This window comes from Streptomyces fumanus, from assembly GCF_014655295.1.
Classification (GTDB): Bacteria; Actinomycetota; Actinomycetes; order Streptomycetales; family Streptomycetaceae; genus Streptomyces; species Streptomyces fumanus.
Genome location: NZ_BNBI01000009.1, coordinates 1 through 55,668 on the forward strand (window position 1 = coordinate 1; position 55,668 = coordinate 55,668).

The 55,668-nt window shown below is 72.0% G+C and carries 58 protein-coding genes (1 of these 58 only partly in view); 30 read left to right on the forward strand and 28 right to left on the reverse strand.

Going from position 1 to position 55,668, the window contains the following annotated elements; translation table 11 throughout:
* Both IE316_RS35590 and IE316_RS20075 read left to right on the forward strand, forming a co-directional pair.
* Positions 1-198, forward strand: a 198-nt coding sequence (locus IE316_RS35590) for a hypothetical protein (RefSeq protein WP_229910482.1), incomplete at its 5' end; no start/stop codon positions are given.
* A 102-nt stretch (positions 199-300) separates the two neighbouring features.
* Positions 301-762: a DUF3237 domain-containing protein gene (locus tag IE316_RS20075; protein WP_190205811.1), complete on the forward strand. Its 462-nt coding sequence runs from the start codon at positions 301-303 to the stop codon at positions 760-762.
* 11 nt (positions 763-773) lie between these two features.
* Here the strand turns inward: IE316_RS20075 and IE316_RS20080 are convergent, their stop codons facing one another.
* Positions 774-1,199, reverse strand: coding sequence for a MarR family winged helix-turn-helix transcriptional regulator (locus IE316_RS20080; RefSeq protein ID WP_190205812.1), 426 nt, complete (start codon positions 1,197-1,199; stop codon positions 774-776).
* Between the two features lie 184 nt (positions 1,200-1,383).
* Here IE316_RS20080 and IE316_RS20085 point away from each other — a divergent pair, with 184 nt between their 5' ends.
* The 4 genes from IE316_RS20085 to IE316_RS20100 are packed head-to-tail and all read left to right on the forward strand — an operon-like array spanning position 1,384 to position 5,246.
* Complete coding sequence (locus IE316_RS20085) at positions 1,384-2,352, forward strand: SDR family oxidoreductase (RefSeq protein WP_190205813.1); 969 nt, start codon at positions 1,384-1,386, stop codon at positions 2,350-2,352.
* Between the two features lies 1 nt (position 2,353).
* Positions 2,354-3,238, forward strand: a complete 885-nt coding sequence (locus IE316_RS20090) for an amidohydrolase family protein (protein ID WP_190205814.1) — start codon at positions 2,354-2,356, stop codon at positions 3,236-3,238.
* Positions 3,239-3,255: 17 nt separating this feature from the next.
* Entirely contained in the window at positions 3,256-4,767 is a 1,512-nt protein-coding gene (locus IE316_RS20095) for an acyl-CoA synthetase (protein WP_190205815.1), read from the forward strand.
* A gap of 20 nt (positions 4,768-4,787) precedes the next feature.
* Positions 4,788-5,246, forward strand: coding sequence for a MaoC family dehydratase (locus tag IE316_RS20100; RefSeq protein ID WP_190205816.1), 459 nt, complete (start codon positions 4,788-4,790; stop codon positions 5,244-5,246).
* A 117-nt stretch (positions 5,247-5,363) separates the two neighbouring features.
* Here IE316_RS20100 and IE316_RS20105 read toward each other — a convergent pair whose 3' ends face one another.
* Together IE316_RS20105 and IE316_RS20110 are read right to left on the reverse strand one after the other, a co-directional pair.
* Positions 5,364-5,840: a TrmO family methyltransferase domain-containing protein gene (locus IE316_RS20105; protein ID WP_190205817.1), complete on the reverse strand. Its 477-nt coding sequence runs from the start codon at positions 5,838-5,840 to the stop codon at positions 5,364-5,366.
* A gap of 39 nt (positions 5,841-5,879) precedes the next feature.
* Entirely contained in the window at positions 5,880-7,271 is a 1,392-nt protein-coding gene (locus tag IE316_RS20110; protein ID WP_190205818.1) for an NsdA family TPR-like regulatory protein, read from the reverse strand.
* 293 nt (positions 7,272-7,564) lie between these two features.
* Between IE316_RS20110 and IE316_RS20115 the strand changes: the two genes are divergently transcribed.
* From IE316_RS20115 to IE316_RS20140, 6 genes are all read left to right on the forward strand, one after another.
* Positions 7,565-7,996: an ATP-binding protein gene (locus IE316_RS20115; RefSeq protein WP_190205819.1), complete on the forward strand. Its 432-nt coding sequence runs from the start codon at positions 7,565-7,567 to the stop codon at positions 7,994-7,996.
* A gap of 87 nt (positions 7,997-8,083) precedes the next feature.
* Positions 8,084-8,380 (forward strand): hypothetical protein, encoded by a 297-nt coding sequence (locus tag IE316_RS20120; protein WP_190205820.1) that lies wholly within the window; start codon positions 8,084-8,086, stop codon positions 8,378-8,380.
* Between the two features lie 105 nt (positions 8,381-8,485).
* Positions 8,486-8,872: a CPCC family cysteine-rich protein gene (locus tag IE316_RS20125; protein WP_190205821.1), complete on the forward strand. Its 387-nt coding sequence runs from the start codon at positions 8,486-8,488 to the stop codon at positions 8,870-8,872.
* Positions 8,869-9,591 carry a HEAT repeat domain-containing protein gene (locus IE316_RS20130; protein WP_190205822.1) on the forward strand — a complete coding sequence of 241 codons (723 nt, stop codon included), beginning with the start codon at positions 8,869-8,871 and terminating at the stop codon, positions 9,589-9,591. The genes IE316_RS20125 and IE316_RS20130 overlap by 4 nt, the downstream gene beginning before the upstream one ends.
* 3 nt (positions 9,592-9,594) lie before the next feature.
* Positions 9,595-10,227 (forward strand): DUF6000 family protein, encoded by a 633-nt coding sequence (locus IE316_RS20135; protein ID WP_190205823.1) that lies wholly within the window; start codon positions 9,595-9,597, stop codon positions 10,225-10,227.
* A 154-nt stretch (positions 10,228-10,381) separates the two neighbouring features.
* Positions 10,382-10,894, forward strand: coding sequence for a DUF6879 family protein (locus IE316_RS20140; protein WP_190205824.1), 513 nt, complete (start codon positions 10,382-10,384; stop codon positions 10,892-10,894).
* A gap of 306 nt (positions 10,895-11,200) precedes the next feature.
* Here the strand turns inward: IE316_RS20140 and ychF are convergent, their stop codons facing one another.
* Positions 11,201-12,289, reverse strand: a complete 1,089-nt coding sequence (ychF, locus tag IE316_RS20145) for a redox-regulated ATPase YchF (protein ID WP_190205825.1) — start codon at positions 12,287-12,289, stop codon at positions 11,201-11,203.
* A gap of 164 nt (positions 12,290-12,453) precedes the next feature.
* Here ychF and IE316_RS20150 point away from each other — a divergent pair, with 164 nt between their 5' ends.
* Positions 12,454-12,996, forward strand: a complete 543-nt coding sequence (locus tag IE316_RS20150) for a DUF6542 domain-containing protein (RefSeq protein WP_190205826.1) — start codon at positions 12,454-12,456, stop codon at positions 12,994-12,996.
* Between the two features lie 91 nt (positions 12,997-13,087).
* Here IE316_RS20150 and ppgK read toward each other — a convergent pair whose 3' ends face one another.
* On the reverse strand, positions 13,088-13,843 hold the full coding sequence (gene ppgK, locus IE316_RS20155) for a polyphosphate--glucose phosphotransferase (protein WP_190205827.1): 756 nt from the start codon (positions 13,841-13,843) through the stop codon (positions 13,088-13,090).
* A 29-nt stretch (positions 13,844-13,872) separates the two neighbouring features.
* Complete coding sequence (locus IE316_RS20160) at positions 13,873-14,889, reverse strand: 4-hydroxy-3-methylbut-2-enyl diphosphate reductase (RefSeq protein ID WP_190205828.1); 1,017 nt, start codon at positions 14,887-14,889, stop codon at positions 13,873-13,875.
* 92 nt (positions 14,890-14,981) lie between these two features.
* On the opposite strand from IE316_RS20160, the gene IE316_RS20165 reads away from it, so the two are divergent.
* The 3 genes from IE316_RS20165 to IE316_RS20175 all read left to right on the forward strand — a co-directional run bounded on the left by IE316_RS20165 (position 14,982) and on the right by IE316_RS20175 (position 18,108).
* Entirely contained in the window at positions 14,982-16,346 is a 1,365-nt protein-coding gene (locus IE316_RS20165) for an APC family permease (RefSeq protein WP_190205829.1), read from the forward strand.
* A 295-nt stretch (positions 16,347-16,641) separates the two neighbouring features.
* The gene (gene xseA, locus IE316_RS20170) at positions 16,642-17,850 is read left to right on the forward strand and encodes an exodeoxyribonuclease VII large subunit (protein ID WP_190205830.1); all 1,209 of its coding nucleotides are present in this window, start codon (positions 16,642-16,644) and stop codon (positions 17,848-17,850) included.
* A gap of 9 nt (positions 17,851-17,859) precedes the next feature.
* Positions 17,860-18,108 (forward strand): exodeoxyribonuclease VII small subunit, encoded by a 249-nt coding sequence (locus tag IE316_RS20175; RefSeq protein WP_190205831.1) that lies wholly within the window; start codon positions 17,860-17,862, stop codon positions 18,106-18,108.
* 7 nt (positions 18,109-18,115) lie between these two features.
* On the opposite strand, the gene IE316_RS20180 is transcribed toward IE316_RS20175, so the two are convergent.
* The 3 genes from IE316_RS20180 to IE316_RS20190 form a co-directional block, all read right to left on the reverse strand.
* Positions 18,116-18,325 (reverse strand): DUF4287 domain-containing protein, encoded by a 210-nt coding sequence (locus tag IE316_RS20180; RefSeq protein ID WP_190205832.1) that lies wholly within the window; start codon positions 18,323-18,325, stop codon positions 18,116-18,118.
* A gap of 91 nt (positions 18,326-18,416) precedes the next feature.
* Complete coding sequence (locus IE316_RS20185; protein ID WP_229910483.1) at positions 18,417-19,868, reverse strand: polysaccharide deacetylase family protein; 1,452 nt, start codon at positions 19,866-19,868, stop codon at positions 18,417-18,419.
* A 337-nt stretch (positions 19,869-20,205) separates the two neighbouring features.
* Positions 20,206-21,654: a glycosyltransferase family 2 protein gene (locus IE316_RS20190; protein WP_190205834.1), complete on the reverse strand. Its 1,449-nt coding sequence runs from the start codon at positions 21,652-21,654 to the stop codon at positions 20,206-20,208.
* 238 nt (positions 21,655-21,892) lie between these two features.
* On the opposite strand from IE316_RS20190, the gene IE316_RS20195 reads away from it, so the two are divergent.
* Positions 21,893-22,483 (forward strand): malonic semialdehyde reductase, encoded by a 591-nt coding sequence (locus IE316_RS20195; RefSeq protein ID WP_190205835.1) that lies wholly within the window; start codon positions 21,893-21,895, stop codon positions 22,481-22,483.
* A 130-nt stretch (positions 22,484-22,613) separates the two neighbouring features.
* On the opposite strand, the gene IE316_RS20200 is transcribed toward IE316_RS20195, so the two are convergent.
* Complete coding sequence (locus tag IE316_RS20200; protein ID WP_190205836.1) at positions 22,614-23,147, reverse strand: DUF4245 domain-containing protein; 534 nt, start codon at positions 23,145-23,147, stop codon at positions 22,614-22,616.
* 125 nt (positions 23,148-23,272) lie between these two features.
* On the opposite strand from IE316_RS20200, the gene glpX reads away from it, so the two are divergent.
* On the forward strand, positions 23,273-24,307 hold the full coding sequence (glpX, locus tag IE316_RS20205; protein ID WP_190205837.1) for a class II fructose-bisphosphatase: 1,035 nt from the start codon (positions 23,273-23,275) through the stop codon (positions 24,305-24,307).
* Positions 24,308-24,394: 87 nt separating this feature from the next.
* Here the strand turns inward: glpX and IE316_RS20210 are convergent, their stop codons facing one another.
* Entirely contained in the window at positions 24,395-24,772 is a 378-nt protein-coding gene (locus tag IE316_RS20210) for a WhiB family transcriptional regulator (protein ID WP_190205838.1), read from the reverse strand.
* 118 nt (positions 24,773-24,890) lie between these two features.
* On the reverse strand, positions 24,891-25,574 hold the full coding sequence (locus tag IE316_RS20215) for a DUF1707 SHOCT-like domain-containing protein (protein WP_229910484.1): 684 nt from the start codon (positions 25,572-25,574) through the stop codon (positions 24,891-24,893).
* 164 nt (positions 25,575-25,738) lie between these two features.
* Between IE316_RS20215 and IE316_RS20220 the strand changes: the two genes are divergently transcribed.
* The 4 genes from IE316_RS20220 to IE316_RS20235 all read left to right on the forward strand — a co-directional run bounded on the left by IE316_RS20220 (position 25,739) and on the right by IE316_RS20235 (position 32,337).
* Positions 25,739-27,406, forward strand: a complete 1,668-nt coding sequence (locus IE316_RS20220; RefSeq protein WP_190205840.1) for a fumarate hydratase — start codon at positions 25,739-25,741, stop codon at positions 27,404-27,406.
* Positions 27,407-27,888: 482 nt separating this feature from the next.
* Complete coding sequence (locus tag IE316_RS20225; protein WP_190205841.1) at positions 27,889-29,274, forward strand: class II fumarate hydratase; 1,386 nt, start codon at positions 27,889-27,891, stop codon at positions 29,272-29,274.
* Between the two features lie 44 nt (positions 29,275-29,318).
* Entirely contained in the window at positions 29,319-30,014 is a 696-nt protein-coding gene (fomD, locus tag IE316_RS20230) for a cytidylyl-2-hydroxypropylphosphonate hydrolase (RefSeq protein WP_190205842.1), read from the forward strand.
* A 280-nt stretch (positions 30,015-30,294) separates the two neighbouring features.
* Positions 30,295-32,337: an ATP-binding SpoIIE family protein phosphatase gene (locus IE316_RS20235; RefSeq protein WP_190205843.1), complete on the forward strand. Its 2,043-nt coding sequence runs from the start codon at positions 30,295-30,297 to the stop codon at positions 32,335-32,337.
* Between the two features lie 61 nt (positions 32,338-32,398).
* On the opposite strand, the gene IE316_RS20240 is transcribed toward IE316_RS20235, so the two are convergent.
* Complete coding sequence (locus IE316_RS20240; RefSeq protein WP_190205844.1) at positions 32,399-34,702, reverse strand: transglycosylase domain-containing protein; 2,304 nt, start codon at positions 34,700-34,702, stop codon at positions 32,399-32,401.
* Positions 34,703-34,954: 252 nt separating this feature from the next.
* On the opposite strand from IE316_RS20240, the gene IE316_RS20245 reads away from it, so the two are divergent.
* The 5 genes from IE316_RS20245 to IE316_RS20265 all read left to right on the forward strand — a co-directional run bounded on the left by IE316_RS20245 (position 34,955) and on the right by IE316_RS20265 (position 39,800).
* Positions 34,955-35,896, forward strand: a complete 942-nt coding sequence (locus IE316_RS20245) for an SPFH domain-containing protein (protein ID WP_190205845.1) — start codon at positions 34,955-34,957, stop codon at positions 35,894-35,896.
* The gene (locus IE316_RS20250; RefSeq protein WP_190205846.1) at positions 35,893-36,162 is read left to right on the forward strand and encodes a type II toxin-antitoxin system antitoxin; all 270 of its coding nucleotides are present in this window, start codon (positions 35,893-35,895) and stop codon (positions 36,160-36,162) included. The genes IE316_RS20245 and IE316_RS20250 overlap by 4 nt, the downstream gene beginning before the upstream one ends.
* A 94-nt stretch (positions 36,163-36,256) precedes the next feature.
* Complete coding sequence (locus tag IE316_RS20255) at positions 36,257-36,781, forward strand: PadR family transcriptional regulator (RefSeq protein WP_190205847.1); 525 nt, start codon at positions 36,257-36,259, stop codon at positions 36,779-36,781.
* Entirely contained in the window at positions 36,778-37,467 is a 690-nt protein-coding gene (locus tag IE316_RS20260) for an ABC transporter ATP-binding protein (protein ID WP_190205848.1), read from the forward strand. The genes IE316_RS20255 and IE316_RS20260 overlap by 4 nt, the downstream gene beginning before the upstream one ends.
* Positions 37,464-39,800, forward strand: coding sequence for an ABC transporter permease (locus IE316_RS20265; protein ID WP_190205849.1), 2,337 nt, complete (start codon positions 37,464-37,466; stop codon positions 39,798-39,800). Before IE316_RS20260 ends, IE316_RS20265 begins: the two co-directional genes overlap by 4 nt.
* Here IE316_RS20265 and IE316_RS20270 read toward each other — a convergent pair.
* Positions 39,759-40,754 (reverse strand): LysR substrate-binding domain-containing protein, encoded by a 996-nt coding sequence (locus IE316_RS20270; protein ID WP_229910485.1) that lies wholly within the window; start codon positions 40,752-40,754, stop codon positions 39,759-39,761. The two genes, IE316_RS20265 and IE316_RS20270, sit on opposite strands and share 42 nt — an antisense overlap.
* A gap of 140 nt (positions 40,755-40,894) precedes the next feature.
* On the opposite strand from IE316_RS20270, the gene IE316_RS20275 reads away from it, so the two are divergent.
* Positions 40,895-41,449, forward strand: coding sequence for a peroxiredoxin (locus tag IE316_RS20275; RefSeq protein ID WP_190205850.1), 555 nt, complete (start codon positions 40,895-40,897; stop codon positions 41,447-41,449).
* A gap of 6 nt (positions 41,450-41,455) precedes the next feature.
* Positions 41,456-41,989, forward strand: a complete 534-nt coding sequence (locus IE316_RS20280) for an alkyl hydroperoxide reductase (RefSeq protein WP_190205851.1) — start codon at positions 41,456-41,458, stop codon at positions 41,987-41,989.
* 115 nt (positions 41,990-42,104) lie between these two features.
* Here the strand turns inward: IE316_RS20280 and IE316_RS20285 are convergent, their stop codons facing one another.
* The 7 genes from IE316_RS20285 to IE316_RS20315 all read right to left on the reverse strand — a co-directional run bounded on the left by IE316_RS20285 (position 42,105) and on the right by IE316_RS20315 (position 50,607).
* Positions 42,105-43,595 carry an AI-2E family transporter gene (locus IE316_RS20285; RefSeq protein ID WP_190205852.1) on the reverse strand — a complete coding sequence of 497 codons (1,491 nt, stop codon included), beginning with the start codon at positions 43,593-43,595 and terminating at the stop codon, positions 42,105-42,107.
* Between the two features lie 136 nt (positions 43,596-43,731).
* Positions 43,732-44,442, reverse strand: a complete 711-nt coding sequence (locus tag IE316_RS20290; protein ID WP_190205853.1) for an aggregation-promoting factor C-terminal-like domain-containing protein — start codon at positions 44,440-44,442, stop codon at positions 43,732-43,734.
* A gap of 424 nt (positions 44,443-44,866) precedes the next feature.
* Positions 44,867-46,192 (reverse strand): RNA 5'-3' helicase PhoH2, encoded by a 1,326-nt coding sequence (phoH2, locus tag IE316_RS20295; protein WP_190205854.1) that lies wholly within the window; start codon positions 46,190-46,192, stop codon positions 44,867-44,869.
* An 858-nt stretch (positions 46,193-47,050) separates the two neighbouring features.
* Positions 47,051-47,833, reverse strand: coding sequence for a methyltransferase domain-containing protein (locus tag IE316_RS20300; RefSeq protein WP_190205855.1), 783 nt, complete (start codon positions 47,831-47,833; stop codon positions 47,051-47,053).
* Between the two features lie 65 nt (positions 47,834-47,898).
* A complete protein-coding gene (locus tag IE316_RS20305) occupies positions 47,899-48,771 on the reverse strand; it encodes an LLM class flavin-dependent oxidoreductase (RefSeq protein WP_190205856.1) in 873 nt (290 codons plus the stop codon).
* Between the two features lie 154 nt (positions 48,772-48,925).
* Positions 48,926-49,912 (reverse strand): hypothetical protein, encoded by a 987-nt coding sequence (locus IE316_RS20310; protein WP_190206162.1) that lies wholly within the window; start codon positions 49,910-49,912, stop codon positions 48,926-48,928.
* A gap of 41 nt (positions 49,913-49,953) precedes the next feature.
* Positions 49,954-50,607 (reverse strand): hypothetical protein, encoded by a 654-nt coding sequence (locus IE316_RS20315; RefSeq protein ID WP_190205857.1) that lies wholly within the window; start codon positions 50,605-50,607, stop codon positions 49,954-49,956.
* A gap of 216 nt (positions 50,608-50,823) precedes the next feature.
* On the opposite strand from IE316_RS20315, the gene IE316_RS20320 reads away from it, so the two are divergent.
* Positions 50,824-51,204: a DUF192 domain-containing protein gene (locus tag IE316_RS20320; RefSeq protein ID WP_190205858.1), complete on the forward strand. Its 381-nt coding sequence runs from the start codon at positions 50,824-50,826 to the stop codon at positions 51,202-51,204.
* Positions 51,205-51,233: 29 nt separating this feature from the next.
* Here IE316_RS20320 and IE316_RS20325 read toward each other — a convergent pair whose 3' ends face one another.
* The 7 genes from IE316_RS20325 to IE316_RS20355 all read right to left on the reverse strand — a co-directional run.
* Positions 51,234-51,905: a hypothetical protein gene (locus tag IE316_RS20325; protein ID WP_229910486.1), complete on the reverse strand. Its 672-nt coding sequence runs from the start codon at positions 51,903-51,905 to the stop codon at positions 51,234-51,236.
* A gap of 71 nt (positions 51,906-51,976) precedes the next feature.
* A complete protein-coding gene (locus IE316_RS20330; protein ID WP_190205859.1) occupies positions 51,977-53,008 on the reverse strand; it encodes a hypothetical protein in 1,032 nt (343 codons plus the stop codon).
* Positions 52,996-53,700, reverse strand: a complete 705-nt coding sequence (locus IE316_RS20335) for a hypothetical protein (RefSeq protein ID WP_190205860.1) — start codon at positions 53,698-53,700, stop codon at positions 52,996-52,998. The genes IE316_RS20330 and IE316_RS20335 overlap by 13 nt, the downstream gene beginning before the upstream one ends.
* Positions 53,701-53,759: 59 nt before the next feature.
* Positions 53,760-54,386, reverse strand: coding sequence for an OmpA family protein (locus IE316_RS20340; protein WP_190205861.1), 627 nt, complete (start codon positions 54,384-54,386; stop codon positions 53,760-53,762).
* A gap of 8 nt (positions 54,387-54,394) precedes the next feature.
* A complete protein-coding gene (locus tag IE316_RS20345) occupies positions 54,395-54,973 on the reverse strand; it encodes a hypothetical protein (protein ID WP_190205862.1) in 579 nt (192 codons plus the stop codon).
* 34 nt (positions 54,974-55,007) lie between these two features.
* Positions 55,008-55,607, reverse strand: a complete 600-nt coding sequence (locus tag IE316_RS20350) for a pilus assembly protein TadG-related protein (RefSeq protein WP_190206164.1) — start codon at positions 55,605-55,607, stop codon at positions 55,008-55,010.
* Positions 55,604-55,668: the final stretch of a Flp family type IVb pilin gene (locus IE316_RS20355; protein ID WP_190205863.1), read on the reverse strand. The gene runs 109 nt beyond the window's last position; 65 of the gene's 174 nt are visible here — the last part of the coding sequence; its start codon lies beyond the right edge, outside the window; the stop codon is at positions 55,604-55,606. The genes IE316_RS20350 and IE316_RS20355 overlap by 4 nt, the downstream gene beginning before the upstream one ends.

Here is a 55,668-nt window from a genome sequence, read left to right on the forward strand (position 1 = left end):
GGCGGCGGTGACGCGGCCGGTGCAGTGCGGCCGCGGCGCGGCGGCGACGCGGCCGGTGGCGCAGTGGTGACGGCGCGGCAGTGGCGCGGCGTCACCAGCGCGGCGGCGCACCAGCGCGGCGGCGCGGCGGCGCGGCGGCGCGGCGGCGCACCAGCGCGGCGGCGCACCAGCGCGGCGGCGCGGCGGCCGCCCGGGTGACCCGCTCGGGCGCCCGGCGGGCCGGTTCCCCACGGCACGGCGGGGACACCGCACCGCTCCACCCCCGGGTGCCCCTTCCCACGACGAGACCGGAGAACCGACATGCCCTTCGCCCCCGCCCTGGACTTCGTCTTCGAGATCCGCGCCGAGGTGGCCGCCCCGCTCCACATCGGCCACGGAGACGGCGAGCGGACCGTGTTCATCCCCATCACCGGCGGCAGCGTGGACGGCCCCCGGCTGCGCGGCACGGTCCTGCCGGGCGGCGGGGACTGGAACACCACCCGCGGGGAGGTGAGCGAGCTGGAGGCGCGGTACCTGATCCGGGCCGAGGACGGCGCGGTGATCGACATCGTCAACCGCGGCTACTACCGCCCCGACCCCGGCAGCGCCGACCGGTTCGACGGGGAGCTGCGGGTCGCCGAGGCCGGCCACTACTTCCGGACGTCACCGGTCTTCCGCACCGACGCGCCCGCGCACCGCTGGCTCGCCGGGACGGTCTTCGTCGGCCTCGCCCGCACCGAGGGCGAGCAGGTCATAGCGATCCGGGTCTACGCCCTCCGGTAGCCGCCTGCCGCTCAGGACAGCACCCGCCAGGCGTGCTGGAGGGCCTCCCGGAACCGTTCCACGTCCTTGTCGCCCAGCCCCGCGGTCATCCGCTCCTCCAGCGCGCGGGCGGGCCCGGCGTACTCGGCCAGCAGCCGCCGCCCCGGCTCGGCGAGCAGGATCAGCCGCTCGCGGCGGTTGCCGGGGTTGGGCTCGCGGCGGATCAGCCCGCGCCGCTCCAGCCCGCGGACCATGTCGGCCATGGTCTGCGCGGTGACGAAGGAGTCGCGGGCCAACTGGGCGGCGGAGATGCCGTCGTGCCGCTCCAGCACCGTGAGGGCGGTGTACTGGAGCGCGGTGATGCCGGCGGGCTTGAGCAGCTCCTCCAGGCGGGCGCGCACCACCAGCTCGGCCCTCTTGATCAGGTAGAGCAGCGAGGTCTGCGCGGGTCGTTCCATGGCGTTCTTCCTCCCGGGTGGCCGCCCGGCGCCCGCGGGGCGGCGGCGGGTCCAGCCTAAGCCATTGACAGGAATCCTGTTGGTTGAGAAGACTGCATTCATCAGGATTCCTGTCGGTCTCCGGCGCGTCCTCGCGCGCCGGTGCCCCCGGCAGTGGTCACCCTGCGCACGAGAGGCATCCGCCATGGATCTGCACGGGAAGGTCGCCGTCGTCACCGGGAGCGGGCGCGGCCTCGGCCTGGCCTACGCCCGCGCCCTGGCCGCGTCCGGCGCGGCCGTCGTCGTCAACGACCTCGACCGGGCGGCGGTGGACGCCGCCGTCACCGCCATCCGGTCCGCCGGGGGCCGGGCCGCCGGAGTGGCCGCGGCGGTCGGTGACAGCGCCGCCGCGCAGGCCCTGGTGGACACGGCGGTGGCCGAGTTCGGGCGCCTGGACGTGCTGGTCACCAACGCCGGCATCCTGCGCGACCGGGTGCTGTGGAAGATGACCGACGAGGACTTCGACGCGGTCGTCCGGGTCCATCTGCGCGGCACCTTCACCTGCGCCCGCGCCGCCGCCGTACGGATGCGGGAGCAGGGCACCGGCGGACGGCTGATCCTGATCTCCTCGCCGGCCGGGCAGCGCGGCAACTTCGGCCAGACCAACTACGCCGCCGCCAAGGCCGGCATCGTCGCCATGGCCCGTACCTGGGCGATGGAACTGGCCCGCGCGCACATCACCGTCAACGCGGTCGTGCCGGTCGCCGCCACCGAGATGACCCGGACCATCCCCGCGTTCGCCCCGCTCATCGAGGAGGCCGAACGCACCGGCCGCCCGCTGCCCGGGTGGCTGCGCAGGGACGAGGGCCTGGGCACCGTCGAGGACGTCACCGGCCTGATCACCTTCCTGGCCTCGGACGACGCCAAGGACATCACCGGCCAGGCGATCGGCGTCGGCGGCGACCGGCTCGCCCTGTGGGCGCACCCGAAGGAGAAGGCGGTCGCCTTCGCCGACGGCGGCTGGAGCGCCGAGGCCATCGCCGCGCACTGGCCGGCCGGCGTCGGCGCCGAGCCGGAGACCTACGGCATCCCCGCGCCGCGGGTCCCGGAGGACGGCCCCGCGCCGCAGGCCCCGGAGGACGGCGTCCCCGCGCCGCAGGCCCCGGAGGCGTGACATGACCGGCCTCGCGCTCGACCTCGACCGGCTCACCGCCATCGACGTGCACACCCACGCCGAGATCTCCAAGGACGGCCACGGCGCGCTCAGCCCCGAACTGCTCGGCGCCTCCGAGTCGTACTTCAAGGCGCACGGCCACCGGCAGCCGACGATCGAGGAGATGGCCGCCCACTACCGCGAACGCCGCATGGCGGCCGTGGTGTTCACCGTCGACGCGGAGCACGCCACCGGGCACCCGCGGATCGCCAACGAGGAGGTCGCGGAGAGCTGCGCCGCCCACCCGGACGTCCTGATCCCGTTCGCCTCCGTCGACCCGCACAAGGGGCGCGCGGGGGTGCGGGAGGCGCGGAGGCTGGTGACGGAGTACGGCGTCCGCGGCTTCAAGTTCCACCCCAGCATCCAGGCGTTCTCCCCCGACGACCGGCTGGCCTACCCGCTGTACGAGGCCATCGAGGAACTCGGCGTGCCCGCCCTGTTCCACACCGGCCAGACCGGCATCGGCGCCGGCCTGCCGGGCGGCGGCGGCATCCGGCTGAAGTACTCCGACCCCATGCTGGTCGACGATGTCGCCGTCGACTTCCCGGAGCTGCGGATCATCCTGGCCCACCCGTCCTTCCCCTGGCAGGACGAGGCCCTGGCGGTGGCCACCCACAAGCCGTACGTCTACATCGACCTGTCCGGCTGGTCGCCGAAGTACTTCCCGCCGCAGCTCGTGCGCTACGCCAACACCCTGCTCAAGGACAAGGTCCTCTTCGGCTCCGACTACCCCGTCATCACCCCCGACCGGTGGCTCGCGGACTTCGCGAAGCTCGACATCAAGCCCGAGGTCCGGCCGAAGGTGCTGAAGGAGAACGCCGCCCGTCTGCTCGGCCTGCTCAGGTGAGGGAAGGAGTCGTCGCCGTGTTGAACCAAGGCATCGGATCATGGTCGGCACGCCGGGCCCGCAAGACCCCCGACCGGATCGCCCTCGTCCACGAGGACCGCACCTGGACCTACCGCGACCTGCACGAACGCGTCCTGCGCCTGGCCCACGCGCTGCGCGCCCAGGGGGTCGGCCGGGGCGACCGGGTCGCCTACCTCGGCCCCAACCACCCGACGTTCCTGGAGACCCTGTTCGCCACCGGCGCCCTCGGCGCGGTCTTCGTCCCCCTCAACACCCGGCTGACCGCCCCGGAACTGGCGTACAACCTCACCGACTCCGGCACCAGGATCCTGATCCACGCGGAGCCGCAGGGCGGGACGGCCCGCGAGGCGGCCCGGCAAGCGGACGCGCCGCGCCTGATCCCCCTGGGCCCCGCCTACGAGGACCTCCTGACCACTGCCACCCCCACCCCCCTGGACGAGCCGGTCACCCCCGACGACCCCTGCATGATCATGTACACCTCGGGGACGACGGGCCGCCCCAAGGGCGCCGTCCTCACCCACGCCAACATCACCTGGAACAGCGTCAACGTCCTCGTCGACACCGACCTGGCCGGCGACGAGGTCACCCTGGTCGTGGCCCCCCTGTTCCACACCGCCGGCCTCAACATGACCTGCCTGCCCACCCTCCTCAAGGGCGGCCGGGCGATCCTGCACAGCGCCTTCGACCCCGACCAGGTCCTGCACACCATCGAGACCCACCGCGTGACCTGCATGTTCGGCGTCCCCACGATGTACGACGCGATGGCCGCCCGGCCCCGCTGGGCCACCACCGACCTGACCAGCCTGCGCACCCTCAACTGCGGCGGCGCCCCGGTCCCCGCCCGGACCATCGCCGCCTACCTCGCCCGCGGCCTCGCCTTCAGCCAGGGGTACGGCCTGACCGAGGCGTCCCCCGGCGTCCTCTACCTGGACGCGTCCCAGACCTCGGCGAAGGCGGGCTCCGCCGGCGTCCCGCACTTCTTCACCGACACCCGGCTGGTGGCCCCCGACGGCACCGACGCCGCCCCCGGCGAACGCGGCGAGATCCTCGTCCAGGGCCCGCACGTCATGACCGGCTACTGGAACCGCCCCGCCGACACCGAGGCCGCCTTCGCGGACGGCCGCTGGCTGCGCACCGGCGACGTGGCCCGCACCGACGCCGACGGCTACGCGTACATCGTCGACCGCGTGAAGGACATGTACGTCTCCGGCGGCGAGAACGTCTACCCGGCCGAGGTCGAGGACGCCCTCCTCACCCACCCGGCCGTCGCCGAGTGCGCGGTCATCGGCGTCGCCGACCCGGTCTGGGGCGAGTCCGGCCGGGCGATCGTCGTCCTGCGCCCCGGCACCGACGCGACGGAGACCGACCTCCTGGACCACCTCCGCGCCCGCCTCGCCAAGTACAAGATCCCCAAATCCGTCGTCCGCGCGGACACCCTCCCCCGCACGGCCTCCGGAAAGCTCGTCAAGCCCGCGCTCCGCCGGACCTACGGCGACCCGACCCCCTAGTCAGATCAGGAAGGCTCCCCATGCCCACCACCGTCCACGGCCTCGACGGCCTGAAGTCCCTCACCGGCACCGACCTCGGCCGCACCGACTGGCGCGAGATCACCCAGTCCCGCGTCGACACCTTCGCCGACGCCACCGACGACCACCAGTGGATCCACGTCGACCCCGCCCGCGCCGCCCGGGGCCCCTTCGGCGCCCCCATCGCCCACGGCTACCTGACCCTCTCCCTGGTCATCCCCCTCTTCGGCGAACTCCTCGACATCACCGGCGTCACCATGAGCGTCAACTACGGCCTCGACCGCGTCCGCTTCCCGGCCCCGGTCCGCGTCGGCGCCAAGATCCGCCTGCACGCCACCGTCGGCACGGTGGAGGACGTCAAGGGCAACGGCGTCCAGATGCCCCTGACCTTCACGATCGAGATCGAGGGCGAGCCGAAGCCGGGGTGCGTGGCGGAGGTGGTGTACCGGCATTACGCGTGAGGGGCGGGCGTCATCGACAACACGGCGACCGCCCTGGTGTGCTCGGCAGCGGCACGGGCGGCGCTGTCGGCGGCACGCTCCAGACGGTCCCGGTGCCCGAAACCTTGCCCTGGGCGCTCAAGAGGTCTTGTCGGCCCAGTAGTCCTTCAGCATCTCCCCAGGCCAGGAGGGCTCGCGTACGGGTCCTCGCGGTCCCATCCGCTCGAAGTACGGCGAGAGGTCGTAGATCTTCGTGCCGACGACGGCGTCCAGATCGGTCACATGCAGCCTGAGGCCGTCGACCCGGAGGAGCCTGGGGAAGCTTTGCGCGAGTTGGTTGGGGCGGCGGTGATTGCGGTGCGCGAACGTTCCCGTGGCCGGCCAGTCCGGGTTCCCCCTCGGACTGCGCGCGTGGTACTCGACGTCACTGGGCGAAGCCTTGTCGAAGTGCCACACGACCACCAGGTGCGAGAACTCGTCCAGCCCCTGCACGGAGTCGAGAGGGAACTCCGACTCATCGAGCTGGATCACGGACTCGACGCCACCCCAGTAGTCGTCCGCCACCTCGGTGCGTCCTTCGACCACCGTTCCGATCGGCCTGATCTCCAGCACCACGGCGCCACCTCTCACACTCGTCCCCAACGACGCGCCTGATCAATCTACTTGCGCGAGACACGTGGCAGCGCGGGCGTCCAGAGCAGTGACCGCGCGGATCCCGCGCTTGCGGTAAGGCGACAGCAGATGCCGCATGTCGACCACCGTCCGCCGGGCCCGGCCGGAGTGGATGCCGTCTTCCATGGCGTCCAGAACACTGGTCCAGGTCGCACACGCTTCCTCGACTGCGCCTTGGGCGATCTGGGTCGCTCCCAGGTACCCGAGGGTGACGGCATGGGTCCGCCGGAACGCCGCTCCGCGGGTTCGCACGGACCGCCGGAACTCCTTGACCGCACGCTGGTGGTCGCCGAGGTCGCGGAGGGTGCACGCAGTTTCATGGGCCAGGGAAGCCTCCCCGAAAAAGAACGTCCTGTCCGGCTCCCGGATACCGTCGTGCGCGTTCGAGAGATCGTCCTCGGCCCGCAACAGCGCTCGGGCGGCTTCGTGACGGCGGTCGTTCGCGGCCAGCGTGCGGGCGTGCACCACACCGAGCAGAGCCCGCTCGCGCGGGGTGGCGGCCGCGTACCGCTGACCGTGCACCGACGCCTGGGCGATCCGCAGGGCTTCGCGCCGGAATCCGAGATCGAGGGCTTGGTGTGCCATCGCTCGCAGAATGTGTCCGCTCAAAGGAGCGTCACCGGCCCGCGCCGCGAGTTTCACCGCAGTGTTGAAGCGCTGGAGAGCCACGGCGTGTTCGCTGTTGTCGAAGGCCATCCAGCCCGATACGTAGGCCAGTTCCGCGGTGGCGGAGAACATGGCACGTCGGCTCTGCTCGTCGGTGAACCGCCCGCGAAGGAAGTCCAGGGCCTCGTGACGCAGGTACTCGTCGACCGCCCGACGTCCATGGCCACCACCGCGCCGCTGGTCCATGCGCGAAAACGCGAGAGTCAGTTCCTGAACGGTCTGGACGTCTCCCTGACCGGCACGTCTCCCCCCGGCTCCCGCGTCCGCCGGCGGCCGGGACATCTCCTCCCACCACGTCTCGTCCGGGAGGACCAATGCCGCCGCGGAGTAGACCCCGTCCCTGAGCAGCCGACGCCGGTCCGTGTCCAATCCGCTCCCCACATTCTTCAGCGCGATCAAAGGGTCGCCGTGCCAGTCCAGCGCTCCGTGCGCCGGTGAGGTGGAAGCCGCCAACCCGGCCTCCTGGGGCGTGATCGCACGCTTCAGACGACGGGACAGCGCCTCGCACAAGATAGCGGGCGCAATGCCCGACGGGCGCGTTCCTGCCACCCACATGCTCACGTGGGAGCGTCCGATCCTGGAGTTCTCCCGGACCTCGCCATTCAGTGTCTCGGCGGTGACCCGGTTGTACGCGGTGGCCGTCTGCGCCCGTGTCCAGCCGGCTTCCAGCAACAGCGCGGCCAACCGCTCGTTCCGCTCGCGCGCCACCCCTCCGCCCCCAGCATCGAAAGCGATATCCGACCAGGTTCTCCGGCCCGCACCAGCAACGGCAATGCGGAACCGGATACGCGTCCACCGTAGACGCTGGCCTGCCGTTCGGTACCCGTAAGTGCTCGGAACGTCACTCAGTAGTGGCTTGGGATGCGTAGCACCGCCCGGAACGGCACCGGCACGATCTTTGACCACGTTGACCATCCCCGACCTCTTGTCCCCATGCCGGGTTCCCGGATCGAGCGGTTCGCTCTTGTAAAGCCAGCTACTCGAACGAGCGGAGCACTCGCATGCACCTCTCCACCGGGCAATACGGCGCCCGGTCCCCAGCCGAGTTCCAGGTCGCCCTGCCCTCATCTCCGGCATGCGCCGGCCAGGCGAGACGTATCGCGGACACGCTGATGCGGGAGTGGGCCGTCTCTCCGCTCTTGGTCGGCGATGTCCTGCTCGTCGTGTCCGAGTTGGTCACCAACGCCTTCCTGCACAGCGGCACCGACCTGATCACCGTGTCCGTGGGGATCCAGAACGGCGTCCTGCGGATCGGCGTACGTCACCACGTGACCAGGCACCGACCCGTTCTCCGCAGACCCCGGAATGACGACGAGCACGGCCGCGGCCTGCTGCTCGTCAAGGCGATCGCGGACAGTCGGGAGGGGGCCTGGGGAGTCAGTCGCGACGGCACCACCACCTGGTGCGAGTTGAGCCTCGCGGTGAGCCGATGACGCACGGTGTGTCCTTCGGAACCAGCCGCTGCTCGGCAGCTCGCGGCTTCCACACCCCAACCACCGCGCTCGGAACGGGAGTTCGACATGTCACAGGAGATCGTGCAGACCGTCACCACCACCGGCGACAGTGTCCGCCGTGGTGACGTGATCAGCGTGGGAGGAATCCCTCACGTCGTCGCCGACGTACGCGAGGTCCACGGTCGGCGCAAGCTGCTTCGATTCCAGGACGGAAACGCCTACGTTCTGCCACGCGCCATGACCATCGAGGTCACACGTGTGTACACCCCTCGTCGCGCCGCCACACCGGCGCAAGGGAGAGTAACGGTGCGCGGCGAGGCCGACCAACCACATCGACTGCGGACGCGAAGGCGGATCACGTGACGTCGCGGCATCGGTCTCGCGAGGCTCTGATTGCGGACTGGCCCGGGAGTCCCAAGGTTGAGAAATCCATGGCACATGGGCGGAACCTGCAACGAAACTGCGCGGGTGAGCAACTCCTGCCCCTGCCCGTGCTGCGGACACCCCGTGCTGAGCGCGGTGCCCGGCTCGTACGATATCTGCCCCGTCTGCTTCTGGGAGGACGACGGGGTCCGGTTCCGCTGGCCGAGCATGGCCGGCGGGACCAACGAGGTCTCCCTGATCGAGGCCCAGCGCAACTACCAGAACTTCGGCGCCTGCGACGAGCAAGGCCAGCGGTACGTCCGCCCTCCGGCCGAGGACGAGCCGCTCGACCCCGCTTGGCCCCCCATCGCTCCGGCACAGGACTCCTTCGAGGACTGGTCGGCCGAGCACCGCGCCCCCTGGCCCGACGACAGCTCGGTGCTCTGCTGGTGGCTCCCGACTTTCTGGCGCCGGGACCACTGCCCGTCGTGACCTCCCACATCGAAACACTCGTCCAGCAACTCGACGCCAAGGCCGACGAATCCTACGACGCCCGTGCGGAGCTGATCCGGCTCGGCGCCGACGCCGTACCCGCCATCGTCGACGGCCTGCCTTCCCTCAGTGGCTTCGGTCGGCTGACCGCCATCGAGGTCTTCGAAGAGGTGGGTGATCCCCGTTGCGGCCCCGCGCTCATCGGCCTGCTGGACAGCGACAACCCGACCGTCCGTGAATGGGCGGCCATGGCCCTGGCGAGCCTGAAGATCGACGGCGCCGTCGAGCCCCTGCGCCGCGCATACCTCGCCTGCTGGCAACAGGCGATCCCGCCGGACTGGAGCGAGCCCGTCGGCATCCGCTGGGCCCTGACCGAACTCGGCGCACGCACCCCCGTCGTCCCACCGCTCACCGCACGCCTCCGCCCCACCGACGCTCTTGGCTGGCCCTCGGCCGATTTCACCGAGATCATCAACGACCTGGCCGACCACGCCCAGGTGATCCTCTACTCCCAGTTCTGGCGGGTGGATGCCAGCGGCATGTACGGCGTCCCCGGCCCCGACCTGGCCTGGGAACTCGACTGGACCGCGCCCTGGGAGCACCTGGTCGAAGAGTCCCGCACCTGGTCCTTGCTGGAAGCTGCCCAAGCCCCCACCGGTCCCAGCATCTTCGTCGCCCCCACCTGGATCGACCGTACCGACCTGTGCCCGGAGACGTGACCTATGTCGTTCCAGCACCCCGAGGAGATCGGCTACGGCTACGTGATCGAGCGCTACGTGACGCGGAAGGACTCGGACCACCCGCGATACCGCGATCTGAAGAGCGGCCGTCTCCTGCGCCCCGGGTGGCCGCACGCCGAACGCTTCGCCCAACACCTCGTCGCCGACGCGGCCACGATTACCGATGCTGAGTTGGAGGCCCTCCTCGGCTACGAGTGGCGCTCACGTCTCACCGCCGCATGGCTGATCGGCGCCGGTCGCCGCGATCGGTTCCGCGAACGCATCGGCGACCTGCTCCTGACCAGCGAGGTCTGCTTCTCCGGCAGCGCCTACTGCTTCGCCCTGGCCCGCTTCTGCACCCACGCGGACGCCGAGATCCTCGCCACCTACCTGAACCGCTACCTCCCCCGCACCGACCTCCGCTACGACCAGCCCGCAGCCCTCGGTGCCCTCCTCCGCCTCGACGCCCACCTCGGCACCCACCATGCGGAACGTTTCACCCAGCCCCATGGTCTCTGGGACCGGTGGGTCAATGCCCTGGACCACCTCCGCGACCACCCCGATTACACCCCCGCCGAGCGGCGCCGCTTTACGGACCTGCAGCGCGAGTTCGCCGACAGTTGGGCCCACGCATAGCCGGCACTATCTCGACGACGAGAAGGACATCTTTCTCATGCAGGGGTGGAAGGTGGAGGACATCGAGCGGCTGAGGCAGATGGACATCCCCAGCCACGAGACGGTGCCGGAGGCCCCCGGCGCACGGTGCAGTTCTTCCAGGAGGTGAAGCAAGGTGGCGAGGACCCCGACGTTTGAGGAGCTGTTTCGTGACTGCCAGAGGACTGCCGTCCATCTGGAGATGCGCGACGCCTACATGAAGTCGGACCCGGCCTTCATCGATTGGAAGGCCGGTCAGACCTTCGACCCTGCCGAGCGCTGGGCCGACTGGCACGCGATCGTCACCGAGGCGACCGGGCGAGGCGTGGAGGTCCGACGTGCCCGTATCGTTTCGACGCCCGTCAGCGAGTACATCCGCTTCGAGTACGACGTGACGGACAGGCTGAACATCGCCGCCGGCGAATCCGTGCGCTGGCTGTCGCGGCGGGCCGCCACCGACCTCGCCCTTCCGGGCAATGACTTCTGGCTGTTCGACTCCTCGCTCGTCCTCGTCAACCACTTCGACGGCGAGGGCGAGACGCTGGAACTGGAGCTGGCGGAAGATCCGGAGGTGGCGAAGCTCTGCGAGTCGGCCTTCGAGGCCGTGTGGAAACGGGCGACGCCGCACGCCGAGTTCGAGTTGGCCTGACGGCCTGATCCGCCCCCCACCGCACATGACATCGCCGTCTTCGAGCGTCCAAGGAGCCCGCAAAAAAACGCTCGGGAAACGCCTGGCCGGGAGCGCGACCTTCGTGATCGGTGTAGCGCCTGTGGCGCGGAAGGCGAGGCGAAAAAGCCCATCTCGACCGCCCGAGGCATCGAGCATGTACCTCTAGTAGCGCGATATGGACACGAACCACATCCCCGCACGGAAAGACCAAGGGTCCGACCCCGGCGAGTCGGACCCCTTCCAACCTGCGTGTTGCCAGGCCGGCGCTGTGGTGGTGTGCCCCCGCTACACGTTGAACCTGAACTCCACCACGTCCCCGTCCTGCATCACGTAATCCTTGCCCTCCATCCGCGCCTTGCCCTTGGCGCGGGCCTCCGCTACCGAACCCGTTTCGATCAGGTCGTCGAAGGAGATGACCTCCGCCTTGATGAAGCCCTTCTGGAAGTCGGTGTGGATGACTCCGGCGGCCTCGGGGGCGGTGGCGCCCTTCTTGATGGTCCAGGCGCGGGACTCCTTGGGGCCGGCCGTGAGGTACGTCTGGAGGCCGAGGGTGTCGAAGCCGACGCGGGCGAGGGTGGCGAGGCCGGGCTCCTCGGCGCCGACCGACTCCAGCAGCTCCATGGCGTCCTCCTCGTCCAGCTCGGCGAGGTCCGCCTCCAGCTTGGCGTTGAGGAAGATCGCCTCGGCGGGGGCGACCAGGGCGCGCTGCTCGTTCTTGAAGTCCTCGTCGACCAGCTCGTCCTCGTCGACGTTGAAGACGTAGAGGAAGGGCTTGGTGGTGAGCAGGTGCAGGTCGTGAAGGAGCTCGGCGCGCTCGCTGCCCTGGACGATGCCGTGGGCGAAGAGGGTGTCGCCCTTCTCCAGGATCTCCTTGGCCTCCTCGACGGCCTTGACCTTCGGGGCGACGTCCTTCTTGATCCGGGACTCCTTCTGGAGGCGCGGCAGGACCTTCTCGATGGTCTGGAGGTCGGCCAGGATCAGCTCGGTGTTGATCGTCTCGATGTCGTCCTTGGGCGAGACCTTGCCGTCGACATGGACGACGTTCTCGTCCTTGAAGGCGCGGATGACCTGGCAGATCGCGTCGGACTCGCGGATGTTGGCCAGGAACTTGTTGCCCAGGCCCTCGCCCTCGGAGGCGCCGCGCACGATGCCCGCGATGTCGACGAAGTCGACCGTGGCCGGGAGGACGCGCTCCGACTTGAAGATCTCCGCCAGCTTCGCCAGCCGCGGGTCGGGGACGCCGACCACGCCGACGTTGGGCTCGATGGTGGCGAACGGGTAGTTGGCCGCCAGCACGTCGTTCTTGGTCAGGGCGTTGAACAGGGTCGACTTGCCGACATTCGGCAGGCCGACGATTCCGATCGTGAGCGACACGTTGCGACTTCCCGTACGTGAGATGAGGACTGGCGAGTGGGCCGATCCACCAGTCTACGGGGTGTGCGGCAGGGATCACGCGGGCAGTCGAACGGTTGGCCAGGCTCCGGCCCTCGGCGTGTCCGAGGGGCGATTCTGCACATTAAACGACCTAAGTTGGACCAGTGGAGCAACCCAGGACGCGACCTGCCGAGGACGGAACGCGACGCGGCCGGCCCCCGCTGCCCCCGCAGGCCCGGGGCGCGGCACCGGTCCGCCGGCCGGGAGTGCGGCGCCCGTCCGCGCCCCCGGCGCCGGGCACCGGGCGGACGCTGCCCGGCCCCCGGCTGACCGGGCTGGGCGGCGGGCTGTTCTGCGCGGCGCTGATGCTCGTGCTGGGCTTCCTCGACCAGGCGCTGTTCGGGTCGTCCCGGACGGTGTACGGCGTGCTGTTCCTGCCGGTGTGCGTGCTGACCTCGGTGTGGGTGCGGCCGGGCGACCTGCTCATCGCCCCGATCGTGGTGCCGCTCGCCTTCGCCCTGGGGCTGACCCGGATCAGCGACGGCGGCGACGGGCTCTCCGGCCAGGTGGGCGGCTATGTCACCACCCTGGCCACGGAGGTCGGCTGGCTGTACGGGGGGACCCTGATCGCCGGGGTGATCGTGCTGGTTCGCCGGGTGCGGGTGGTGCGCCGCCGGGTCGCGGCGCGGGGTCGTACGGCGGCATAAAGGGGTTGTACCGGGGCCGGGGGACCCTGCGTCAGGGTCCCCCGAGGTTTCCGGGTCCGTACGCCCTACTCGCCCCGGTCCGTCGTACGCCTCACTCGCCCCGGTCCGTCTCCGCCGCCCGCATCGCCGCGCCGACGATGCCCGCGTTGTTCTGCAACTGGGCCGGGACGATCTCCGCGCGGATGTCCTCCAGGTAGGGCAGGAACTTGTGCGCCTTGCGGCTGACGCCGCCGCCGATGATGAACAGCTCGGGCGAGAACAGCATCTCGACATGGGCGAGGTACTTGCGCACCCGGTGCCCCCAGTGCTCCCAGGACAGGTCGTGGTCCTCCTTGACCTTGCTGGAGGCCCGCTTCTCCGCGTCGTGCCCGTCCAGCTCCAGGTGGCCCAGCTCGGTGTTGGGCACCAGGACGCCGTCGGTGAAGACGGCGCTGCCGATGCCGGTGCCGAAGGTGAGCAGGACGACCGTGCCCTTGCGGCCGCGTCCGGCGCCGAAGTGGGCCTCGGCGACGCCGGCCGCGTCCGCGTCGTTGACGACGGTCACCGGCAGGCCGCCCAGGCGCTCGCTGAACAGGGCCCGGGCGTCGGTGTCGATCCAGCTCTTGTCGACGTTGGCCGCCGTACGGATCATCGCGCCGCCGGTGACCACGCCCGGGAAGGTGAGTCCGACCGGGCCGGTCCAGCCGAAGTGCTCGACCACCTGCCGCACCCCGTCGGCGACACTCTCCGGGGTCGCCGGGTGCGGGGTGAGTACCTTGCAGCGCTCCTCCGCCAAGTCGCCCCTGTCCAGATCGACAGGGGCGCCCTTGATCCCGGAGCCGCCGATGTCCACGCCGAAGATCTGCATGGCACCACGTTACGGCCCCGGACCGGGCCTCACGCCTCGGAGGTGCCCGAACCGCCCCGGCCCGCCGCCAGGGAGGCGGCCTCCTCGCGCAGGTCCCGGCGCAGCTCCTTGGGGAGCGAGAAGGTGATGGACTCCTCGGCGGCCTTGACGATCTCCACGTCCGCGTAGCCGCGCCGGGCGAGCCACTCCAGGACCTGCTCGACCAGGACCTCGGGGACGGAGGCGCCGGAGGTGACGCCGACCGTGGTCACGCCGTCCAGCCAGGTCTCGTCGATCTCGTCGGCGAAGTCCACCAGGTGGGCGTCGCGGGCGCCGGCCTGCTTGGCGACCTCGACCAGGCGCTTGGAGTTGGAGGAGTTGCGGGAGCCGACGACGATCACCAGGTCGGCCTCGGCGCCCATCTGCTTCACGGCGAGCTGCCGGTTCTGCGTGGCGTAGCAGATGTCGTCGCTGGGCGGGGAGACGAGCCCCGGGAACTTCTCCTTCAGCGCGTCGACGGTCTCCATGGTCTCGTCCACCGAGAGCGTGGTCTGGGAGAGCCAGACGACCTTGGACGGGTCGCGGACCTCGACCTTGGCGACGTCGCCGGGGCCGTCGACGAGCTGGATGTGGTCGGGGGCCTCGCCGGAGGTGCCGATGACCTCCTCGTGGCCCTCGTGGCCGATCAGGAGGATGTCGTAGTCCTCCTGGGCGAAGCGGACCGCTTCCTTGTGGACTTTGGTGACCAGGGGGCAGGTCGCGTCGATGGTGGCGAGCCGGCCGCGCTGGGCCTCCTCGTGGACGACGGGGGCCACGCCGTGCGCGGAGAACATCACGATGTTCCCCGGCGGGACCTCCTCGGTGCGCTCGACGAAGATCGCGCCCTTCTTCTCCAGCGTCTGCACGACGTACTTGTTGTGCACGATCTCGTGCCGGACGTAGACCGGGGCGCCGTACTGCTCCAGGGCTTTCTCGACGGCGATCACGGCGCGGTCCACACCCGCGCAGTAGCCCCGGGGGGCGGCGAGCAGGACACGGCGGCCAGACGAAGCAGTCATGGCACCCATCGTAAGGCCGCGTTCGGCGGGTCAGAGATCGCGTGCTCCGCGCGATGCCGGGGAGACTGATGTGATCGGCACGCGTACGGCTGGGAGGCAGGATGTCGGAGACCGGTACGGCGGCCCGCGAGGACGCCGGACGGCACGCGCTGCGGCGCACGCTCGGCTTCCGTGACCTGGTGGTCTACGGGCTGCTGTTCATCGCGCCGATGGCGCCGGTCGGCGTGTTCGGCACGCTGGACGCGAAGTCGCACGGCGCGGTGGCGCTGGTGTACCTGGTGGCGACGGTGGCGATGGCGTTCACGGCGTTCAGCTACGCGCAGATGGTGCGGGTGGTGCCGCAGGCGGGGTCGGTGTTCGCGTACGCGCGGGCGGGGCTCGGCAAGGGCGCCGGGTTCGTCGCGGGGTGGATGGCGATGCTGGACTACGTCCTCATCCCGGCGGTGGCCTACCTGTTCTCCGGCATCGCGATGAACGAGCTGGTCCCCGGGGTGTCGCGGTGGGTGTGGACGGCGCTGGCGGTGCTGGTGACGACCCTGCTGAACCTGTGGGGGGTACGGGCGGCGGCCCGGGTGGGCTTCGCGGTGCTGGCCATGGAGATCGTGGTGCTGCTGGTGTTCGTGGTCTCGGCGGTCGTGGTGCTGGCGCGGGACGGGGCCGAGCGGGGCTGGCTGTCGCCGCTGTCCGGGGACGGCTCGCAGGGCGCGTTCGCGCTGTCCGCGGTGGTGGGGGCGGTGTCGGTGGCGGTCCTGTCGTACCTGGGCTTCGACGCGATCGCGGCGTTCGCGGAGGAGGTCACCGGGGGGTCGGCGAAGGTGGCCCGCGCGCTGCTGTTCTGCCTGGCGCTGGCGGGCGTGCTGTTCGTCGCCCAGACGTACCTGGCGGCCCTGCTGGCGCCCATGTCGTCGGCGGAGCTGGCGGCGGCGCCGGAGGGCCAGGGGTCGGCGTTCTACGACGCGGTGGACGCGTCGGTGGGGACGTGGCTGCACGATCTGGTGGCGGTGAGCAAGGCGATCGGGGCGGCGTTCGCGGCGCTGGCCGGGCAGGCGGCGGCCGGGCGGCTGCTGTTCGCGATGGCCCGGGACCGGCGGCTGCCGCGGGTCCTGTCCCGTACGTACGCGGGCGTGCCCCGGGTGGCGCTGCTGGTGGCGGCGGTGATCACGCTGGTCGCGGCGGTGTGGGCGGCCCGGCGGGACGACGGCATGGACCACCTGGTGTCGGTGGTCGACATCGGCGCCCTGACGGCGTTCACGCTGCTGCACGCGAGCGTGGTGGGCTGGTTCGCGGTACGCCGCCGGGAGGGCGCGGTGAGCTGGTGGCGCCATCTGCTGGTCCCGGCGATCGGCGCGGCGATCACGGTCGCCGTGATCGTGGAGGCGTCGGCCACGGCCCAGGTGGTGGGCCTGATCTGGCTGGCGGTGGGGCTGATCGTGCTGGTGGCCCAGCGGAACCGGGTCGAGGGCTAGCGCCTCGCCCGGCAAGGGCACGCGCGGTGCTGCGGCACCACCCACGCGCGCGTGCCCGGCCGGCCCGGCACGCGCGCGTGCCGGGCCGACTCCGGGCCGGACGGCCGGGGCGGGCCGGACGGTCTGGGGCGCCCCCCGAATGTCGGCGCGTCGCCCGCGCGCCTGCCCCAGGGGCTCGCAGCGCCGGGGCCCGTCGTCGGCGCCCCCGCGCGCGTGCCCCGCGCTCGGGGAGCCGGGGCGTCTTCGCCGGACGGTGCCCGGCGTCGTTGTCGGTGGGGGCGGTTACGCTCGCGGCATGGCGGTGAACACGAGTCCTGAGGCGGCCCTGCCCGTGGGTGAGGTCTCCCGGCTGATCGGGGGCTGGATCGACCGGCTCGGCGCGGTGTGGGTCGAGGGGCAGATCACGCAGCTCTCCCGGCGGCCCGGCGCGGGCGTGGTGTTCCTGACGCTGCGCGATCCGTCGTACGACATCTCGGTGAGCGTCACCTGCTACCGGCAGGTGTTCGACGCGGTGGCCGACGTGGTCGGCGAGGGCGCCCGCGTCGTCGTGCACGCCAAGCCGGAGTGGTACGCGCCGCGCGGCCAGTTGTCGCTGCGCGCCGCCGAGATCCGCCCGGTCGGGGTCGGTGAGCTGCTCGCCCGGCTGGAGCAGCTCAAGAAGGCCCTCGCGCGGGAGGGCCTGTTCGCGCCGGAGCGCAAGAAGCCGCTGCCGTTCCTGCCCCGGCTGGTCGGCCTGGTGTGCGGGCGGGCCTCGGCGGCCGAGCGGGACGTGCTGGAGAACGCCCGGCACCGGTGGCCCGCCGTCCGTTTCGAGGTGCGCAATGTCGCCGTGCAGGGCGTGCACGCCGTGCCGCAGGTCGTCCAGGCCGTGAAGGAGCTGGACGCGATGGACGAGGTGGACGTGATCGTCGTGGCGCGCGGCGGCGGCAGCGTGGAGGACCTGCTGCCGTTCTCCGACGAGCAGGTGGTGCGGACGGTGGCGGAGTGCCGTACGCCCGTGGTGTCCGCGATCGGCCACGAGCCCGACAACCCCCTCCTGGACCACGTGGCCGACCTGCGGGCGTCCACGCCGACCGACGCGGCGAAGAAGGTCGTCCCGGACGTCGGCGAGGAGTACGAGCGGGTGCGGCTGCTGCGGGACCGGGCGCGGCGGTGTGTGGCGGCGTTCGTGGAGCGGGAGGAGCGGGGGCTGGCCCACGCGCTGGCCCGCCCCTCGATGGAGGACCCGCACCGGATGATCGAGGAGCGGGCCGGGCAGGTGACCGCCCTGCTCGACCGGAGCCGGCGCACGCTCCGGCACCACCTGGACCGGGCCGACTCCGAGCTGACGCACACGCACGCGCGCGTGGTGGCCCTGTCCCCCGCCGCGACCCTGAAGCGGGGCTACGCGGTGCTCCAGCGGGCCGACGGCCACGCCGTCCGGGACCCCGCCGAGGTGGCACCGGGCGAGTCGCTGCGGGCCCGGGTCGCCGAGGGCGACTTCTCCGTGTCGGTCGACGCATAGGGTGAGGGAATGACCAGCGAGGTGGAGCAGACGGCGGCCCGTGCCGAGGCGCTCGGCTACGAGCAGGCCCGGGACGAGCTGATCGAGGTGGTACGGAAGCTGGAGGCGGGCGGCACGACGCTGGAGGAGTCCCTCGCCCTGTGGGAGCGCGGCGAGGAACTGGCGAAGGTCTGCCGGCAGCGGCTGGACGGCGCCCGCGCCCGCCTGGACGCCGCCCTCGCCGAGGATGCCGGGGACGGCGAGGAGCGGGCTCAGTAGCGGGCGGTCACTTCTCGGCGAGTGTGTGGGCGACGAGCGCGTTGGCGTGGCCGTGGCCCAGCCCGTGCTCGGTCTTGAGCCAGGTGACGAGTTCGCCGTGCCGGGTGAGCGGGGAGGAGCGGATCAGCTCCTTCCACTCCGCTATGGGACGGCCGTACTTCTGCTCGATGGAGGGGAAGTAGCTCGCGGGGCCCTTCACGGTGTTGCCGCTGGTCATGGTGGCCGGTTCCTTCGGGTGCGGGGTGCGTTGTCACCGTTTTCGACCGGCGGACCGGCGTGAAGTGATCGCCGGGCGGATGTGATCCGCGTCACTCGACCGTGAGTGAGGTGAAGGCGGGCCAGTGTCCGCTCCGGTCGTCGTCGCGTACGTCGAGGGCGAAGCCGCCCGCCCCCTCCGCCTCGTCCCGCCGGTGCGCCCGCAGCAGCGCGCAGGGCCGGCCGTCGACGGAGACCCGGACCTGCGCGGGCGTGACGGTGACGGCGAGGCCGTGCCCGGCGGCGGGGTCCAGACGGCAGCTCCGGACCCGTCCCTGCCCGGCGAGGCGGGCCGCGCCGCGGCCGACGGTCAGCTTGACAGGGTGTCCGCTGCCGGCCCGCACGGTGATGCCCGCGCCGGTGCCGGGCCCGCGCAGCCCGCTCACGGCGGCCCGCAGCCGGTACGAGGTCCAGTCCGCGGTGGCCACCGGCCGGTGCCCGGCCCAGATGTAGCGGTGGCCGGGCGGATAGGGGCCCTTCCCGGTGAGCGCGCCGACGCCGGTCCCGGCCATGTCGTCGGGGAACTCCCAGTCGCCCGCCCGCTCCAGCGGCCGGCCCGCGGCACCGGGCGCGACCGGCGCCTGGCGGGCGATGCTGCGCAGCAGGGCGGCGGCGGTGGTGCCCCGGGTGACCGCCGTGCGCTGCACCTGTCCGGCCGCCGCCGCCCGCGGGCCCGGGGGCAGCGGGCGGCGGGCGCTGTTGGTGAGCGCGGCGGTGAACCGCTCCCGCAGCACCGCGTCGAGCACCCGGGCGTCCGTGCCGTCCGTCGCCTCCGAGAACGGGTGGGCGAACAGTTCCGGCCGGGGCAGCCCGTGCGCGGTGACCGCCCGGACCGACCGGTCGAGGTCGGCGGCGATCCGGCGCCGGTACTCCCGTACGGTCTCCCGGCGCCGCTCGGCCGCCAGCCAGAGGCGGTGGCCGAACACCGACGCGCGGTGCCCGGTGGCGTCCACGGGGGCGCGGTCGTGGCCGTCGTCGGTGTGCGTCTGGAAGTCCCAGCGGCCGGATTCGGCCATCCGTCCGATCTCCGGCCAGGTCAGGTAGTAGGGCCGGTGGGTGCCGACCCGGCCGGTGATCAGGAAGGCCGCCGCCCGCATCCCGTACCGCCGGAGGATCGGGTCGGCGTGCACCCACAGGCCGTGGGCGCCGTCGTCGAAGGTGAGGTAGACGCTGCGCGGCGCGGGGGCCCGGCCGGTGCGCAGGTACGCGGTGAACTCCCGGGTCGACAGGGTGCGGTAGCCGGCCTCGCGCAGGGCGCGCAGGTGGGTGTCGAGGCGCCGCGGGGAGACGGTGAACCGGCCGTGCCGCTCGTCGCCGACGTCGTGGTAGGCGAGGACGACCGGCGGCGCGGCGGCCGGGGCGGCGACACGCGGCACCGGGGCGGCGCCCGCCGCCGGGGCGGGGGCCTGGGCGGCGACGGCGCGGTGCAGCGCGTCGTACCGCCAGGCGAGCGTGAAGGGCAGCGCGACGACGGCGACGCAGAGCAGCCCCAGCGCACCCCGCACCAGCGCGCGACGCCGGGGCCCGGCCCCGGTCCGCCGCCCCCTCACAGCGCGTGCCCCCGGGTGATGACGAACACGTAGAGCAGCGCGATCGCGGCGGCGGTGGCCGCGACGGCGAGCACACGGACCGGCCCGCGCAGCGGCGCTCCCACGCGGCGCCCCTCGGCCCCGGCGACGGCATCCTCACACGGCCCGGCACTCCCCCGGCCCCCCACCGCACCCTCTCCCCCGGCACAGGGCGTTCCCATGCGCCGCTCCCCGGTCCCGGCGACGGCGTCCCCGCCCGGCCCGGCACTCCCCCGGCCCCCCACGGCACCGTCTCCCCCGGCACACGGCGTTCTCATGCGGCGCTCCTCGTCCAGACGTTCCGGCGCAGGGTGAGCAGGGCGTACGGCAGCAGCCAGGCCAGTACGCAGCAGGAAAGCAGGCTCATCAGGGGGCGGCAGCGCCAGGCGCGGTCGGCGGGGTGGTCCAGCCGGTAGGCGAGGCCCCAGACGCAGCCCTTGAGGACGACCCCGCCCAGGTAGAGCAGGGTGAGCAGCCCGGCCAGGTGCAGCGGGGCCCACACCAGATGGCGGGCGACCAGGACGGGGGCGGCGAGCACCCACAGGGCGTGGGCGTAGTAGAGCGCGGCGGCGGCCGGGCCCCGGCGCCACATGAACCGGCCGGTGAAGAACAGGTTCCGGACGAAGCTCTTCTTCCAGCGGATCTGCTGGCGCAGGAAGGAGCCGGGCCGGGACGGCACCCGCGTCCAGACCCGGGCGGACCGGCTGTAGCCGACCTCCCACCTCCGCTCGGGGTAGTCGTGGTCGCGGACGAAGGGCGAGTCGGCGTACCGGCGTTTGAGGGCGCGGCCGAGCCACTTCTGGCCCAGCACGTACCCGGTGAGCTGGCGGTCGGTGGCGAAGCGGAAGGGCGCGCCGAGGAAGCGGTCCCCGGCCCAGGCGGGCAGGTAGTTCCAGACCGCCTCGCGGCGGAACGCGGCGAGCGGCCCGGACACGCAGCACACCGACCCGAACGCGGCCTCCGCGGCCTTGGTGATCCGGAACTGGCCCTCGTACCAGACGTCCTGGACGCGGGCGAGCAGCCCGGCGTCCGCGTTGAGCGCGCGGCAGTGGCCGCTGACCGCGCCCAGTTCGGGGTGGCGGACCATGGCGTCGACGCAGGCGCCGACAGCGTCCGGGGCGATGACGCAGTCGGAGTCGGTGAACACCAGTACGTCGCCGTCGGCCCGTTCGCAGGCGCGCACCAGCGCGGCCTTCTTGCCGAGGTTGCGCTCCAGGCGGATCAGGGTGACCGGCAGTTCGCCGGCGAGCCGCCCGAGGACCTCGGCGGTGCCGTCGTCGGAGGCGTCGTCGACCACGACGATCTGTACGTCCGGGTGGTCGGCGGCGGCCATGGAGCGCACGCAGGTCTCGATGTGGGCGCGTTCGTTGCGCACGGCGAGCAGGAAGCTGACCCGGGGCCGGGCGGGCAGCGGCGGGAAGGCGGCGAGGTCGCGCGGGCGCCGGCGCAGCAGCCGTACGGCGGGGTCGTCGTAGCGGCTGTAGGCGGTGTGCAGGAGGGCGATGGTGGCGGTGAGGACGGTCAGCCCGTAGAGCACGGGCAGATCGAAGCCGTACGGGAGGCGGACCGTGCGGCGGGCCAGCAGGAACAGCAGGGGCAGCAGCGCGACGAGGGTGAGCAGGCTCACCACGCCCCGGCGGACGTCGGTGTCCAGGGCGTCCAGCCGCTCGCGCAGGGCGCGGGCCCCCGGCCGGGCGGGGCGGGCGTTCACGAGGTCGGACACACCGTCATATAGACCTGACGATCCGATCGGCCGCCCTCCCGACACGCGGGCACGCGGGGATCGGCGGGGCGGCCTTCACCCCGGCGGGGGTGTACGACGGGTCGCGCGCCCCTCCCGCCACCGGCACCCGCCCCCGTTCTAGTTGAATCTTGAACTTCCCTGGCGTACGGTCGGAGACGTCAACGGACCTCCGCGCACCGCGCGGACCGTCCGACGCACGTACCGAGAAAGATCACGCATGTCTCTCGTTCTTGACCCCGCCGCCCAGGACCTGCTCTTCCGCGAGGCCCGGACCGCCAACACCTTCACCGACGAGCCGGTGACCGACGAGCAGGTGCAGGCGATCTACGACCTGGTCAAGTACGGCCCGACCGCCTTCAACCAGTCCCCGCTGCGCATCACGCTGGTCCGCTCCCCCGAGGCCCGCGAGCGCCTGGTGCGGCACATGGCCGAGGGCAACCGGCCCAAGACCGCCACCGCCCCGCTGGTCGCGATCCTCTCCGCGGACAACGAGTTCCACGAGGAACTGCCGCAGCTCTTCCCGCACTTCCCGCAGGCCAAGGACGCCTTCTTCAGCGAGCGCGTGGTCCGCGAGAACGCCGCCGCGATGAACGCCACCCTCCAGGCCGGGTACTTCCTCATCGGCGTGCGCGCCGCGGGGCTGGCCGCCGGGCCGATGACCGGGTTCGACTTCGAGGGCGTCCGCAAGGAGTTCCTCGACGACGACCACACCCCGCTGATGATCGTCAACATCGGCAAGCCGGGCCCCGACGCCTGGTTCCCGCGCTCCCCGCGTCTGGCGTACGACCAGGTCGTCACCACCGTCTGAGCCACCGCCGCGGCGGCGTCCGCACGCGTACCGGGGCCCCCGCCCGCGCGGGGGCCTCTCCGCGTGCCAGGCCGTCTCCGTGCCGGGCCGTCTCCGTGTCAGGCCGTCTCCGTGTCAGGCCGTCTCCGTGTCAGGCCATCTTCAGCGCCGCCGCCATCTTCTCCAGGCGCGCGAAGGACGCGGTGCCGGAGACGACGGTGGTCGCGCCCTTCACCCCGCCGGTGTCCTTCAGCACCAGGGCGTCGTACCGGCCGCCCTCGTACCGGGTCCAGGTCCGGCCGCCGATCTCCTCGGTCACCTCGGTGGCCTTCGCGCCCTGACTGGCCTCCTCGATGAACGCGGCCGGCTTCCCGGTCGACTGCTGGACCTGCACGTAGTCGCCGTCGGAGGTGTGGAAGCCCAGGTGCCAGGTGTCGGAATCGGCGCCCTGGTAGCGCACCGAGGTCGGCTTCCAGTCCGCGGCCAGCCCCTCGGGCGCGGCCACCGGGTACGGGGCGGCGCGGCGGGCGGTGAGCAGCTCGACCCGGTAGTCGACCCGCCGCAGCTCCGGCTCGCCGTCGTCGTGCGGAACGAAGGCCCACATGACCAGTCCCGCGACGATGGTCACGCCCAGGGAGTAGATCATGCTCCGGGCCGTCTTCTGCTTGCCTTGCGTACCTGCCACGCCCTCCATCGTCGCAGGTCCCCGCAGCGCTCATCCGTGGGGTCCCCTGCTCATTCTGCCGGTGTGACGATAGAGTCGGCGGTACACCCTCATCCGGCCGTCGTCGTACAGAAAGGTGCGCTCCGATGACCGAGCATCATCATCTGCCGTCCGAGCTGGACGTCCCCGCCGAGGCCCCCGACCGCAACCTCGCCATGGAACTGGTCCGCGTGACCGAGGCCGCGGCGATGGCCGCCGGCCGCTGGGTCGGGCGCGGCGACAAGAACGGTGCCGACGGCGCCGCCGTCCGTGCCATGCGGACCCTCGTCCAGACCGTGTCGATGAACGGCGTCGTCGTCATCGGCGAAGGGGAGAAGGACGAGGCCCCGATGCTCTTCAACGGGGAGCGCGTGGGCGACGGGACCGGCGCCGAGGTCGACATCGCCGTCGACCCGATCGACGGGACCACGCTGACCGCCAAGGGCATGACCAACGCGATCGCGGTGCTGGCCGCGGCCGAGCGGGGCTCGATGTTCGACCCGTCGGCCGTCTTCTACATGGACAAGCTGGTCACCGGGCCCGAGGCCGCCGACTTCGTGGACATCAACGCCCCGGTGCCGGTGAACATCCGCCGGGTCGCCAAGGCCAAGCGGTCCACGCCCGAGGACGTCACGGTCGTCATCCTGGACCGGCCCCGGCACCAGGGCCTGATCGAGGAGGTCCGGGAGACCGGCGCCCGCATCAAGCTGATCTCGGACGGCGACGTGGCCGGCTCCATCCTCGCCCTGCGCGAGGGCACCGGCGTCGACCTGCTGCTGGGCATCGGCGGCACCCCCGAGGGCATCATCTCGGCCTGCGCGGTGAAGTGCCTGGGCGGCACCATCCAGGGCAAGCTGTGGCCCAAGGACGAGGCGGAGCGGCAGCGGGCGCTGGACGCGGGGCACGACCTGGACCGGGTGCTGACCACGGAGGACCTGGTCACCGGGGAGAACGTGTTCTTCGTGGCGACCGGCATCACCGACGGCGAGCTGCTGCGCGGGGTCCGCTACCGGTCGGAGACGGCCACCACCGACTCGATCGTGATGCGGTCCAAGTCGGGGACGGTCCGGCGGATCAACTCCGAGCACCGGCTGAGCAAGCTGCGGGCGTACAGCGCGATCGACTTCGACCGGGCGAAGTGACGCCGCCCCGGCCGTCCCGGCCGTCCCGCCGGGCATGACAAGAGGCACCCCTTGTGCGGAGGGGTGCCTCTTTTCTGTCGCTCACGGCTAGCCGGCCGCCGCTATCTGTCCCGCCGCCCGGGCCGTCTTCTTCAGCTCCAGGTCGCGCCGGCGCCGGCGGGCCAGCACCACGCGGCGCTCGGCGGCGGTGAGGCCGCCCCAGACGCCGTAGGGCTCGGGCTGGAGCAGGGCGTGCTCGCGGCACTCGACCATGACCGGACAGCGCGCGCAGACCCGCTTCGCCGCCTCCTCGCGGGAGAGCCGGGCCGCGGTGGGTTCCTTGGAGGGTGCGAAGAACAGGCCGGCCTCGTCACGCCGGCACACCGCCTCGGTGTGCCAGGGGGCGTCTTGGTCCCTGTCTCGCGCCGGTACCCGCTGGGCCGGAACGGCGGCTACCTGCAGGGACGAACGCGGCGGTTGCAGCACGGTCTACTCCTGACGACGGCTTCGCGAGCGAGAGACGATGCAGCAAGCCCTACCCGCTGTACGCGCGCCTATGCACTGCGTCCCGATTCCCCCGATTCACGTTCACATTCGTCAACGGTCACAGATGCTTGCGCAAACTCCGGTCCACCTTGCGCTGCACCCGGTCGAGGATGTCCGCGACCAGCTTGCCGCGCTTGGGCCGCGCCTCCACACTGCCCAGGACCGCCCACCCGTCCACGTAGACGACGGGCGCCCCGGCGTCGGCCGAGTCGGAGGTGTCCACCTCGAAGGAGCCGAGCACGCCGCCGCCGGTGCCGCGCAGCGTCACGTTCTCCGGGACGCGGACCTCGACGCTGCCGAAGACGGAGACCGCCTTCACCACGACCTGCTCGTACTCGAAGAGCGCCTCGCTCAGATCGATCTCGACGCTGCCGAAGACCGCGTACGCGTGGATACGGCGGCCCGCGCGCCAGCGGCCCCTGCGGACGGCGCTGCTGAACACCGCGACCACGTTGTCGTCGGCGCCGGCGGGTATCGCGCCGGCCGGGGCGCGCGGCGGCACGGTGTGCGGCGTCCGGGGCCGGTGACCGGCGGGCAGGTCCCGGACGAACACGTCCAGCTCCCCGACGGTCTTGGCGGCCAGCACGCCCTCGACGCGCTCGGCGTGCTCCTCGGCGGTCAGCCGCCCCTCGGCGAGGGCCTCGCGCAGCATGTCGGCGATGCGATCGCGGTCGGCGTCCGAGGCGCGCAGCTCGGTGACGGGGGTGGGCGCGTCCTGCTGGGCGTGCTGGTGAAGGTCCACGGCAGCAGCGTACCCAAACGCGATAGATCGCGACCAGAGGGCGGGGCCCATGAACTGAGCCCAACCTCACAAGTTCCCCCTCACCGGCAGGTTCTACGCTGGTGAGCGCTGTGGGCGCGGCCAAAGGAGGCCGGCGGCCGTCTGTCGAGTGAGGAATGGGCGAGATGCCTGAGTTCGCGTACACCGATCTGCTCCCCATGGGAGAGGACACCACCCCGTACCGGCTGGTGACCTCCGAGGGTGTCTCCACCTTCGAGGCCGACGGGCGGACCTTCCTCAAGGTGGAGCCGGAGGCGCTGCGCAAGCTGGCCGAGGAGGCCATCCACGACATCCAGCACTACCTGCGCCCCGCGCACCTGGCGCAGCTCCGGCGGATCGTCGACGACCCCGAGGCGTCGGCCAACGACAAGTTCGTCGCCCTGGACCTGCTGAAGAACGCCAACATCGCGGCGGCGGGCGTCCTGCCGATGTGCCAGGACACCGGCACGGCGATCGTCATGGGCAAGCGCGGGCAGAACGTGCTCACGGCGGGCCGCGACGAGGAGGCGCTGAGCCGGGGCATCTACGACGCCTACACCAAGCTCAACCTGCGGTACTCGCAGATGGCCCCGCTCACCATGTGGGAGGAGAAGAACACCGGCTCCAACCTCCCGGCGCAGATCGAGCTGTACGCCACCGACGGCGGCGCGTACAAGTTCCTGTTCATGGCGAAGGGCGGCGGCTCGGCCAACAAGTCGTTCCTGTACCAGGAGACCAAGGCCGTGCTGAACGAGTCCTCCATGATGAAGTTCCTGGAGGAGAAGATCCGTTCGCTGGGCACGGCCGCCTGCCCGCCGTACCACCTGGCGATCGTCGTGGGCGGCACGTCGGCGGAGTACGCGCTGAAGACCGCGAAGTACGCCTCCGCGCACTACCTGGACGAGATCCCCGCCGAGGGCTCGCCGCTCGGGCACGGGTTCCGGGACAAGGAGCTGGAGGAGAAGGTCTTCGAGCTGACGCAGAAGATCGGCATCGGCGCGCAGTTCGGCGGCAAGTACTTCTGCCACGACGTGCGCGTAGTGCGGCTGCCCCGGCACGGCGCGTCCTGCCCGGTCGCCATCGCGGTGTCCTGCTCGGCCGACCGGCAGGCCGTCGCGAAGATCACCGCCGAGGGCGTCTTCCTGGAGCGGTTGGAGACGGACCCGGCGCGCTTCCTGCCCGACACCACCGACGAGCACCTGGAGTCGGACGGCGACGTCGTCCGGATCGACCTCAACCAGCCGATGGACGCGATCCTCGCCGAGCTGACCAAGTACCCGGTGAAGACCCGGCTGTCGCTGACCGGCCCGCTGGTCGTGGCGCGCGACATCGCGCACGCGAAGATCAAGGAGCGGCTGGACGCGGGCGAGGAGATGCCGCAGTACCTGAAGGACCACCCGGTGTACTACGCGGGCCCGGCGAAGACGCCGGAGGGCTACGCGTCGGGTTCCTTCGGGCCGACCACCGCCGGGCGGATGGACTCCTACGTCGAGCAGTTCCAGGCGGCGGGCGGCTCCAAGGTGATGCTCGCCAAGGGCAACCGCAGCAAGCAGGTCACCGACGCGTGTGCCGCGCACGGCGGCTTCTACCTCGGCTCCATCGGCGGGCCGGCCGCGCGGCTGGCGCAGGACTGCATCAAGAAGGTCGAGGTGCTCGAGTACGAGGAGCTGGGCATGGAGGCGGTCTGGAAGATCGAGGTGGAGGACTTCCCGGCGTTCGTGGTCGTCGACGACAAGGGCAACGACTTCTTCCAGGACCCGGCGCCGCAGCCGACGTTCACGACGATTCCGGTGCGGGGGCCGGGGCTGGCGTAGCGCCTTCCGGGGGCGGCGGGACGGGTTCTCGCCCCCGCCGCCCCTACCCGTCCCATCCCCAGGGGCTCCGCCCCTGCGACCCCACCGGGGCTGCGCGCCTCGGCCCCGCCAGGCTTCGCACCCTCGGCCCACCGGGGCCCCGCCCCGACCCCCGCCGGGGCTTCGTACCGTCGGCCCCGCTGGGGCCGCACGCCCCGGACGCCCGCCCGGGCTCCGCCCCCAACTTCACCGGGGGCCGCGCGCCTCGCCCCGCTGAGGGCTTCGCGCCCTCGACCCTGCCGGGGCTTCGCGCCGCCGGGGCCCCGCCACCGACCCCGCCAGGGCCACGCGCCCCGGACCCCCTCCGGTCCGGGCGGCCTCGGCCTACGCCGCCGGACGGGCCGGGGGTTGCCGGCGGACGAGGACAGGTCGAACCCGGCCGGCGGGTCACCCGTACGGCCCCGGGCAGGAACAACCGACCCCCGCCGTTCGCTGTACCCGGTATGAGCGAATACCGCATCGAGCACGACTCCATGGGCGAGGTCAGGGTTCCCGTCGACGCCAAGTGGCGGGCGCAGACCCAGCGGGCCGTCGAGAACTTCCCGGTGTCCGGGCAGCGCATCGAGCGCGCGCACATCGAGGCGCTGGCCCGGATCAAGGGGGCCGCGGCGAAGGTGAACGCGCGCCTGGGGGTGCTCGACCAGGACATCGCCGAGGCGATCCAGGAGGCGGCCGGCGAGGTCGCGGAGGGCAAGTGGGACGCGCACTTCCCGGTCGACGTGTTCCAGACGGGCTCGGGAACCTCCTCGAACATGAACGCCAACGAGGTGATCGCCACCCTGGCCACCGAGCGGCTCGGCCGGGACGTGCACCCCAACGACCATGTGAACGCCTCGCAGTCGTCCAACGACGTCTTCCCCTCCTCGATCCACATCGCCGCCACCGCCGCCGTCAGCCGCGACCTGATCCCCGCCCTGGACCACCTCGCGGCCTCGCTCGCCCGCAAGTCCGAGGAGTTCGCGGACGTGGTCAAGTCCGGGCGGACGCACCTGATGGACGCCACGCCCGTGACGCTGGGCCAGGAGTTCGGCGGGTACGCGGCCCAGGTGCGGTACGGCGTCGAGCGGCTGCGCGCCTCGCTGCCCCGGCTCGCCGAGCTGCCGCTGGGCGGCACCGCCGTCGGCACCGGGATCAACACCCCGCCCGGTTTCTCCGCCGCCGTCATCGAGGAGGTGGCCCGCGCGACCGGGCTGCCGCTCACCGAGGCCCGCGACCACTTCGAGGCGCAGGGCGCCCGGGACGGCATCGTGGAGACCAGCGGGCAGTTGCGGACCGTCGCGGTCGGCCTGACGAAGATCGCCAACGATCTGCGGTGGATGTCCTCCGGGCCCCGCACCGGCCTCGCGGAGATCGCCCTGCCCGACCTCCAGCCGGGCTCCTCGATCATGCCGGGCAAGGTCAACCCGGTCATCCCGGAGGCGGTGCTGATGGTCGCCGCCCAGGTCGTCGGCAACGACGCCACGGTGGCCACCGCGGGCGCCGCCGGCAACTTCGAGCTGAACGTGATGCTGCCGGTCATCGCCAAGAACGTCCTGGAGTCGATCCGGCTGCTCGCCAACGCCTCCCGGCTGCTCGCCGACCGCACCGTCGACGGCATCGTGGCGAACCGGGAACGGGCCCGGGAGTACGCCGAGTCCTCCCCGTCCGTGGTCACCCCGCTCAACAAGTACATCGGGTACGAGGAGGCCGCCAAGGTCGCCAAGAAGTCCCTCGCCGAGCGCAAGACGATCCGCGAGGTGGTCCTGGAGAGCGGGTACGTCGAGCGCGGCGACCTGACGGAGCAGCAGCTCGACGAGGCCCTGGACGTGCTGCGGATGACCCGTCCGTGACGAATGCCGCAGCGGCCTGTGCCAGGGGCACCTAATATCTGTCCATGGCAGACGGCGAAGCGGTGAGTGCGGCGGAACGAGCGGGCCCCCCGGCCGACTTCTGGGCGCCCGGCAGCCACATCCTGTGGCGGTACCGGCAGAACGGCGGTGCGCGGATACACATCGCGCGCCCCGTCACCGTCGTCCGGGACGACCCCGAACTGCTCGCGGTGTGGCTGGCGCCCGGCACCGAGTGCGTGCTGCCGGTGCTCGCCGACGGCACCCCCGTGCACCAGGAGCCGCTGGAGTCGCGGTACACCAAGCCGCGGACCGTGCGGCGCGGCCGGTGGTTCGGCACCGGGGTGCTGAAGCTGGCCCGGCCGGGCGAGCCGTGGTCGGTGTGGCTGTTCTGGGAGCCGGGCTGGCGGTTCAAGAACTGGTACGTGAACCTGGAGGAGCCGCTGACCCGCTGGGCGGGCGGCGTCGACTCCGAGGACCACTTCCTGGACCTGACCGTGCAGCCGGACCGGAGCTGGCTCTGGCGGGACGAGGACGAGTTCGCGCAGGCCCAGCGGGACGGGCTGATGAGCCCGGAGCTGGCCGGGCGGGTGCGGCGGGCCGGGCGGGCCGCGGTGGAGGCGGTCCGCGCCTGGGGACCGCCGTTCTCGGACGGCTGGCAGGACTGGCGCCCGGACCCGTCCTGGCAGGTACCGTCACTCCCGACGGACTGGGATCGCACGCCCGCGCGGGTCTCCTCGTGAGACCCTTGATGCGCCCCCGGGCGGGAAACGTAGGATCGTCCTCCGCAAGGGCGCGCGGCGGCAACGGGCGGGGCACGCGCTGAGCTTGACCGATCGTCACCGAGGGGCGGCTGGACGTGAGCGAGGGGTACGAGGGCAAAGCCGTTACGGGCCGCGGCCGGCCCGCCGGTGGCACAGGCAGAGCTGCTGACCACGCGGAGATTCCGTTCCTGGGGCACCGGTTCCGGGTATCGGGACTTCTGCGGGACGAACTGCACGCGCGGCGCGCAGTCGCGGACGGATGGATTCGACACGCGTGACGGAGCACCCGACCTCCTTCGAACGCCCCCAGTCGGGCGTCGCCCCCGCGGATCCCCGTGGGGCGCTCTTGCCTACCCCGACCGGTTCCGCCTTACCGGCACAGGGCCGCGCCGGGGACACCCCGACGCCGCCGGCCGCCGCGGGCCAGGACCCGGCCGGCGTCTCCGAGCACGCCCCGCTGGGCGCCGGGCACCCCGCCGAGCCCGGCGCGCACCGGACCCGGCCGGCGCCCGGCCCGGCGGCCGGTGCCGCCGAGCAGCCGGTGGCGGCGGAGCGCCGCAGCGGTCAGGGCCTGCCGCCCGGCCGGCCCACGCCGATGCGGCGGGACGGGGACCGGCTGCGGTTCGTCGGGGCGGCGACCCGGCGGATCGCCCGGGGCATGGACCTCGACGAGATCGTGATGGGGCTGTGCCGGGCCACCGTGCCCACCTTCGCCGACGCCATCCTGGTCTATCTGCGCGAGCCGCTGCCGGTCGGCGACGAGCGGCCCACCGGTCCCCTGGTGCTGCGGCTGCGGCGGACCGACCGGATACCGGCGGAGCGGGACACCGAGGGCGGGTTCATGCCGCCCGTCCAGCCCGAGCCGACCGAGCTGGACTCGGTCGGTGCCGAGCTGTGCGAGGTGCGGCCGGGCAGCGCGCTCGCGGAGGTGCTGCGCGGGGTGCGGCCGGTCTTCACGGACGCCCCGGCCGCCCGTGCCGCGCTGCCCGAACTCCTCGGTGACACCGCCGACTTCGCGCTGCCCGGCGGACAGCGGGCGATCCTCGCCCCGCTGCGGGGCCGGCGCCGGGTGATCGGGGCCGCGCTGTTCCTGCGCCGGCCCGAGCGGTTCGCCTTCGAGGCCGACGACCTGCTGGTGGCGGCCCAGTTGGCCACGCACAGCGCGCTCGGCATCGACAAGGCGGTGCTGTACGGCCGGGAGGCGTACATCGCCGACGAGCTGCAGCGCACGATGCTCCCGGAGAACCTGCCGCGCTGCACCGGCGTCCGGCTGGCCTCCCGGTACCTCCCGGCCGCCGAGACGGCCCGGGTCGGCGGCGACTGGTACGACGCGATCCCGCTGCCCGGCAGCCGGGTCGCCCTGGTCGTCGGCGATGTGATGGGCCACTCCATGACCTCGGCGGCGATCATGGGCCAGCTCCGCACCACCGCGCAGACCCTGGCCGGTCTGGACCTGCCGCCCCAGGAGGTCCTGCACCACCTCGACGAGCAGGCCCAGCGGCTGGGCACCGACCGCATGGCGACCTGCCTGTACGCGGTGTACGACCCGGTCTCGCACCGCATCACCATCGCCAACGCCGGCCATCCGCCGCCGGTGCTGCTGCACCTGGGCGGCCGGGCCGAGGTGCTGCGGGTGCCGCCGGGCGCCCCGATCGGCGTGGGCGGCGTGGACTTCGAGGCGGTGGAGCTGGACGCCCCGGCGGGCGCGACCCTGCTGCTCTACACCGACGGTCTGGTGGAGTCCCGGCTGCGCGACGTGTGGACCGGCATAGAGCAGTTGCGGGAGAAGCTCGCCGCGACCGCCCAGCTCACCGGCCCCGACCACCCGCCGCCGCTGGAGGCCCTCTGCGACGAGGTGCTGGACATGCTGGGGCCCGGTGACCGGGACGACGACATCGCGCTGCTGGCCGCCCGCTTCGACGGGATCGCGCCCAGCGACGTGGCGTACTGGTTCCTGGACCCGGAGGACGCCGCGCCCGGCAAGGCCCGGCGGCTGGCCCGGCACGCGCTGTCCCGCTGGGGCCTGGAGGAGCTGACCGACTCGGTGGAGCTGCTGGTCAGCGAGGTCGTCACCAACGCGGTGCGGTACGCCTCCCGGCCGGTGACGCTGCGGCTGCTGCGGACCGATGTGCTGCGCTGCGAGGTCGGCGACGACGTCCCGCAGTTGCCGCGGCTGCGGCAGGCGCGGGCCACCGACGAGGGCGGGCGCGGCCTGTACCTGGTGAACCGGCTGGCCCGGCGGTGGGGCGCGACCCGGCTGAGCACCGGCAAGGTGGTCTGGTTCGAGCTGAACCACACCTGAGCGCGGACGGCGAAGGGCGCCCGGTCGGCGACCGGGCGCCCTTCCTCGTGCCGTGGGGCCGCTAGCGGTTCTCCCGGTCCGGGAGGAGCGGTTCGTCGTCCGTCTCCTCGCCGGTCGCGGGCGGCGTCGTCGTCTCCTCGTCGGTGGGCGGGGCGGAGGTGGTCTCCTCGTCCGTGGGCGGGGCCGAGGTGGTCTCCTCGTCGGTCGGCGGGGCGGAGGTCGTCTCCTCGCGCGTCGGCGGGGCCGAGGTGGTCTCCTCCTTTGTGGGCGGAGCCGACGACTCCCGGGTCGGCGGGGCCGAGGTGGGGGGCCGGACCGCCGCGCCCTGGGTGGTCTCCAGGTCGAACTTGGTGACCTTGTCCATCACCCCGAAGGTGTACTCCGCCCAGATCGCCGCCGGGAACCCGCCGCCGTTGACGCGGTCCTCGCCGCCCGCCCCGTACATCGGGACCTGGCCGTGGGTCTTGGCGTCCTCGCCGAACAGGCCGACGGAGGTGACCAGGCCGGGCGTGTAGCCGGTGAACCAGGCCGACTTGTTGTTGTCGGAGGTACCGGTCTTGCCCGCCACCGCCTGGCCGTTGCGCAGCGGGTTCTCCCGTACCGACCGCCGCGCCGTACCGTCGTCGACCACGCCGGTGAGCACCGAGGTCACCGTGTCGGCGGCCTCGCGGCTGATCACCTGCCCGCCGACCGGGTCGGGCAGGTCGACCACGCGGGAGTTGTGCTCGACCGACTTCACCACGGCCGGGGTGACCTTCTTGCCGTGGTTGTCGAGGGTGGCGTAGACGCCGGCCATCTCCAGGGGGCTGGCGCCCATGCTGCCCAGGGTCTGGGCGGGCACGGCCTCCATGCCGTCGGTGTCCATGCCGAGCTTGCCGGCCACGTCGACCACCTCGTCCATGCCGACGTCGACGCCCATCTGCGCGAAGACGGAGTTCACCGACTTGTTCATGGCGGTCTGGACGGTGATCTGGCCGTAGTCGGCGTCGTCCTCGTTCTCGGGGGCGAAGCCGACCTTGGTGCCGTGGTCGACGACCGGCCGCTTGCTGGTGCCGTCGTACATGGTGTCCGCGGTGATCGGCCGGCCGTCCTGGGTCTCGGCGGCCTGGTCGACGGCGGCGGCGAGGATCACCGGCTTGAAGGTGGAGGCGGGCTGGTAGTCCTCGCGGGTGGCGTTGTTGACGTAGTGCTTGAAGTAGTCGACGCCGCCGTACATCGCCACGACCGCGCCGGTCTTGGGGTCGACGGAGACCGCGCCCGCCTGGACATCGGCGTCCACGTCCCGCTCGCCGGGGTCGAGCCTGCTGGTGAGCTGGGCCTTGACGGACTTCTCCAGCTCGGCCTGCTTCTTCTTGTCGATGTTCAGGGTGACGGTCCAGCCGCCGGCGTCGACCATGGCCTCGGCCTGCTTGAGGTCCTCGGCGGTGCCGTCGGCGACCAGTTGCCGCTGGAGCTGGGCGTTGGCGGCGTTCACCAGGTAGCCGGTCTGCCCCTTCATGCCGGGGGCGGCCTTGGGCTCCTTGGGCACCGGGAACTTCATGCCCTGCCGGTCGGAGGCGTCGAGCCAGTCCATGTCGACCATGTTGTCCAGCACGTAGTCCCAGCGTTCCCGGACCAGCTTCTTGCCGGTCTCGCTGGCGATCGCCCAGTCGTACTGGTTCGGCGCCTGCAGCAGCGCGGCCAGGTAGGCGCCCTGCTCGACGGTGAGGTCCGAGGCGTCGACGCGGTAGTACGCCTGGGCGGCGGCCTGGATGCCGTAGGCGCCGCGGCCGTAGTAGCTGGTGTTGATGTACCCGGCGAGGATGTAGTCCTTGGACTTCTCGCGGTCCAGCTTCAGGGAGATGACCAGTTCCTTCAGCTTGCGCGAGACGGTCTGGTCCTGGGTGAGGTAGTAGTTCTTGACGTACTGCTGGGTGATGGTCGAGCCGCCCTGCGCGCCCTTGCCGGAGACGGTGTTGAGCAGACCGCGGGCGGTGCCCTTGAAGTCGACGCCGGCGTCCTTGTAGAAGGTCTTGTTCTCGGCGGCGACGAAGGTGTGCTGGACGTCCTTGGGGATCTCCGCGAGGTCGACTATCTCGCGGTTGCGGTCGCCGTCGCGGGCCATGATCGAGCCGTCGCGGTACTTGTAGACGTTGCTCTGCAGCCGGGCGTCGGCGTTGCCCGCGGGGATGTCGATCATCATGTAGAGCACGATGAAGGCGCCCATGCCCAGCAGGCAGAGCCCGAAGAAGGTGCCGAGGATCTTCTTCCAGGTGAACAGCCGGCGTATCCGGCCCTTGCCGTCCGCGGGCGACGAACGGCGGCTTCTGGGCGCGGCGCGGTGTCCACCGCGCTGCCGCGCTCTTCTCTCTTCCGCTCGTCCCATGGGTCCGAATCGCTCCGCTTCGCTCATGTGTGCTCACGCGTCACACAGGTTTCGTCGGCAGGTCAGCTCAGAAAGCTAACACCGTCACATGTGGCAAAGACCTGCCGATCCGGCCTTTTACGGACGTGAGAATCAGCACCCACCCCATAGAACCGACGTCCGGAGGGGGTCGAGGGTTGCCGTGGGCGGAAAAAGTGATATCACTTAGTCATCGGCATGACAGCGCAGCCACGACATCACGGGGGATCACTCATGACCACCACACCCGACCACCACCAGGTCGACGCCGACCTGCCCGACATGCCCGCTCCGCGCGTGCGGGAGTTCCCGGCGCACAGCATCGGCGGCGGGCTGGCCCTGCTGCTGGGGCTGGCCGGACTGCTGGCCGGCGCCGGGCTGATCGCGGCCGCCACGGCCGTCACCGCCACCGGGGCCAAGGCCGCCCTGATCATCGCCGGCGTCCTGGTCGCGATCGCCGCGTTCCTCGCCATGTGCGGGCTGAACATGGTGGCGCCGGGCGAGGCCCGGGTCGTCCAGCTCTTCGGCCGCTACCGGGGCACGATCCGCCAGGACGGCCTGCGCTGGGTCAATCCGTTCACCTCGCGCACCAAGATCTCCACCCGGGTGCGCAACCACGAGACCGCGGTCCTCAAGGTGAACGACGCCTACGGCAACCCGATCGAGCTGGCCGCGGTCGTGGTGTGGCGGGTCGAGGACACCGCGCAGGCCACCTTCGAGGTCGACGACTACATCGAGTTCGTCTCCACGCAGACCGAGGCGGCCGTGCGGCACATCGCCATCGAGTACCCCTACGACGCCCACGAGGAGGGCGGCCTCTCGCTGCGCGGCAACGCCGAGGAGATCACCGAGAAGCTCGCCGTCGAACTGCACGCGCGCGTGGAGGCGGCCGGGGTGCAGATCATCGAGTCCCGGTTCACGCACCTCGCCTACGCCCCGGAGATCGCCTCCGCGATGCTCCAGCGGCAGCAGGCCGGCGCGGTCGTCGCCGCGCGGCGCCAGATCGTGGACGGCGCGGTCGGGATGGTCGAGATGGCGCTCGCCCGGATCGCCCAGGAGGACATCGTGGAACTGGACGACGAACGCAAGGCGGCGATGGTGTCCAACCTGATGGTCGTGCTCTGCGGCGACCGCTCCGCCCAGCCCGTGCTCAACACCGGGACCCTCTACCAGTGACCGGGCCGACCGGGGAGCCGGCCCCGCGGCACCGGCCGCGGCAGCGCAAGCAGGTGCTGCTGCGGCTGGACCCGCTGGTGTACGAGGCACTGGCCCGCTGGGCGGGCGACGAGCTGCGGTCGGCCAACGCACAGATCGAGTTCCTGCTGCGCCGGGCCCTCGCGGAGGCGGGCCGCCTGCCCGGCGGCACCGGCCCCCTCCCCCGCCGGGGCCGGCCGCCCGCGTCCGCCGGCCCCGACCCCGAGGACCCCGTCGCTGAACCGTGACAAACGGCCCTGACCTGCGGGGCCGTCCCCCTTACCGGTCACTGTGCACTCGGCGTATACACACCGCGTATACACCGTGTGTAGAGTGCTCGGCATGTCCATCGGTCACACGCTGCTCGGCCTCCTGGAGGCCGGGCCCCGCCACGGTTACGACCTCAAGCGGGCCTTCGACGAGAAGTTCGGTCACGACCGGCCGCTGCATTACGGCCAGGTCTACTCGACCATGTCCCGGCTGCTGAAGAACGGCCTCGTGGAGGTCGACGCCGTCGAGGCCGGCGACGGCCCCGAGCGCAAGCGGTACGCCATCACCGAGGCCGGCGTCACCGACGTCGAGCGCTGGCTGACCACCCCGGAGAAGCCCGAGCCCTACCTCCAGTCGACCCTCTACACCAAGGTCGTCCTCGCCCTGCTCACCCAGCGCAACGCCGCCGACGTCCTCGACGTCCAGCGCGCCGAGCACCTGCGCGGCATGCGCATCCTCACCGACCGCAAGCGCAAGGGCGACCTCGCCGACCAGCTCATCTGCGACCACGCCCTGTTCCACATGGAGGCCGACCTGCGCTGGCTGGAACTGACCGCGGCCCGGCTCGACAAGCTCCGTCAGGCGGTGACCCGATGACCCCGCCCCCCGGTTCGCTGCTCTGCGCCGAGCAGCTCCGCAAGGTCTACGGCCCGACCGTCGCCCTGGACGGCGCCGAGTTCTCCATCCACCCCGGCGAGGTCGTCGCCGTCATGGGCCCCTCCGGCTCGGGCAAGTCCACGCTGCTGCACTGCCTCGCCGGGATCGTCACGCCCGACTCGGGGACGATCATGTACCAGGACCGGGAGCTGTCCGCGATGAGCGACGGCGAGCGCAGCGCGCTGCGGCGCAGCGACTTCGGGTTCGTCTTCCAGTTCGGCCAGCTCGTGCCGGAGCTGACCTGCGTGGAGAACGTCGCCCTGCCGCTGCGGCTGAACGGCACACCGCGCAGGCCGGCCGAGCAGGCGGCGCTGAAGTGGATGGAGCGGCTGGAGGTCGACGACCTGGCGAAGAAGCGCCCCGGCGAGGTCTCCGGCGGCCAGGGCCAGCGCGTCGCGGTGGCCCGGGCGCTGGTCACCGAGCCCCGGGTGCTCTTCGCCGACGAGCCGACCGGCGCGCTGGACTCGCTCAACGGCGAGCGCGTGATGGAACTGCTCACCGACGCCGCCCGGACCACCAACGCCGCCGTCGTGCTGGTCACGCACGAGGCACGGGTGGCCGCCTACTCCGACCGCGAGATCGTCGTCCGGGACGGCAGGTCCCGGGACATGGAGCGGGCCGTATGAACGCCCGGCAGTGGTACCGGGACCTGGTCATGGGCGTCCGCTTCACCGTCACCGGCGGACGCGAGGGCTGGACCCGGGCCGTGCTGACGGGCGTCGGGGTCGGGCTCGGGGTGGCGCTGCTGCTGCTGACGACGGCGATCCCGAGCGCGCTGGACGCCCGGCACGCACGGGAGGCCGCCCGCACCGACATCACCTTCTCCGCGTCCGCCCCCATGCCCCGGGCCGACGACACGCTGATCGCCGCCAATGTGGACACCGAGTACGGCGACCGGACCGTACGGGGCCGGGAACTGGAGCCGGAGGGCCCCCGGGCGCCGCTGCCGCCGGGCGTGGCCGAGTTCCCGGCCCCCGGCGAGATGGTCGTCTCCCCCGCGCTGAAGGAACTGCTGGCCTCGGACGCCGGGAAGCTGCTGCGCGAGCGGCTGCCGGACCGGATCACCGGCACCATCGGGGAGAGCGGCCTGGTCGGCTCCGCCGAACTCGCCTTCTTCCGGGGCGGCGACGGGCTGGCCGCCTACCTCGGCGACCAGCGGGTGCAGCGCATCGACCACTTCGGCGACCGGGACTCCGGCGCCGAGCCCCTGGACCCGGTGCTGCTCCTGCTGGTGCTGGTGGTCTTCGTGGTGCTGCTGATGCCGGTCGCCGTGTTCATCGCCGCGGCCGTGCGGTTCGGCGGCGAGCGGCGCGACCGCAGGCTGGCGGCGCTGCGGCTGGTCGGCTCGGACAGCCTGATGACCCGGCGGATCGCGGCCGGCGAGGCGCTGGCGGGGGCCGTGCTGGGGCTGCTGTTCGGCGCCGGTTTCTTCCTGATCGGGCGGCAGCTCGTGGGCGGCGCCGAGGTCTACGGCATCAGCGTCTTCCCGAGCTACCTCGACCCCTCTCCCGTACTGGCGCTGCTGGTGGCGGTGGCGGTGCCCGTGGCGGCGGTGCTGGTCACGCTGTTCACCCTGCGCGGGGTGGTCATCGAGCCGCTCGGCGTGGTCCGTACCGCCCGGCCCGCGCGGCGCAGGCTGTGGTGGCGGCTGCTGCTGCCGCTGGCCGGCCTGGCGATGCTCTACCCGATGATGGGGCAGGGCCGGGACCACGGGAACTTCAACCAGTACCTGGTGACCGGCGGTGTCGTCCTGCTGCTGATCGGGGTGACCGCGCTGCTGCCCTGGCTGGTGGAGCGGGTCGTCGCCCGGCTCGGCGCGGGCGGCGTCTCCTGGCAACTGGCGGTCCGCCGCCTGCAGTTGAGCAGCGGCACCGCGGCCCGGATGGTCAACGGCATCGCGGTGGCGGTCGCCGGGGCGATCGCGCTGCAGATGCTGTTCGCCGGCGTCGAGAGCGACTACACCAGGTCCACCGGCCAGGACACCACCCGCGCCCAGATGCAGGTGTCCGTGCCGCAGGAGGTGCCGGTCGCCGGGGCCGCCGCCGAGTTCGCGGCGACCAAGGGCGTACGGGGCGTGTCCGCGTACGCCGAGGGCTACGCCGGCGACCGCCGCTCGGACCCGGGCACCACCGCGCAACTGACCGTCGGCGACTGCGCGGCGCTGCGCGAGATCGCCCGGCTCGCGTCCTGCCGGGACGGCGACGCCTTCGTCGTCCGCGACGCCGAGTACGACACCGACACCCGCAAGCTGGCGGTGCCGGGGCGGACGCTGTACCTCGACCCGTCGTGGGAGGGCGTCCCCCGGAGCAAGGAGATCCCCTGGAAGGTGCCGTCCGGGCTGCGGGCGGCCGGCACCCGCATCGGCATGACGGGCGGGGAGCAGAGCGGCTTCCTGCTCACCCCCAAGGCGCTGGCGGCCGACGCCGCACCGGCCCTGACCGGGCAGGTCTACCTCCGCCTCGACCGGGGCGCCCCGGACGCGATGGAGCGGGTGCGCAACACCGCGGCGGCCGTCCACCCGCTGGCCACGGCGATGACCTGGTCGGACACCGAGCGCAGCGACCGCTTCACCGCGATCCGCACCGGTCTGTTCGCCGGCGCCGCCTGTGTGCTGGCGCTGATCGGGGCGAGCCTGCTGGTCTCCCAGTTGGAGCAGTTGCGCGAGCGCAAGAAGCTGCTGTCGGCGCTGGTCGCCTTCGGCACCCGCCGCCGCACCCTCGGCCTGTCGGTCCTGTGGCAGACGGCCGTGCCGATCGCCCTGGGCCTGCTGCTGGCCTCGGCGGTGGGCCTCACCCTGGGCGCGGTGCTGCTGAGGATGACGGAGACCACCGTACGGATCGACTGGTCGAGCGTGCTGTCGATGACCGGGGTGGCCGCGGCGGTCGTCCTCGCGGTCACCCTGCTCAGCCTGCCGCCGCTATTCCGGCTGATGCGGCCCGAGGGCCTGCGCACCGAGTGACGCCTCGTCCGCCGCGCCCTCGTCCCCGACGATGCGGACCGGCAGTTCCCGCAGCGCCTCGCGCAGGGACGCGGCCAGTTGCCCGTACTCCGCCGAGCGGGCCGCGCCGGTGCGCATGGCGAGGGCGATGCGGCGGGTGGGGGCCGGGTCGGCGAAGTACCCGGTGAGCAGGCGGGAGGAGCGGGAGGTCTCCACCCGGACCGCGGTGCGCGGCAGCAGGGTGACGCCGAGTCCGCCCGCCACCAGTTGCACCAGCGTGGACAGGCCGGCCGCCGTCGTGGTGGCCGGCACGTCCGCGCGTCCGGCCTCCCGGCAGATCTCCAGCGCCTGGTCGCGCAGGCAGTGCCCCTCGTCGAGCAGCAGCAGGTGCAGCGAGCGCAGCGCCGCACGCGGGATGCCCTCCCGGCCGCCGAGCCGGTGGTCGAGCGGGGTGACCAGCACGAACTCCTCGTCGAACAGCGGCAGTTCGGTGACCCCCGGCATGCCGAGCGGCACGGCGAGCAGCAGCAGGTCGAGCCGGCCCGAGGTGAGCCCGTCCAGCAGGCTCGCGGTCTGCTCCTCGTGCACCTGGAGGTCGAGGTCGGGGTAGCGGTCGTGCACCAGCCGCAGCACGGTCGGCAGCACGTACGGCGCCACGGTCGGGATCACCCCGAGGCGCAGCGCGCCGGTGAACGGCGCCCGCAGCGCCGCCGCTTCCTCCAGCAGCGCCCCGACCTCCGCGAGCACCGCCTTCGCCCGGACCGCGAGCCGTTCACCGGCCGGCGAGAGCAGCACCTTGCGCGTCGTACGCTCGACCAGGGTCACCCCGAGGGCCTCCTCCAGCGCGGAGACCGCCCCGGACAGCGCGGGCTGGCTCATGCCGATCGCCGCGGCGGCGTCCCGGAAGTGCAGGTGCTCGGCGACCGCCGCGAAGGCGCGCAACTGGGCGAGACTGGGCTGCCTCGGCTTACCCACCGTACTGATAACTACCTCCGATCAACCCGACCGAGTGTAGCTATTTCCGTAATCAATGCACCGTGTGCCACCATCACGTCTGTCCAACCCATGGGAAACGTCCAGGCAAAACGGACGTTTCTTCGCTGCAAGGAGAGCGCGTGCTCACTGTCGGTGACAAGTTCCCCGAGTTCGAACTGACCGCCTGCGTCTCGCTGGAGAAGGGCAAGGAGTTCGAGACGATCGACCACAAGACCTACGAGGGCAAGTGGAAGGTCGTCTTCGCCTGGCCCAAGGACTTCACCTTCGTGTGCCCGACCGAGATCGCGGCCTTCGGCAAGCTGAACGACGAGTTCGCCGACCGCGACGCCCAGATCCTCGGCTTCTCCGGCGACTCCGAGTTCGTCCACCACGCCTGGCGCAAGGACCACGACGACCTGCGTGACCTGCCGTTCCCGATGATGGCCGACTCCAAGCACGAGCTGATGCGTGCGCTCGGCATCGAGGACGAGGACGGCTTCGCCAAGCGCGCCGTCTTCATCGTCGACCAGAACAACGAGATCCAGTTCACCATGGTGACCGCCGGCTCCGTCGGCCGTAACCCCAAGGAGGTCCTGCGGGTGCTGGACGCCCTGCAGACCGACGAGCTGTGCCCGTGCAACTGGACCAAGGGCGACGAGACCCTCGACCCGGTCGCGCTGCTGGCCGGGGAGTGAGCTGACATGTCCCTCGACTCCCTGAAGTCCGCCATACCGGACTACGCCAAGGACCTGAAGCTCAACCTGGGTTCGGTCATCGGCAACTCCGACCTCCCGGCGCAGCGGCTGTGGGGCACCGTGCTGGCGACCGCCATCGCCTCGCGCTCCCCCATCGTGCTGCGCGAGCTGGAGCCGGAGGCGAAGGCCAACCTGACGCCGGAGGCGTACACGGCCGCCAAGTCGGCCGCCGCCATCATGGCGATGAACAACGTGTTCTACCGCACCCGGCACCTGCTGTCGGACCACGAGTACGGCACCCTGCGGGCCGGGCTGCGGATGAACGTCATCGGCAACCCCGGTGTCGACAAGGTCGACTTCGAGCTGTGGTCCTTCGCGGTCTCCGCCATCAACGGCTGCGGCATGTGCCTGGACTCCCACGAGCAGGTGCTGCGCAAGGCCGGCCTGGACCGGGAGACCGTCCAGGAGGCGTTCAAGATCGCGGCCGTGATCCAGGCCGTGGGCGCCACGCTGGACGCCGAGGCGGTCCTCGCCGGCTGACCGGCGGCCACCGCGTACGGAGGGGCCCCGCTCACCTTTGGTGGGCGGGGCCCTTTCGGTTCGGAAACCGCTGGCCGGGCCGACGCGCGTGACCGGTGGTCAGGGCGTCTTGCCGTCACGCGGACGCCGGGTCCGGGTCCGGGTCGCTGGGGCCCGGGTGGGGCCGGTCGGGACCGTGCGGCTCGGGGGCGGCGGGCGGGCCGGGATCATGTGGGCCCGGGTCACGTAGGTCCGGGTCGCCCGTGCCCAGCTCGCGGGGCGGTTCGGCGGCCGGGAGTTCCGGGGCCCCCGGGGACGCCGGGGGCGCCGGGTCCGCTCCCGGGGCGGCGTCCGTGGCCGTGGCGCCGCGCGGCCGGGGCGCCTGCCGAAGCGCGGACTCCCGGGAGTACGCCCGTAGATATCCCACCACCGTGTTGGTCACCGCGACCAGCGGTACGGCGACCACCGCGCCGCCGATGCCGGCCACCAGGCCGCCGGCCGAGACCGCCAGCACCACGGCGAGCGGATGCACCCGCACCGCGCGCCCGAGGATGAACGGCTGGAGGATGTGCCCCTCGATCTGCTGCACCGCCAGCACCACCACGAGGGTCATCACGGCGGTGAACACGCCCTGCGTGACCAGCGCGACCACGACCGCGAGGGCACCCGACACCACCGCGCCGACCAGCGGCACGAACGCAAACAGGAAGATGAACACCGCCAGCGGCACGGCCATCGGCACGTCCAGGAAGTAGATGCCCAGGCCGATGAAGATGGCGTCGATCAGCGCCACGATCACCGTCCCGCGCACATACGCCGTCAGCGTCCGCCAGGCGCGCGGGCCGGCGCCGGCCACCCCGGGCCGGGCGGCGGCGGGGACCAGCTTCAGCGTCCACTCCCAGATGCGCCGGCCGTCGTAGAGCAGGAACAGCGTGGAGAAGACCGCCAGCAGGATGCCGGTGAGCGCCTCGACGACGACCGTCACGCCCTCCAGACCGGCCGAGGTGATCTGGTCGGTGTTGGCGCCGATCGCCTCCCGCAGATTCTTGGCGATCTCGTTGATCTGCTTGTCGGTGACGTGGAAGGGGCTGTCCAGCAGCCACCGGCGCAGCTCGTCGATGCCGTCCTGGACCTGGTCGGAGAGGTTGTCGATGTTCTCCATGACCTGCCAGGTCACGAACCAGCCGATCAGCCCCATCACCACGAACCCGAGGAACGCGGTGAGCGCGGTGGCCGGTCCGCGCGGCACCCCGCGCCGCCGCAGCCAGGCGACCGACGGCTGGAGCAGCGCGGTCATCAGCAGCGCCGCCACGAAGGCCAGCACCACCAGTTGGACGGCGCTGATCACCCGCATCAGCACCCACAGGGTGCCGGCGAGCACCAGCAGCCGCCAGCCCGCCTCGGCGGCGACCCGTACGCCCCACGGCACGGCCTGCGCCGGGTCCGGGCGGATGGGGATGACGGTGGGATGCTCCAGGGGCGGCGGTACGGGTTCGGCCGGGCGCGGCGGTCCGGTCCCGGTGTCGGTCTCCTCCCGTTCCGCCTCGGCCCGGCGCTGGTCCAGCGTCCGGCTCACGCGGGTCAGCCCGGCACCCAGCCGGCCGATCCACCCTGGCACTCTCGACATGACCCGTCCTCTTCCCCCGTCTCTGCCCACCACTCCCCCCAGCAGTCGTCCGGTCCGACCGTACAGCGATCAGCCCCCCACCGTAGGACGGCGGGGGGCTGCGCGGGGTTGAGCGGCGACGAGGGTCGCGGGCGGCTCAGTACCAGTGGTTGGCCTGCCAGAACGACCAGGCGTCACAGGGGCTGCCGTACCGGTCGTTCATGTAGTTCAGGCCCCACTTGATCTGGGTGGCCGGGTTGGTCTGCCAGTCGGCGCCGGCCGAGGCGTACTTGCCGGCCGGCAGGGCCTGGAAGAGGCCGTAGGCGCCGGAGGAGGCGTTGACCGCCTTGTAGTTCCAGCTCGACTCGTGGTCCACGATGTTGCTGAAGCACTGGAACTGGCCGCTGGGCACCATCTGCCGTGCCATCGCCTGGATCTGCGCCACGCTGTAGGAGCTCTGCACGGAGAAGGAGGAGGCGTCGCGGGTGGCGCTGCGGCTGGCGGCCTTCTTCGCCTCCGCGCGCTCCCTGGCGTCCTCGGCGGCCTTCCGCGCCGCCGCGTCGGCCTGCTTCTTCTTCGCGATGGCGGTCTTGGCGGCGGCCTTGCGGGCTGCCTCCGCGGCCTCCTTCTTCGCGTCCGCGTCCGCGGCGATGGCCTGGGCGTCGGCCTGCTGCGTCAGGGACGCGGTCTGCACCTGGGCCTGCTGGCCCGCGGGGATGTCCGCGAGCAGCGTGGTGCCACTGGCCGTCGCTTCGGCGTCGTTGTTGCTCTGCGCGGTGCTGCCCGAGGCAACGCCGACGACGCTTCCGACAGCGGTGACCGCGGTGGCCGAGGCCACTGCGAATCCCCGGACCGAGATCCGGCTCACACGGTTTTCCTTCCAGCATCGCCCGCTTCGGTGACCCTCGCGGACGCGATCGTGCCCCTGGCGCTGGCCTCCCCAACTGCGGGGTCACGGGAGGCGCGGACCCGGTGGGCAACTCCCTCGGCGGGAGCGCCGCGTGGTGCTCGGGCGGCATACGACGCTGCTATGGAGTTGGTGCGGACGGTGCCGCTGTGCCGTACCGCGCTGGGGATACGGCTGTGTCGTATGCGGGGCCTGACAGGAATGAGACTCTGCCGTAACCCGACGCCGGGTGGCAATTCCGAGTTGCGTGTGAAAGCTCACATCCCGTTTGGCCCCAGGGATTCGCGGAAAATCCCGCACACGAAGGCGCCGCCCGGCTAGGCTCTCTGCCTTTCCGGACGGCGCCGACGGCGGTGCGGACCGGCCCTTTCCGGGCCGGGTGCGCTCAGAGGTGTCCGTCCTCCAGCATTTCGGTCACAAGGGCGGCGATCTGGGATCTCTCGGACCGCGTGAGGGTGACGTGGGCGAAGAGCGGATGCCCCTTCAGTTTCTCCACGACGGCGACCACTCCGTCGTACCGGCCGACGCGCAGGTTGTCCCGCTGGGCCACGTCGTGGGTGAGGACGACGCGGGAGTCGGCGCCGATCCGGGAGAGCACCGTCAGCAGGACGTTGCGCTCCAGGGACTGGGCCTCGTCGACGATGACGAACGCGTCGTGCAGCGACCGGCCGCGGATGTGGGTGAGCGGCAGCACCTCCAGCATCCCGCGTGCGGTGACCTCCTCGATGACCTCCCGGCTGGTGACGGCCGACAGCGTGTCGAAGACGGCCTGCGCCCAGGGGCTCATCTTCTCGGCCTCGGTGCCGGGGAGGTAGCCCAGTTCCTGGCCGCCCACCGCGTACAGCGGCCGGAAGACCATCACCTTCTGGTGCTGCCGGCGCTCCAGCACCGCCTCCAGACCGGCGCAGAGGGCCAGCGCCGACTTGCCGGTGCCGGCCCGGCCGCCCATCGACACGATCCCGATGTCCGGGTCGAGGAGCAGGTCGAGCGCGATCCGCTGTTCGGCGCTGCGGCCCTTGATGCCGAACGCCTCCCGGTCGCCGCGCACCAGCCGGACGTCGCCGTCGGCGGTGACCCGGCCGAGCGCCTTGCCGCGCTCCGACTGAATGGTCAGCCCGGTGTGCACGGGCAGCTCCGCCGCCTCGGGCACATGGACGCGCCCTTCCTCGAACAGGATGTCGACCTGTTCGCCGGGCAGGGTCAGTTCGGACATCCCGGTCCAGCCGGAGGAGTCCGTGATGGCCAGCTCGGCGCGGTACTCCTCGGCGAGCAGTCCGACGGAGGACGCCTTGATGCGCAGCGGGAGGTCCTTCGACACCACGGTGACGTCGAACCCCTCGGCCTGCAGATTGCGGGCGACCGCGAGGATGCGGGAGTCGTTGTCCCCCAGGCGGTAGCCGGTCGGCAGCACGCTGGGGTCCGAGTGGTTGAGCTCGACACGGAGGGTCCCGCCCAGCTCCCCGATGGGGATGGGGGCGTCGAGACGGCCGTGCGTCACCCGGTAGTCGTCGAGCAGGCGCAGGGCCTGCCGGGCGAAGTAGCCGAGTTCGGGATGGTGCCGCTTGGCCTCCAGCTCCGTGACCACGACGATGGGGAGCACGACCTCGTGCTCGTCGAAGCGGGTCATGGCGTTCGGATCGGCCAGCAGGACACTGGTGTCGAGTACGTAGGTGCGCCGGTCAGGCTTGTGGCGCTGTGCGCTGGTCACCACGGAAGGACGTACCCCCTCGGATGAGGTCGGGGAGCGACGGAGTGGAGTGCCGGGCTGGGCAGGGCGGGATGGGTCCCGACCGGTCGACGGCCGCGATGCACACATCGCACGGGCCGGGGACCGGCCCTCCACTGCTTCTGCCGCGCGGTGACCGCACGGGCGGGCTGGTGCAAAGGGCCTCCCGGGCGGACGGCCCCGTGCCGCCCGCTGAGATCCGACGCCCGTGGTTCGGGTGTCGACCTGCTTGGTCTATGCCCTCGAACGAGCGTCGCCATGCCACGGCATATGACGGCGCGGCGGTGAACTCCTCGTTACGCGGGGTGTGTCGGGGGGCGGGCCGCCGGGCTGTGCGGGGGGCCGGGCCGTGCGGGACCGCCGGGCCGGAAGGGCCACCGGGGGGCGGGGGTCGCCGGGGCAGAAAAACGGGCCGGTCCGTGGGGGGGATACGGACCGGCCCGAGGGGGGGTTTCCACCATAACCCTTCGTAAGTGATGCCGCGTGCATCGGCGTGCCACAACTACTCTCCGGATTCACCCGGCGACACCGCGCTGGCCCCCGTACCCCTCGTTCATGCCGGAATCATGGCCGGATCACAGCGGATTCCCAGGCGATCCGGATGACATGGGGCGTGTTCCGGAGGATTCGGCGCGCGCCGGGCCCCGCGCGGCGAGTGCCTCCGTGTCCCTCTACCGGGTGACCCCACCGGTGGACGCGTAAGTGACCGGGCACCGCGCGGCCCCCTCCACCGCGCGGTGCCCCCGCGTGCGACTTTGCTCACGCGAATGGCAGTGGTCCGAACTTACGCGAGCCCGGGCACCGCAGGCGAGCCAAACGGGGTAACGATGTGGAAACCGTCCCTCACGCCTTGCGGGCGTCGAACAGATGCCGGGTGCTGTGCGCGACGAAGCAGCCCTCCGCCTCGATCCGCTGGTGCAGGGCCCGGAGCCGGTCCCGGTACGCCTCGACGGTGAACCCGGGGACCATCCACACGACCTTGCGCAGGAAGTGGACGACGGCGCCGATGTCGTGGAACTCCATCCGCAGCCGCTCCGCCCGGAGGTCGACGACCTGGAGACCGGCGGCCTCGGCGGCGGCCCGTTCCCGGTCGGGATGACGCGCGTCGCGGCTCGCCTGCGGTTGCGGTCCCAGGAAGAACTCGACCAGTTCGAAGACGCTGCCGGGTCCGACGTGCTGGGCGAAGTACGTGCCGCCCGGTTCCAGCACCCGGGCGATCTCGGCCCACCGGGGCCTGACGGGGTGCCGGCTGACGACCAGGTCGAACGCGCCGTCCGCGAACGGCAGCGGCGCGTCCTCAGCCACCGTGACGACGGGCACGCCGCGCGGCCGGAGCAGGGCGGTGGCCTTGGCGGCGTTGGGCGCCCAGCCCTCGGTGGCGACCACCAGCGGGGGCCGCCGCCGGGCGACGCCCAGCGCGAAGTCCAGTACTTCCCCGCCGCCGGTCTCCACCTCCAGCACGGCCCCGGCCCCGGCGAGCCGCCCGGCCATCGCCCGCGCGTACCCCCACGACGGCCGCGCCTCGCTGGCCCGCCCCTCGAACCAGGAGAAGTCCCACCCGTCGGTGGGCACGGCGGCCCCTTCGGCGACGAGGTCCTCGAAGGTACGGCGGTGTCGGGACGTCACTGACTCACGGAACCTCTCGGGCAAGCCCCTGGCGGGGGGCTGAAGAGTCGGGGGGACCGGCCGTCTCAGGCCACCAGCGGCCGGACCTCCTCCGCCGCGAAACGCACGAACCCCTCGGGGTCCGGCTCGTCCCCGGTCGGCTGGAGGATGACGGTGTCGGCCCCGGCCTCGGCCAGGCGTTCGACGGCCTTCGCGACGGTGCCCGCGTCCCCGGCGACACCGAGACCGGGTACGGAGTCGACGCCCTCGGCGGCCAGTTCGGCACGGAGCCGGTCGGCGGCGCCGGGTCCGGTGGCGGCGAGGAGATGGACGACGACCGGGTGCGGCTCGGTACGGCCGGCCGCCGCCCGCCCCTCCTCGATCAGCCCCCGGGCCCGCCGTACACCGTCGGCCGGGGTGGTCGAGGTGAGGATCGTGCCGTCGGCCGCCTCACCGGCGAGCCGCAGCGACCGCGGCCCGGTGGCGCCGGCCAGCACCTCGACCCGGCCCTCCGGCGGCCAGTCCAGGCCGACGTCGTCGAGACGGACGTAACGCCCCCGCGTGGTCACCCGCTCCCCGCGCAGCAGGGCCCGCAGCGCGGTGAGGTGCTCCCGCAGCAACGTCACCGGCGACTCCACCCGCGCCCCGACCTGCCCCATCCAGTCCTGCACGCCGTGTCCGACGCCGAGGACGGCCCGGCCGGGGAACATCCGGTGCAGGGTGGCCGCCTCCATCGCGGTGAGGGCGACGTTCCGCAGCGGCACGGGCAGCAGCCCGACCCCGACCCGCACCCGCTCGGTCCACGCGAGCGCGGCGGCGGCCGCCGAGATCCCCCCTTCCCGGAAGCAGTCCTCCCACAGCCACAACTCCTCCAGCCCCACCGCATCGGCGACCCGTGCCACGGCACGCAGCCGCTCGGGGGCGAGCTGAGGACGGAACACGGCACCGAGTGCGGTCATGGGATCTTCATACCCGCGCCACCGGGCCGGGGACAACAGCATTACGCCCGGCCGACGACACCTCCCCAGGTCGCTCTCTCTTCGACCGACGGCCCGCTTCCCCCGGTCCGGCTCCACGACGACTGAGGCGGTCGCCGCTCGTCACAGCCCCGGCTCACCGGTTGACGGCCTGGATCTCCTGTACGACGACGTCCTGCTCCCCGCCGAAGACTCCGTCGGGCAGCGACCGTTCCTCGTCGACGCCGGTGCCGGTCCAGTGGACCTTCCAGGTGACCGTCGCCCTCAGCCGGTACGAGCCGTCCCCGGAGGAGCGCAGGTACTTCGCGCCGCAGGGCGGGGTCTCGTCCGCCCGGCCCTTCGCGTACGGCTCCCCGATGCCGCCGTCGCGCAGCTCGCAGACCCCGGAGGCGGGATAGGTCTCGGCGTCCGCGGTGCCCGGGTCGATCCGCACCGAGACGGGTTCGGCCGTCGTGGTCGCCTGGATGCCCAGCAAGGGCACGGACGCGGTCACCGACACGGGCTTGAACGTCGCCCCGTCGAGCCAGGCCCAGGTCGGGAGGTTCACCTTCGTGGTGTTCTCCGGAGCGAGGTCCACCTCAGTGGCCGGGACACGGATCTCGGCGTAGGCGAGCTGGGCGAGGACTTCTGGAGTGATCGCCTGCGGGACGTCGGCGGGCGGGTCGTCGTCGGTGCCCACCCAGAAGATGTCCTCGGTGCAGTCGAGTGCTCCGGGATCACCTTCCCGGCCGGGGGTGACGTACGAGTCCCACCAGTAGCCCTCGCCGGCCTTGTCCTTGTTGAAGTCCTTGTACGGGTGACCCTCGACGTACTTGGCGCGCTGTTCGGCGTCCCACTGGTAGCCCGTCGACTCGGCGGCCCAGATCGGCTCCAGGGTCCGTTCGAGCTGCTCCGGTGTGTACTTCGGAGCGTAGTAACAGGCGGGCGGCCGCCAATGCGTAGCGGCGGCCACCGGCCCGGTCGAGTTCCCGGAGCCGTTGCGGGAACGGTCGAAGACGACGGCGCCGGCGGTCGCGGAAATGACCTCTTGGTGCTGTCCCCCGCTCACCTGCGTCTCGGATCCGGTGCCCTCGCCCCCGGGTACGAAGTCGGCGCGGGCCGCTGCAGCGGAGGCCAGGACCATGGCTCCCGCGATGACGGACGCCAGGCAGGCCGGGGCCCTCCTCACGGCAGGCACTGTGCCGCCCCTCTCTTCGAGATGATCTGCGACGTCTGCCAGACACCGTCGGAGTTCTTGTCGAGCCGGGTGTTGTAGAGGACGTAACTGTTCTTGGTCACCGGCGTCTTGGCGACCTTGCCGGTCGTCCTGTCCTTGCTGAATCCCTTGCTCTCGTCCGCGCAGAAGGTAAGCACGGCGGCGGTCCCGCCCTTGAGCGTGACGTCGCGGTCGTAGTACCGGGCTTCACCCGTCAGGGTGGCGTTCGCCTCTTTGAACTGGTCGACCCAGGACAGCGCCGCCTCCAGGGCCTTTCCCGTGTTGTAGAACCCGAGCGCCTCGCCCTTGGGGTCCGTCCCGGTGATCGCGGCGTCGACGGCTCTCATGCGCTCAGCGCTGTCGGCGAGCACGGCGTCCTTCACCGGGTCGCCGGTCTCCGTGTCCTCGAAGACGAGCTTCAGGTCCGAGGGCAGTGCGATCTCGGGCCGGTCCGGTGACTGCGCCTGGGACGGGCTCGGGGACTGGGAGGCTCCGGTTCCCGTGTCCGCGCCCGCGATCCGGTCGGGCTCACTGGGACTCTCGTCGCTGCCGCACGCGGACAACGTCAGGGTCGCGGCGGCCGTCAGCGTGAGCGCGGCGAGCAGAGGTGGGCGGCGGTTCACGGTCGGCTCCCGGGTGAGGCAGGGCTTCTCTCGAGCGGAGCAACGCTATCCACTGGGATGAGGTGACACCAGGGTGAAGCGGGTTCGCCGTGGGGGCGGTGTGCGCGTACCCCGGCCGCTTCCGGTACGTACGTCGTGGGCCCGGCGCGGGGAGCGGACTGGGGTTCGCTGGAGGGCGGGGTGGGGAAGGGTGGGAGGGGCGAGGAGGCCGGTGCTGTGACGAGGCGGTGGCGGGACGGGCGGGGGGTGCTGGTGGTGCTCGGTGCCGCCGGGGAGGTGCGGGTGGGGCTGGAGATCGCGGCCTCCTATCGGGCGCGGACCAGGGGGCTGTTGGGGCGGGAGCGGCTTGAGGGGGCGATGCTGCTGTCGCCGGCCAACAGCGTGCACACCTTCCGGATGCGGATGCCGATCGACGTGGCGTACCTGGACCGCCGGTTGAGGGTCGTCGCCGTGCGGACGATGCCGCCGGGCCGTCTGGGCCGGCCCCGGCTGCGGGCCCGGCACGTACTGGAGGCGGAGGCGGGGGCGATGGCCGGGTGGGGGATACGGGCGGGGGACCGGGTACGGGTGGAGGGGACGGGCAGCGGGGAGCGGTGACCGATACGGGGAGGGCACGCGGCACCCGGTCACGGCTGGCACTTGTCACTTCCGATCTGGGACACGATCTTCTGGACCTTCCAGACACCGTCCGCGTTCTTCTTGAGCGAGGTGTGGTAAATGACGTAGCTCTCCGCGGTGACCTCGGTCTTCTTGACCTTGTTGGTGTCGAGGTACTTCACGAACGCCTTGCCCTGGTCCTCGCAGTAGGTCAACGACGCGGTGCCGTCGTCCTCGACGGTCACCTCGGGGTCGTAGAAACGGTAGCTGCCCCTGATGCCGGCCTTGTGGTCGACGTAGTTCTGGATGAACTTCTGTGTGCCGGCGGCGGCTTCACCCTCGTAGTAGTAGAGGTACGCCTTGTCCAGCGCGTCCTGGTTGACGATCGCCAGGTCGACGGCCTTGATGGACTGCTCGCTGTCGGCCAGGACCGCGTCCTTCTCCGGGTCGCCCGTCTTGGGCCAGTCGAAGGTGTAGGACAGGTCGGACGGCGGCTCGATCTCGGGCCGGCCGTCCGCGACGGACTGGGACGGGGTCGGGGACGCGGACGGTTTGTCTCCCGTGTCAGCGCCGGCGGTCCTGTCGGTCTCGCTGGGACTGCCGTCGCTGCCGCACGCGGACAGGGACAGGCCCAGGGCCGCCACGGCGGTCAGCGCGAGCGCGGTGAGCGAGGCCGGGCGGCGGGTCACGAGGGCTCCCACAGGGGCATGGTCTTTCTCGGGCGGGATGGTGGTCCGTCGTGGGGTGGGGTCGGTGGGGCCGGGGGTGGGTGTCAGCGGTTGATGGCCTGGATCTCCTGGACCACCACGTCCTGGGTGGCGCCGAACGTGCCGTCGGGGAGGGTGCCGCCCGCGCCGCCGGTTCCGGTCCAGCGGATCTTCCAGGTGACGGTGGCTCTGAGCGGGTACGAGCCGTCGCCCGAGGAACGCAGGTACTTGACGCCGCAGGGCGGGGTCTCGTCGGCCTTGCCCTTGGCGTAGGGCTCGCCGATGCGGCCGTTGCCGAAGGGGCAGGTCCCGGAGGCGGGGTAGGTCTCGGCATCGGCGGTGCCCGGGTCGATGGCCAGGGCGCGCGGTTCCGCGATCGCGGTCGCCTCGATGCCGAGGACGGGGACGGAGGCGGTGACGGAGACCGGCTTGAACCGGGCGCCGTCCAGCCATGCCCAGGTCGGCAGGTTGACCTTGGTGGCCTCCGCCGGGGCGAGGGTCACCTCGGTGCCGGGGACACGTATCTCGGCGTAGGCGAGTTCGGCGAGGAGCTCCGGGGTGACGGCGTTCGGGATGTCGGCGGGCGGGGCGTCGCCGGTGTCGACCCAGAAGTAGTCCTTGGTGCAGGAGTCCCAGCCCGGCGGGTACGACTCGTTGACGTACGCGCCCCACCAGTAGCCCTTGCCGGACTTGTCCTTGTGGAAGCCCTTCTCCTTGTCGGCCGCGTCGTACTTCTCGCGCTGCTCGGCGTCCCACTGGTAGCCCGTGGACTCCGCCTCCCAGATGGGCTCCAGGTGCTTCTGGAGCTGCTCCGGCGTGTACATCGGGGCGTACCAGCAGGGCGGCGGGGTCCAGGAGCTCGCGGTCGTCAGCGCGCCCGCGGAGCTGCCGCCGCCGTTGTGCGAACGGTCGAAGACGACGCCTCCGGCGGTGACGGAGAGCTTGCCGTCGGGGCCGGAGTCGGCGTCCTGGTGCACCTCCGCGTTGGCGTCGTACTTGCCGCGTCCGGCGTACGCGGCCTGCTGCGTGACGCAGACGGACACGCAGGCGAGGAGGAGGACGGTCAGTGTGCGCGTGGACCTGCTCAGGGCTGGCATTCCTCGGCTCCCCGCTCGGAGGCGATGTCATTGGTCTGCCAGACACCCGCGCCGTTCTTGGTCAGTGCCGTGTGGTAGAGCACGTAACTGTCCTTGGTGGCCGGGTCCCGGTCGACCTTGCCGGTCTTCTTGTTCTTGATGTACGACTTGCTCTCGTCGGAGCAGTACGTGACGTACGCCTTGTCGTCGCCGCGCAGGGTGACCTTGTGGTCGAAGTACCGGGTCTCGCCGACCCAGGTGTCGTTCCCGTCGATGTACTGCTGCACGTAGGTGATGGACGAACTCAGGGCCTTGCCGGTGTTGTAGAACTTCAGCGCCTCGGTCCCCGTGCTGCCTTCGAAGATCGCCTCGTCGATGGAGTTGACGCTGAGCGCCGCGTCCGCGAGGACGGCGTCCTTCGTCGCGTCGCCCGTCTCCTGGTCCTCGAAGACGTTCTTGGCGTCCGAGGGAAGGGTGATCTCCGGCCGGCCGGCCGTGGTGGACCGGGACGGGGTCGGGGACGCGGACGGTTTGTCTGCCGTGTCAGCGCCGGCGATCTTGTCGGTCTCGCTGGGACTGTCGTCGCTTCCGCACGCGGACAGCGTCAGTGCCGCGACCGCGGTCAGACTGAGCGCTGCGAGCAGGGTGGGGCGGCGGTTCACGGTGGCTCCCGGTGGGGCGAGGCTTCTCCTGAGCGAAGTGAGGTTATCCATCGGAGAGGTCCGGAACCAGGGGGGCAGGAGGGATGGGTGCGTGGTTGTGACACGGATGGTCAGTCGTCCGTGCGAGGGAAGGAGACCTCCACGCGGCGGTTCTTCTTGCGGCCCGGTTCCGTGGAGTTGTCGGCGATGGGGTACTGCTCGCCGTAGCCGCGGACCTCGTAGGTGATGGCGGCGTCGTCGAGTTGGTCGGAGAGGACGTCGTGTACGGCGTTGGCGCGGCGTTTGGACAGGATGTCGCCGTGGGCGGAGGAGCCGAGGTCGTCGGTGAAGCCGAAGACGCGGACCCGGGTGGCGTGCTGGGTCCTGATCTCCTCGGCGATGCCGGTGATGCGGGACCGGGCCTCGCCGCTGAGCCGCGCGCTGTCCTTGCCGAACAGCACCTCCGCCTGGAGGGCGAACTTCACGTCCGAGTTGGTGTCCTCGCGGCGTTCGTCACCGCTCTCGTCCTCCACGACCGACTTGATGTCCAGGACCTTCGCCCCGGCGAGCGTGGCGCCGTCGGGAAGTTTGAGGTCCGGGTCGTTGGGGTCGACCTCTACGGGGGCGGTGGCGGTGGCTTCGGTGCCGGGGGGGACGCTGGGGGAGTCGTCGGCTCGGGCGGAGGTGACGCCGAGCAGGTGGGTGGCGATCAGCAGGGTGGAGGTGCCGAGCACCGTCGTCAGACGCGTGGGGGTCATCGGTGGCCTCACCCGGAGATCGTGAGGGGAGCGGCCGCGAACATGGGAAGTTGGAAGGTCACCTCGCTGGTGTCCGTGGGCGGCGCGGGAAACTGCAGGAAGACGGGCAGCGACTCGCCGGCCTTCAGCGCCGGGAAGTTGGTCGTGGTGAGGGGCCGTCCGTCGGTGTCGCGCAGCACGTAGTAGCGCTTCTTGCCCTTGGAGTCGACCAGCGTGGCGCCCCCGAGCGACCTGCCGTTGCGGATGATCTCGGTCTCGTTGCCGCTCAGTTGCGCCGGGACGTTGACGGTCTTGCTGCCGTCGTTCTTCATGTCGCCGCTGACCGTGACGAACCCGCCGGCGTCGCGTTCCGCCGAGGTGATCGCGAGGAGCAGTCCGTCGGGGCCTCTCAGCTCGGCGAGAGGCGTGTCCGACTGGCCGTTCTGAGTGCTCGGTCCGGATCTCCGGTCCTTGGACGCGGAGGACGAGGCATGCGGCTTCTCGTCGTCGCCGCCTCCACCGCAGCCGGCCACACCGAGGGTCAGGCCGGCCACGACGGTCAGCGCGACCAGCCCCCCGCGAGCCTTCGTAGTGCGTCGCATGCTCATGACTCCGCTTCCTTCATCCCTCGTCGTTCGCTTGTCAGTCGGCCAGGTGGACGTCGAAGAGGTCGTCGGGATCCGGCAGGACCTCCAGATCCTCGGGGTCCAGTCGCCAGTCCCTGTCGTCACAGGTGAGCTCCGGCAGCACCTTGTCCTCCCCTTCGTCAGCGGGGAGGTCGAAGGCGCACCGGGGCTCGATCACGGCGGTCGCGGACGCCCGGGACCGCTTGTTCTCCGTGCCGGGCACGATGGACTCCCCGACGCTCCGGTTGGTGCGGACCTCCACCGTGAACCTCAGCGGGCCGTCGGCGGCGCACGACAGCACGTCGGCGTCGTTCCGCGCGGCGAGCTCCTCCGCCCGCGGGCAGGAGGGCTCCAGCCCCGCGGCGACCCCGTCGAAGATGTCCTGCCAGCGCGCCGGGTCGAGTACGTTCCGCGCCCACAGGCCGCCGAGTTGGTCCCGGGTGTCCTGGGCCGCCGCCAGCGCCGCCGCGTCCGCCGCCGTCTGCGCGCCGTTGCGGTTCGCCGCCGCCTGGCCGACCGCGAGATAGGCGAACGCGAGAAAGAGCAGGCCCCCCACCACGGTGATGTAGATGGGGAACGCCTGCCCGGTCTCTCCGTATCGGCTGGATCGCGTCAGCCGCCGGTCACCTCGGTGATCTTGTCCGTTATGGCGTTGTAGATCGACTGCCCGATGTCCG

Excerpts from the sequence above, each read along its gene's own strand:
- IE316_RS20245 (WP_190205845.1), top strand. The coding sequence starts at position 34,955 with ATGACCACCACACCCGACCACCACCAGGTCGACGCCGACCTGCCCGAC.
- IE316_RS20120 (WP_190205820.1), top strand. The coding sequence starts at position 8,084 with ATGTCACAGGAGATCGTGCAGACCGTCACCACCACCGGCGACAGTGTC.
- xseA (WP_190205830.1), top strand. The coding sequence starts at position 16,642 with ATGGCGGTGAACACGAGTCCTGAGGCGGCCCTGCCCGTGGGTGAGGTC.
- IE316_RS20340 (WP_190205861.1), bottom strand. The coding sequence starts at position 54,386 with ATGACCCCCACGCGTCTGACGACGGTGCTCGGCACCTCCACCCTGCTG.
- IE316_RS20160 (WP_190205828.1), bottom strand. The coding sequence starts at position 14,889 with ATGGGTGCCATGACTGCTTCGTCTGGCCGCCGTGTCCTGCTCGCCGCC.
- IE316_RS20235 (WP_190205843.1), top strand. The coding sequence starts at position 30,295 with ATGGATTCGACACGCGTGACGGAGCACCCGACCTCCTTCGAACGCCCC.
- IE316_RS20255 (WP_190205847.1), top strand. The coding sequence starts at position 36,257 with ATGTCCATCGGTCACACGCTGCTCGGCCTCCTGGAGGCCGGGCCCCGC.
- ppgK (WP_190205827.1), bottom strand. The coding sequence starts at position 13,843 with ATGCAGATCTTCGGCGTGGACATCGGCGGCTCCGGGATCAAGGGCGCC.
- IE316_RS20265 (WP_190205849.1), top strand. The coding sequence starts at position 37,464 with ATGAACGCCCGGCAGTGGTACCGGGACCTGGTCATGGGCGTCCGCTTC.
- glpX (WP_190205837.1), top strand. The coding sequence starts at position 23,273 with ATGACCGAGCATCATCATCTGCCGTCCGAGCTGGACGTCCCCGCCGAG.
- IE316_RS20310 (WP_190206162.1), bottom strand. The coding sequence starts at position 49,912 with ATGGTCCTGGCCTCCGCTGCAGCGGCCCGCGCCGACTTCGTACCCGGG.
- IE316_RS20100 (WP_190205816.1), top strand. The coding sequence starts at position 4,788 with ATGCCCACCACCGTCCACGGCCTCGACGGCCTGAAGTCCCTCACCGGC.
- IE316_RS20075 (WP_190205811.1), top strand. The coding sequence starts at position 301 with ATGCCCTTCGCCCCCGCCCTGGACTTCGTCTTCGAGATCCGCGCCGAG.
- IE316_RS20305 (WP_190205856.1), bottom strand. The coding sequence starts at position 48,771 with ATGACCGCACTCGGTGCCGTGTTCCGTCCTCAGCTCGCCCCCGAGCGG.
- fomD (WP_190205842.1), top strand. The coding sequence starts at position 29,319 with ATGGCAGACGGCGAAGCGGTGAGTGCGGCGGAACGAGCGGGCCCCCCG.
- IE316_RS20135 (WP_190205823.1), top strand. The coding sequence starts at position 9,595 with ATGTCGTTCCAGCACCCCGAGGAGATCGGCTACGGCTACGTGATCGAG.
- IE316_RS20115 (WP_190205819.1), top strand. The coding sequence starts at position 7,565 with ATGCACCTCTCCACCGGGCAATACGGCGCCCGGTCCCCAGCCGAGTTC.
- IE316_RS20220 (WP_190205840.1), top strand. The coding sequence starts at position 25,739 with ATGCCTGAGTTCGCGTACACCGATCTGCTCCCCATGGGAGAGGACACC.
- IE316_RS20195 (WP_190205835.1), top strand. The coding sequence starts at position 21,893 with ATGTCTCTCGTTCTTGACCCCGCCGCCCAGGACCTGCTCTTCCGCGAG.
- IE316_RS20180 (WP_190205832.1), bottom strand. The coding sequence starts at position 18,325 with ATGACCAGCGGCAACACCGTGAAGGGCCCCGCGAGCTACTTCCCCTCC.
- IE316_RS20090 (WP_190205814.1), top strand. The coding sequence starts at position 2,354 with ATGACCGGCCTCGCGCTCGACCTCGACCGGCTCACCGCCATCGACGTG.
- IE316_RS20260 (WP_190205848.1), top strand. The coding sequence starts at position 36,778 with ATGACCCCGCCCCCCGGTTCGCTGCTCTGCGCCGAGCAGCTCCGCAAG.
- IE316_RS20080 (WP_190205812.1), bottom strand. The coding sequence starts at position 1,199 with ATGGAACGACCCGCGCAGACCTCGCTGCTCTACCTGATCAAGAGGGCC.
- IE316_RS20330 (WP_190205859.1), bottom strand. The coding sequence starts at position 53,008 with ATGCCAGCCCTGAGCAGGTCCACGCGCACACTGACCGTCCTCCTCCTC.
- IE316_RS20225 (WP_190205841.1), top strand. The coding sequence starts at position 27,889 with ATGAGCGAATACCGCATCGAGCACGACTCCATGGGCGAGGTCAGGGTT.
- IE316_RS20085 (WP_190205813.1), top strand. The coding sequence starts at position 1,384 with ATGGATCTGCACGGGAAGGTCGCCGTCGTCACCGGGAGCGGGCGCGGC.
- IE316_RS20240 (WP_190205844.1), bottom strand. The coding sequence starts at position 34,702 with ATGGGACGAGCGGAAGAGAGAAGAGCGCGGCAGCGCGGTGGACACCGC.
- IE316_RS20345 (WP_190205862.1), bottom strand. The coding sequence starts at position 54,973 with ATGAGCATGCGACGCACTACGAAGGCTCGCGGGGGGCTGGTCGCGCTG.
- IE316_RS20165 (WP_190205829.1), top strand. The coding sequence starts at position 14,982 with ATGTCGGAGACCGGTACGGCGGCCCGCGAGGACGCCGGACGGCACGCG.
- IE316_RS20280 (WP_190205851.1), top strand. The coding sequence starts at position 41,456 with ATGTCCCTCGACTCCCTGAAGTCCGCCATACCGGACTACGCCAAGGAC.
- IE316_RS20175 (WP_190205831.1), top strand. The coding sequence starts at position 17,860 with ATGACCAGCGAGGTGGAGCAGACGGCGGCCCGTGCCGAGGCGCTCGGC.
- IE316_RS20335 (WP_190205860.1), bottom strand. The coding sequence starts at position 53,700 with ATGGATAACCTCACTTCGCTCAGGAGAAGCCTCGCCCCACCGGGAGCC.
- IE316_RS20285 (WP_190205852.1), bottom strand. The coding sequence starts at position 43,595 with ATGTCGAGAGTGCCAGGGTGGATCGGCCGGCTGGGTGCCGGGCTGACC.